The sequence below is a fragment of the Gilliamella sp. BG1 genome (genome assembly GCF_046635625.1).
GTDB lineage: Bacteria > Pseudomonadota > Gammaproteobacteria > Enterobacterales > Orbaceae > Gilliamella > Gilliamella bombi.
In genome coordinates, this window is the sequence record NZ_JBIDFG010000016.1 from 1 (window position 1) to 57,671 (window position 57,671).

58 protein-coding genes (1 of these 58 running past the window's edge) are annotated in these 57,671 nt (G+C 33.8%); 34 read left to right on the plus strand and 24 right to left on the minus strand.

From position 1 onward, the window contains the following. The first annotated feature begins 299 nt into the window (after positions 1-299). From rppH to gltP, 10 genes are all read left to right on the plus strand, one after another. Positions 300-872, plus strand: a complete 573-nt coding sequence (gene rppH, locus ACGH80_RS09310) for an RNA pyrophosphohydrolase (RefSeq protein ID WP_065590265.1) — start codon at positions 300-302, stop codon at positions 870-872. Next, the gene (lgt, locus tag ACGH80_RS09315; RefSeq protein WP_065575365.1) at positions 869-1,738 is read left to right on the plus strand and encodes a prolipoprotein diacylglyceryl transferase; all 870 of its coding nucleotides are present in this window, start codon (positions 869-871) and stop codon (positions 1,736-1,738) included. Before rppH ends, lgt begins: the two co-directional genes overlap by 4 nt. Then, positions 1,735-2,529: a thymidylate synthase gene (gene thyA, locus ACGH80_RS09320; protein ID WP_174798815.1), complete on the plus strand. Its 795-nt coding sequence runs from the start codon at positions 1,735-1,737 to the stop codon at positions 2,527-2,529. The genes lgt and thyA overlap by 4 nt, the downstream gene beginning before the upstream one ends. Before the next feature lie 218 nt (positions 2,530-2,747). Beyond that, positions 2,748-3,698: an LpxL/LpxP family Kdo(2)-lipid IV(A) lauroyl/palmitoleoyl acyltransferase gene (gene lpxL / locus ACGH80_RS09325; protein WP_065590268.1), complete on the plus strand. Its 951-nt coding sequence runs from the start codon at positions 2,748-2,750 to the stop codon at positions 3,696-3,698. 47 nt (positions 3,699-3,745) lie between these two features. Then, complete coding sequence (gene rlmM, locus ACGH80_RS09330) at positions 3,746-4,828, plus strand: 23S rRNA (cytidine(2498)-2'-O)-methyltransferase RlmM (protein ID WP_411631036.1); 1,083 nt, start codon at positions 3,746-3,748, stop codon at positions 4,826-4,828. Positions 4,829-4,849: 21 nt separating this feature from the next. Further along, positions 4,850-6,697 (plus strand): penicillin-binding protein activator, encoded by a 1,848-nt coding sequence (locus ACGH80_RS09335; RefSeq protein ID WP_085165197.1) that lies wholly within the window; start codon positions 4,850-4,852, stop codon positions 6,695-6,697. Further along, complete coding sequence (locus ACGH80_RS09340) at positions 6,663-7,034, plus strand: YraN family protein (RefSeq protein ID WP_065590271.1); 372 nt, start codon at positions 6,663-6,665, stop codon at positions 7,032-7,034. Before ACGH80_RS09335 ends, ACGH80_RS09340 begins: the two co-directional genes overlap by 35 nt. A gap of 15 nt (positions 7,035-7,049) precedes the next feature. Next, positions 7,050-7,628 (plus strand): SIS domain-containing protein, encoded by a 579-nt coding sequence (locus ACGH80_RS09345; protein WP_065590272.1) that lies wholly within the window; start codon positions 7,050-7,052, stop codon positions 7,626-7,628. A 97-nt stretch (positions 7,629-7,725) separates the two neighbouring features. Continuing rightward, the gene (gene gyrA, locus ACGH80_RS09350) at positions 7,726-10,425 is read left to right on the plus strand and encodes a DNA topoisomerase (ATP-hydrolyzing) subunit A (protein ID WP_411631038.1); all 2,700 of its coding nucleotides are present in this window, start codon (positions 7,726-7,728) and stop codon (positions 10,423-10,425) included. Between the two features lie 88 nt (positions 10,426-10,513). Further along, on the plus strand, positions 10,514-11,824 hold the full coding sequence (gene gltP, locus ACGH80_RS09355) for a glutamate/aspartate:proton symporter GltP (protein WP_085165204.1): 1,311 nt from the start codon (positions 10,514-10,516) through the stop codon (positions 11,822-11,824). A gap of 431 nt (positions 11,825-12,255) precedes the next feature. Here gltP and rpmG read toward each other — a convergent pair whose 3' ends face one another. Both rpmG and rpmB read right to left on the minus strand, forming a co-directional pair. Then, complete coding sequence (rpmG, locus tag ACGH80_RS09360) at positions 12,256-12,423, minus strand: 50S ribosomal protein L33 (RefSeq protein WP_025314526.1); 168 nt, start codon at positions 12,421-12,423, stop codon at positions 12,256-12,258. Positions 12,424-12,438: 15 nt separating this feature from the next. After that, positions 12,439-12,675 (minus strand): 50S ribosomal protein L28, encoded by a 237-nt coding sequence (gene rpmB / locus ACGH80_RS09365; protein WP_034884345.1) that lies wholly within the window; start codon positions 12,673-12,675, stop codon positions 12,439-12,441. Positions 12,676-13,162: 487 nt separating this feature from the next. Between rpmB and aroE the strand changes: the two genes are divergently transcribed. The 5 genes from aroE (at position 13,163) to argA (ending at position 18,292) form a co-directional block, all read left to right on the plus strand. Then, positions 13,163-13,993 carry a shikimate dehydrogenase gene (aroE, locus tag ACGH80_RS09370; protein ID WP_065590274.1) on the plus strand — a complete coding sequence of 277 codons (831 nt, stop codon included), beginning with the start codon at positions 13,163-13,165 and terminating at the stop codon, positions 13,991-13,993. 155 nt (positions 13,994-14,148) lie between these two features. After that, positions 14,149-14,502: a DUF1870 family protein gene (locus tag ACGH80_RS09375; protein ID WP_411631039.1), complete on the plus strand. Its 354-nt coding sequence runs from the start codon at positions 14,149-14,151 to the stop codon at positions 14,500-14,502. Between the two features lie 216 nt (positions 14,503-14,718). After that, positions 14,719-15,231 carry a shikimate kinase AroL gene (aroL, locus tag ACGH80_RS09380; RefSeq protein WP_411578682.1) on the plus strand — a complete coding sequence of 171 codons (513 nt, stop codon included), beginning with the start codon at positions 14,719-14,721 and terminating at the stop codon, positions 15,229-15,231. A 243-nt stretch (positions 15,232-15,474) separates the two neighbouring features. After that, positions 15,475-16,674: an MFS transporter gene (locus ACGH80_RS09385; protein ID WP_065561259.1), complete on the plus strand. Its 1,200-nt coding sequence runs from the start codon at positions 15,475-15,477 to the stop codon at positions 16,672-16,674. Positions 16,675-16,963: 289 nt separating this feature from the next. After that, a complete protein-coding gene (gene argA, locus ACGH80_RS09390) occupies positions 16,964-18,292 on the plus strand; it encodes an amino-acid N-acetyltransferase (protein WP_296302319.1) in 1,329 nt (442 codons plus the stop codon). Between the two features lie 82 nt (positions 18,293-18,374). Here argA and ACGH80_RS09395 read toward each other — a convergent pair whose 3' ends face one another. From ACGH80_RS09395 to ACGH80_RS09435, 9 genes are all read right to left on the minus strand, one after another. Beyond that, positions 18,375-19,346, minus strand: coding sequence for a sugar-binding transcriptional regulator (locus ACGH80_RS09395; RefSeq protein WP_065605625.1), 972 nt, complete (start codon positions 19,344-19,346; stop codon positions 18,375-18,377). Between the two features lie 119 nt (positions 19,347-19,465). After that, complete coding sequence (locus ACGH80_RS09400; protein ID WP_174798810.1) at positions 19,466-20,710, minus strand: zinc-binding dehydrogenase; 1,245 nt, start codon at positions 20,708-20,710, stop codon at positions 19,466-19,468. A 123-nt stretch (positions 20,711-20,833) separates the two neighbouring features. Further along, the gene (locus ACGH80_RS09405; RefSeq protein WP_411631042.1) at positions 20,834-21,664 is read right to left on the minus strand and encodes a mannose/fructose/sorbose PTS transporter subunit IID; all 831 of its coding nucleotides are present in this window, start codon (positions 21,662-21,664) and stop codon (positions 20,834-20,836) included. Between the two features lie 16 nt (positions 21,665-21,680). Next, positions 21,681-22,499: a PTS mannose/fructose/sorbose transporter subunit IIC gene (locus tag ACGH80_RS09410; protein ID WP_174798808.1), complete on the minus strand. Its 819-nt coding sequence runs from the start codon at positions 22,497-22,499 to the stop codon at positions 21,681-21,683. A gap of 42 nt (positions 22,500-22,541) precedes the next feature. Then, complete coding sequence (locus ACGH80_RS09415) at positions 22,542-23,015, minus strand: mannose/fructose/sorbose PTS transporter subunit IIB (RefSeq protein WP_174798807.1); 474 nt, start codon at positions 23,013-23,015, stop codon at positions 22,542-22,544. After that, positions 23,016-23,435, minus strand: a complete 420-nt coding sequence (locus tag ACGH80_RS09420) for a PTS sugar transporter subunit IIA (protein ID WP_174798806.1) — start codon at positions 23,433-23,435, stop codon at positions 23,016-23,018. It lies immediately after the preceding gene. 261 nt (positions 23,436-23,696) lie between these two features. Then, a complete protein-coding gene (mutH, locus tag ACGH80_RS09425) occupies positions 23,697-24,356 on the minus strand; it encodes a DNA mismatch repair endonuclease MutH (protein WP_174798805.1) in 660 nt (219 codons plus the stop codon). Positions 24,357-24,431: 75 nt separating this feature from the next. Continuing rightward, the gene (locus tag ACGH80_RS09430; protein ID WP_085165180.1) at positions 24,432-24,980 is read right to left on the minus strand and encodes an NADPH-dependent FMN reductase; all 549 of its coding nucleotides are present in this window, start codon (positions 24,978-24,980) and stop codon (positions 24,432-24,434) included. Positions 24,981-25,040: 60 nt separating this feature from the next. Further along, on the minus strand, positions 25,041-25,577 hold the full coding sequence (locus tag ACGH80_RS09435) for a Dps family protein (protein WP_034913453.1): 537 nt from the start codon (positions 25,575-25,577) through the stop codon (positions 25,041-25,043). 274 nt (positions 25,578-25,851) lie between these two features. Here ACGH80_RS09435 and srlA point away from each other — a divergent pair, with 274 nt between their 5' ends. The 6 genes from srlA to srlR all read left to right on the plus strand — a co-directional run bounded on the left by srlA (position 25,852) and on the right by srlR (position 29,982). Further along, the gene (gene srlA / locus ACGH80_RS09440; protein ID WP_034913455.1) at positions 25,852-26,400 is read left to right on the plus strand and encodes a glucitol/sorbitol-specific PTS transporter subunit IIC; all 549 of its coding nucleotides are present in this window, start codon (positions 25,852-25,854) and stop codon (positions 26,398-26,400) included. A gap of 21 nt (positions 26,401-26,421) precedes the next feature. Then, positions 26,422-27,408, plus strand: a complete 987-nt coding sequence (locus ACGH80_RS09445) for a PTS glucitol/sorbitol transporter subunit IIB (protein ID WP_174798804.1) — start codon at positions 26,422-26,424, stop codon at positions 27,406-27,408. 96 nt (positions 27,409-27,504) lie between these two features. Then, positions 27,505-27,873, plus strand: coding sequence for a PTS glucitol/sorbitol transporter subunit IIA (locus tag ACGH80_RS09450; protein ID WP_065590281.1), 369 nt, complete (start codon positions 27,505-27,507; stop codon positions 27,871-27,873). Positions 27,874-27,885: 12 nt separating this feature from the next. Then, the gene (gene srlD, locus ACGH80_RS09455; RefSeq protein ID WP_174798803.1) at positions 27,886-28,665 is read left to right on the plus strand and encodes a sorbitol-6-phosphate dehydrogenase; all 780 of its coding nucleotides are present in this window, start codon (positions 27,886-27,888) and stop codon (positions 28,663-28,665) included. Positions 28,666-28,741: 76 nt separating this feature from the next. Further along, positions 28,742-29,101: a transcriptional regulator GutM gene (gene gutM, locus ACGH80_RS09460; RefSeq protein ID WP_174798802.1), complete on the plus strand. Its 360-nt coding sequence runs from the start codon at positions 28,742-28,744 to the stop codon at positions 29,099-29,101. Positions 29,102-29,199: 98 nt separating this feature from the next. After that, positions 29,200-29,982: a glucitol operon DNA-binding transcriptional repressor SrlR gene (gene srlR, locus ACGH80_RS09465; protein WP_065590284.1), complete on the plus strand. Its 783-nt coding sequence runs from the start codon at positions 29,200-29,202 to the stop codon at positions 29,980-29,982. A gap of 136 nt (positions 29,983-30,118) precedes the next feature. Here srlR and serA read toward each other — a convergent pair whose 3' ends face one another. Continuing rightward, positions 30,119-31,360: a phosphoglycerate dehydrogenase gene (gene serA / locus ACGH80_RS09470; protein WP_174798801.1), complete on the minus strand. Its 1,242-nt coding sequence runs from the start codon at positions 31,358-31,360 to the stop codon at positions 30,119-30,121. Between the two features lie 79 nt (positions 31,361-31,439). After that, positions 31,440-32,096 carry a ribose-5-phosphate isomerase RpiA gene (gene rpiA / locus ACGH80_RS09475; protein WP_174798800.1) on the minus strand — a complete coding sequence of 219 codons (657 nt, stop codon included), beginning with the start codon at positions 32,094-32,096 and terminating at the stop codon, positions 31,440-31,442. Between the two features lie 210 nt (positions 32,097-32,306). On the opposite strand from rpiA, the gene ACGH80_RS09480 reads away from it, so the two are divergent. The 4 genes from ACGH80_RS09480 (at position 32,307) to ACGH80_RS09495 (ending at position 35,421) form a co-directional block, all read left to right on the plus strand. Next, positions 32,307-33,194 carry a LysR family transcriptional regulator ArgP gene (locus ACGH80_RS09480; RefSeq protein ID WP_065590287.1) on the plus strand — a complete coding sequence of 296 codons (888 nt, stop codon included), beginning with the start codon at positions 32,307-32,309 and terminating at the stop codon, positions 33,192-33,194. A 112-nt stretch (positions 33,195-33,306) separates the two neighbouring features. Beyond that, a complete protein-coding gene (gene hemE, locus ACGH80_RS09485; protein ID WP_174798799.1) occupies positions 33,307-34,380 on the plus strand; it encodes a uroporphyrinogen decarboxylase in 1,074 nt (357 codons plus the stop codon). Then, on the plus strand, positions 34,373-34,975 hold the full coding sequence (locus ACGH80_RS09490; RefSeq protein ID WP_411631045.1) for a YjaG family protein: 603 nt from the start codon (positions 34,373-34,375) through the stop codon (positions 34,973-34,975). Before hemE ends, ACGH80_RS09490 begins: the two co-directional genes overlap by 8 nt. Positions 34,976-35,148: 173 nt before the next feature. Further along, positions 35,149-35,421 (plus strand): HU family DNA-binding protein, encoded by a 273-nt coding sequence (locus tag ACGH80_RS09495; protein ID WP_034912351.1) that lies wholly within the window; start codon positions 35,149-35,151, stop codon positions 35,419-35,421. Between the two features lie 169 nt (positions 35,422-35,590). Here the strand turns inward: ACGH80_RS09495 and ybaK are convergent, their stop codons facing one another. The 10 genes from ybaK to ACGH80_RS09545 form a co-directional block, all read right to left on the minus strand. Next, a complete protein-coding gene (gene ybaK, locus ACGH80_RS09500) occupies positions 35,591-36,076 on the minus strand; it encodes a Cys-tRNA(Pro) deacylase (RefSeq protein WP_065590290.1) in 486 nt (161 codons plus the stop codon). Positions 36,077-36,179: 103 nt separating this feature from the next. Further along, positions 36,180-36,989 carry a hypothetical protein gene (locus ACGH80_RS09505; RefSeq protein ID WP_065590291.1) on the minus strand — a complete coding sequence of 270 codons (810 nt, stop codon included), beginning with the start codon at positions 36,987-36,989 and terminating at the stop codon, positions 36,180-36,182. Between the two features lie 73 nt (positions 36,990-37,062). Then, positions 37,063-39,135, minus strand: a complete 2,073-nt coding sequence (gene glyS / locus ACGH80_RS09510) for a glycine--tRNA ligase subunit beta (RefSeq protein ID WP_363319005.1) — start codon at positions 39,133-39,135, stop codon at positions 37,063-37,065. Positions 39,136-39,145: 10 nt separating this feature from the next. Then, positions 39,146-40,078, minus strand: a complete 933-nt coding sequence (gene glyQ, locus ACGH80_RS09515) for a glycine--tRNA ligase subunit alpha (RefSeq protein WP_034912362.1) — start codon at positions 40,076-40,078, stop codon at positions 39,146-39,148. A gap of 310 nt (positions 40,079-40,388) precedes the next feature. Continuing rightward, the gene (gene dusC, locus ACGH80_RS09520) at positions 40,389-41,345 is read right to left on the minus strand and encodes a tRNA dihydrouridine(16) synthase DusC (RefSeq protein WP_174798796.1); all 957 of its coding nucleotides are present in this window, start codon (positions 41,343-41,345) and stop codon (positions 40,389-40,391) included. Beyond that, positions 41,342-42,115, minus strand: a complete 774-nt coding sequence (locus ACGH80_RS09525) for a molybdopterin-synthase adenylyltransferase MoeB (protein ID WP_174798795.1) — start codon at positions 42,113-42,115, stop codon at positions 41,342-41,344. Before ACGH80_RS09525 ends, dusC begins: the two co-directional genes overlap by 4 nt. Before the next feature lie 75 nt (positions 42,116-42,190). After that, entirely contained in the window at positions 42,191-43,510 is a 1,320-nt protein-coding gene (locus tag ACGH80_RS09530; protein WP_296317073.1) for an amidohydrolase, read from the minus strand. 20 nt (positions 43,511-43,530) lie between these two features. Beyond that, complete coding sequence (locus ACGH80_RS09535; protein ID WP_065560819.1) at positions 43,531-43,980, minus strand: hypothetical protein; 450 nt, start codon at positions 43,978-43,980, stop codon at positions 43,531-43,533. Beyond that, on the minus strand, positions 43,980-44,768 hold the full coding sequence (locus ACGH80_RS09540) for a DUF3100 domain-containing protein (RefSeq protein ID WP_174798793.1): 789 nt from the start codon (positions 44,766-44,768) through the stop codon (positions 43,980-43,982). The genes ACGH80_RS09535 and ACGH80_RS09540 overlap by 1 nt, the downstream gene beginning before the upstream one ends. A gap of 29 nt (positions 44,769-44,797) precedes the next feature. Next, the gene (locus ACGH80_RS09545) at positions 44,798-45,343 is read right to left on the minus strand and encodes a cysteine hydrolase family protein (RefSeq protein ID WP_411631047.1); all 546 of its coding nucleotides are present in this window, start codon (positions 45,341-45,343) and stop codon (positions 44,798-44,800) included. A gap of 285 nt (positions 45,344-45,628) precedes the next feature. Here ACGH80_RS09545 and aspS point away from each other — a divergent pair, with 285 nt between their 5' ends. The 5 genes from aspS to ACGH80_RS09570 all read left to right on the plus strand — a co-directional run bounded on the left by aspS (position 45,629) and on the right by ACGH80_RS09570 (position 51,018). Further along, on the plus strand, positions 45,629-47,386 hold the full coding sequence (gene aspS / locus ACGH80_RS09550; protein ID WP_174798791.1) for an aspartate--tRNA ligase: 1,758 nt from the start codon (positions 45,629-45,631) through the stop codon (positions 47,384-47,386). Between the two features lie 9 nt (positions 47,387-47,395). Next, positions 47,396-47,848 carry a dihydroneopterin triphosphate diphosphatase gene (nudB, locus tag ACGH80_RS09555; RefSeq protein ID WP_174798790.1) on the plus strand — a complete coding sequence of 151 codons (453 nt, stop codon included), beginning with the start codon at positions 47,396-47,398 and terminating at the stop codon, positions 47,846-47,848. A gap of 11 nt (positions 47,849-47,859) precedes the next feature. Beyond that, positions 47,860-48,276: a hypothetical protein gene (locus ACGH80_RS09560; RefSeq protein ID WP_174798789.1), complete on the plus strand. Its 417-nt coding sequence runs from the start codon at positions 47,860-47,862 to the stop codon at positions 48,274-48,276. Positions 48,277-48,368: 92 nt separating this feature from the next. Continuing rightward, the gene (gene ubiD / locus ACGH80_RS09565) at positions 48,369-49,832 is read left to right on the plus strand and encodes a 4-hydroxy-3-polyprenylbenzoate decarboxylase (protein WP_085165137.1); all 1,464 of its coding nucleotides are present in this window, start codon (positions 48,369-48,371) and stop codon (positions 49,830-49,832) included. Between the two features lie 121 nt (positions 49,833-49,953). After that, complete coding sequence (locus ACGH80_RS09570; protein ID WP_174798788.1) at positions 49,954-51,018, plus strand: SEL1-like repeat protein; 1,065 nt, start codon at positions 49,954-49,956, stop codon at positions 51,016-51,018. 23 nt (positions 51,019-51,041) lie between these two features. Here ACGH80_RS09570 and ppc read toward each other — a convergent pair whose 3' ends face one another. Beyond that, a complete protein-coding gene (ppc, locus tag ACGH80_RS09575) occupies positions 51,042-53,699 on the minus strand; it encodes a phosphoenolpyruvate carboxylase (RefSeq protein ID WP_411578679.1) in 2,658 nt (885 codons plus the stop codon). 345 nt (positions 53,700-54,044) lie between these two features. Between ppc and ACGH80_RS09580 the strand changes: the two genes are divergently transcribed. From ACGH80_RS09580 to ACGH80_RS09595, 4 genes are all read left to right on the plus strand, one after another. After that, positions 54,045-54,536, plus strand: coding sequence for an NADH-quinone oxidoreductase subunit J (locus ACGH80_RS09580; RefSeq protein ID WP_296210737.1), 492 nt, complete (start codon positions 54,045-54,047; stop codon positions 54,534-54,536). 1 nt (position 54,537) lies between these two features. Beyond that, complete coding sequence (gene nuoK, locus ACGH80_RS09585) at positions 54,538-54,840, plus strand: NADH-quinone oxidoreductase subunit NuoK (protein ID WP_034912410.1); 303 nt, start codon at positions 54,538-54,540, stop codon at positions 54,838-54,840. Between the two features lie 107 nt (positions 54,841-54,947). Continuing rightward, the gene (locus ACGH80_RS09590; RefSeq protein ID WP_296302331.1) at positions 54,948-56,684 is read left to right on the plus strand and encodes an NADH-quinone oxidoreductase subunit L; all 1,737 of its coding nucleotides are present in this window, start codon (positions 54,948-54,950) and stop codon (positions 56,682-56,684) included. Positions 56,685-56,701: 17 nt separating this feature from the next. Next, a protein-coding gene (locus tag ACGH80_RS09595) for a NuoM family protein (protein WP_174798785.1) crosses the window boundary here: on the plus strand, positions 56,702-57,671 show its 5' portion. 575 nt of this gene lie beyond the right edge of the window; 970 of the gene's 1,545 nt are visible here — the first part of the coding sequence; the start codon lies at positions 56,702-56,704; its stop codon lies off the right edge, out of view.

Below are 57,671 nucleotides of genomic sequence, written 5' to 3' on the forward strand. Positions count from 1 at the left end.
AGAAGTGAAACGCCGTAGTGCCGATGGTAGTGTGGGTATTACCCATGTGAGAGTAGGGTGCCGCCAGACTTTTAAATATAGAGAGCCCAGCAGTCATGCTGGGCTTTTTGCTTTTTGGAATATTTATTAAATATCTTTTTGATTATTGAAAATTAATTAATGCAGTAACAAATATTAATTAGTATAAAAAACAGTCAGAAAAAGAAGATATTTGTCACTTTGTAATTATTTTCTATTTATTTCTTGCTGTATGTATGAAACAATTCAGCTATACAAGGAAAATTTTTTTGAGGTAGTCAGTGATCGATAATGATGGCTACCGTCCGAATGTAGGAATAGTTATTTGTAACAGGTATGGTCAAGTACTTTGGGCTCGTCGGTATGGGCAAAATTCTTGGCAATTTCCTCAGGGCGGAATAAAACAAAGCGAAACGCCTGAGCAGGCAATGTTTCGCGAATTAAACGAAGAAGTTGGTTTATCATCAAAAGATGTGAAGATTTTATCCGTTACTAATGGTTGGTTACGATATAAGTTACCCAAAAGGATGATCCGTTGGGAAAATCAGCCAGTTTGTATTGGGCAAAAACAAAAATGGTTTTTATTAGAATTAATATCTGATGTATCAGTCATTAATCTCAATACATCCTCAGCACCTGAATTTGATGATTGGAAATGGGTTAGTTATTGGTATCCCATTCGACAGGTGATTGCATTTAAACGAGATGTCTATAGAAAGGCAATGAAGGAATTTTCTTTATCTGTGTTTGCTATACAGTCTGAAATAGAGACATCAGTAACTAATATTTCTAAAAAGAAACGATTTAATTTCTTTGCTAATAAACGGAAAAACAAAAAGCGTAATAAAAAATGAATCAATATTTACAATTCCCTAATTTCGATCCAATAGCCTTTTCCATTGGTCCGGTATCACTTCATTGGTATGGTGCAATGTATTTATTTGGAGTGCTGGGTGCACTTTATTTGGCTAAGCGCCGTGCAAATAAGCCAAATAGTCAATGGACGTCACAGCAGGTTGAAAATTTATTATTTTGGGGGTTTTTAGGTCTTTTTATTGGAGGCCGTTTAGGCTATGTCTTCTTCTATAATTTAGAAGCTTTTATCAAAGATCCTATAATTTTATTTAAAGTCTGGGAAGGCGGTATGTCTTTTCATGGTGGTTTAATTGGTGCGATTTGCGTTATTGCCCTTTTTGCAAAGGGAACAAAGAAAACTTTTATGCAAGTCGGTGATTTTGTTGCCCCTCTTGTCCCGATTGGTTTGATGTTTGGGCGATTTGGTAATTTTATTAATGGAGAACTTTGGGGGAGAGTAACTGATTCATCGATTGGTATGTTATTTCCAACATCATCACATGCCGATTTTATGTTTGTTCAGTCTCATCCAGAGTGGTTTTCACTTTATTCCCAATTAAATGGTATTTTACCAAGGCATCCTTCACAGCTTTATGAAATGGTGTTTGAGGGAATAGTACTGTTTATTATTTTAAATATTTTTATTCGAAAACCAAGACCTACAGGCTCTGTATCTGGCTTATTTTTATTTTGCTATGGTTTATTTAGATTTGTTATAGAATTTTTTAGACAACCAGATGAGCAGTTAGGCTTATTTTTAAATATTATCAGTATGGGACAAATATTATGTTTACCAATGATTATTGGTGGTATTTTTATTCTTTTATTTGCATATAGATTTAATAATAAGGCAAAAACACAATGAAACAATATTTAACGTTAATGCAAAAAATTTTAGATGAAGGTACACCTAAATCAGATCGAACAGGTATTGGAACACTATCTATTTTTGGGCATCAAATGCGGTTTAATTTACAAGAAGGTTTTCCTCTTGTTACGACTAAAAAGTGTCATTTACGTTCAATTATTCATGAATTGCTTTGGTTTTTGAAGGGGGATACAAATGTTAAGTATCTTCAGGACAATAAGGTAACTATTTGGAATGAATGGGCTGATGAAAATGGTGACTTAGGTCCTGTTTATGGTAAACAATGGCGAGCATGGGAAGCGGCTGATGGTCGCAAGGTAGATCAGATTTCACAACTAATTGATCAAATTAAAAATGATCCTGACTCTAGACGTATGATTGTTTCTGCTTGGAATGTTGGAGAATTAGATCAAATGGCATTAGCACCATGTCATGCTTTTTTCCAATTTTATGTCGCAAATGGCAAACTATCTTGTCAACTTTATCAACGTTCTTGTGATGTATTTTTAGGATTACCATTTAATATAGCCAGCTATTCTTTGTTGGTACACATGATTGCACAGCAATGCGAATTACAAGTAGGTGATTTTGTGTGGACTGGTGGTGATACACATCTTTATTCTAATCATATAGAACAAGCTCATTTGCAACTATGTCGTGAACCAAGAATATTGCCAAAATTAGTTATTAAACGTAAACCTCCAACAATTTTTGATTATGAATTTGAGGATTTTGAAATTGTTGGTTATGAACCGTATCCAGCAATCAAAGCGCCTGTTGCTGTTTAATTTTTGTTAAAAAGTTTCAGGTAACTATGTGTTTCAGTATAAAAATAGATAATTTTAAGAATAGCTAATAGTTTTAACTGTGAGCTACTTAAATATAAACTGATAACAAATTTAGTCACAGAATAATGATATAACGTCCTTAGACTTTGTTTATTTTATGCTCCCGAAAAATAAGATATAATAAGCAACTGTATTATTAATAATAATTTGATCTTAATATGAGTCAAAATCAAGAAATTCGCCCTATTTTTACTAAAAGTTTATTACATCCTCGTTATTGGTTAACGTGGCTTGGTATTGGTATTTTATATTTAATCGTTTTATTGCCATATCCAATCATTTATCAATTGGGAAAAGGGTTAGGATTGCTTTCGATGAAATTAATCGGCAAACGTAAAGAAACGGCTAGGCAAAATCTTAAACTCTGTTTTCCTGAAAAAACACAATCTGAACGTGATCAGATGTTGCGTGAGAATTTTATTTCAACAGGTTTAGCCATTTTTGAAACTGGTATGGCATGGTTTTGGTCTGATAAACGGCTTGCTAAAAAAGTTTCTATTGTAGACGATTTTCATATCACAAAAGTTCAACAATCAGGTCAAGGTGTTTTACTCATTGGTATTCATTTTTTAACATTAGAGTTAGGCGCACGTATCTTAGGAATGAACCATCCTGGAGTCGGAGTGTACCGTCCAAATGATAATCCTGTGATGGATTATGTTCAGCTTAAAGGAAGACTCAAATCAAATAAATATATGCTGGATCGGCATAATACTAAGGGAATGATCCGCGCACTAAAAAATGGTGAATTACTTTGGTATGCACCAGATCATGATTATGGTCCTAAAAATAGTGTATTTGCGCCTCTATTTTCAGTAAAAAAAGCTGCAACAACTGTAGGCACGCGTATATTAGTGAAATTAGCTCAGCCAGCTATTATACCATTTACTCCTAAGCGTGAGAAAGATGGTCGTTACACTGTTTATGTAACATCAGAGCTTGAAGATTATCCAATTGATGATGATGTACTTGCTGCTACTTTTATGAACAAAGCGATTGAACAAGAAATTCTAAAAGCACCTGAGCAATATATGTGGTTACATCGAAGATTTAAAACTCGTCCAAAAGGTGATGCACCTTTATATACTGATAATGTTCAATCTGATTAATATGAATATTTTTTATAGCTTCTGTTGAAAGAGCAAAAAATTACAATATGCAAAAACTAAACAAAATTATTCTCTATTGCCGTTGTGGATTTGAAAAAGAGTGTGCTAACGAAATTACAGATAAAGCTGCTCAGAAAGAAGTATATGGCTTTGCTAAAGTTAAAGAAAACAGTGGTTATGTTGTTTTTGAATGCTATCAATATGATGATGCACAATTATTAATAAAAAATTTAGATTTTCGAACACTAATTTTTGCAAGGCAAATGTTTGTAGCAGGTGATCTATTAGTTGATTTACCTACAGATAACCGTATTTCTCCAATCATTGATGCATTATCTGGATGTATTGACAAAGCTGGAGATCTACGTGTTGAAGTTGCTGATACAAATGAAGGTAAAGCGCTTTCTGGCTTTTGTCGTAAATTTACCGTGCCCTTTCGTCAAGCATTAAGAAGTAAACGTATTTTATTAAAAATTGAGAATCCATCAAGACCCGTTGTCCACTTATTTTTTATCAGTAATACCAGTTGTTATGTTGGTTATTCACTAAGTCAAAATAATTCGCCTTTTTATATGGGAATTCCAAGATTAAAATTTCCCTCTGATGCGCCAAGCCGTTCTACATTAAAATTAGAAGAAGCCTTCCATATTTTTATTCCTTATGATGAGTGGGAGGAGCGATTAAAAGGTGGTTTAAACGCTGTTGATTTGGGTGCTTGTCCTGGAGGTTGGACTTATCAACTGGTTAAAAGAAGTATGATGGTTTATGCCATTGATAATGGACCTATGGATGAAAAATTGATGGAAACTGGACAAGTTAAACATTATCGGGAAGATGGCTTTAAATTTATACCTAAAAAGCATAATATTTATTGGTTGGTTTGTGATATGGTTGAGAAACCAGCTAAAGTAACAGAATTAATAGCCAAATGGTTAATTAATGGTTGGTGTAGAGAGGCTATTTTTAACCTCAAATTACCAATGAAAAAACGTTATGAAGAAGTAAAACAAAATCTATATTTGTTAAATAAAGAGTTAAATAATAAAAAAATCAACGTACAAATTCAAGCAAAACAGCTTTATCATGATCGAGAAGAAATTACGGTTCATGTACAACGAATTTGGGGATAACAAAATTATAAGAGAGTAGGTATGAACTTGAAACGTTACTTTTATGCTATATTGATAATACCATTATTTACATTTTTGGTATGTTGTACTTTAGGAAATTCAGAGAAATCTCTTAACTTTGATGATAACAAAAATTCTAGTTATTATCTTTCACAAGCAGATAATAGTTCTGGAATAGATAAAGTTAATTGGCAATTATTAGCTATTCGTGCACTAATAAAAGAAAATAAATTTTCACAAGCAACTACATTATTATCAAATTTACCACCCAAACTTAATGATGAGCAACAAAAAGAAAAGTTATTATCAGAGGGTCAAATCGCTGTAAAAAAAAGGAAATCATTTGATCTGAATCAATTCACTATTGAAAATTTGTCTAATTCACAACTGTATCGTTATTACATTATTAAATTGGGTTTAGATATAAATGGTAAAGATATTAATGCTCAAGCTCACGATTATCTTCAATTAGAAAAATATGTATCAGAAACAGAAAAAAGGCAATTATTAAATAATACATGGAATTTTTTCCGTAAATTAAAATCTGGTAAAATCCGCAAAATTTTAGTTGATGAAAATGAAACTATATTACAAGGTTGGGTTGATTTAGCTTATGCTTACCAAAATGCGAGTAAAGCATCCACTCCGCAAGATGATGATACACCAGAAATTATTGCCACAAAATCCGAAAATCAAAAACAGCTATTAAAACAAGCTATCAACAATTGGGCTATACAATATCCAGATCATCCAGCAAAAGAGATTATCTCGATATTAACTGGAGAACAAACACTTGCTGTTGATGCTAATGCAAAAAAAGTTGCATTATTGTTACCATTAAATAGCTCTTCACGTATATTTGGTGAAACAATTCGTCAAGGTTACATGGATGGAATTAAGTTTTTTCCACAAGAACCACAACAAAATGTGATTATACTTGATACAACTAGTGCGCCAATGAATACTTTAATCCAACAAGCACAGGAACAAAATGTTGAGTTAATTGTAGGTCCTTTATTAAAGAAAGAAGTTATTGAATTAAAATCACTAGAGCCAGCTATTCCTGTCTTAGCCTTGAATAAGGTTGATAACACTACTGCGTCTGCAAATAAAATTTGTTATTTTGCTTTATCTCCTGAAGATGAAGCAAAAGATGCGGCAGACCATATTTATTCTCAAAATAAAATAAAACCATTACTGTTAGTCCCTCAAAATGATTTGGGTAAACGTGTTGCACAAAGTTTTGCTGTACAGTGGTCACAATTGTCAGCAAATAGTTCACAAGCTTACGTACAATATTTTGGTAACACTCAAACACTAAGCGCCAATATGAATCGTAACATAGGGATTAGTCTTGCTGGCAATCCTATTTTGATAGATGAAACGCTATCAGGGGGAATGGTATCTGCTGGATTTGATGCTATTTATGTTTATTCTTCATATGATGAATTGACGTTGATAAAGCCAATGCTTGATATGGGTGCAAATAAAACTATTGGAAATTCATCTGCGGTTACACTTTATTCAAGTTCTAAAAGTCATGTAGCTAATGCTTCTAATGACTTTAATTATGATATGAATAAAACTGAATATGCAGATATCCCTATGGTTATAAATCAAATGGATAAGGTAAATACAAATATACCTAGCAACATTCAGAAAGATTATTCATTAATTCGCCTGTATGCAATGGGCATTGATGCGTGGAGACTAACAAATCGTTTTAATCAACTTAATTCATATCAACCTAATTTTTTAGATGGTATGACAGGTAAATTATCAACAAGTGATCAATGCGAAGTGACACGTGCACTCTCCTGGCAGCAATATATTTATGGTGAAGATAAATCTGATTCAAAAAGCGAATAAAAAACAAATTGGCGAGCATTATGAAAATATAGCTTGCAAATATTTACTTAAGCAAGGGCTTATACTTCTTGCACATAATAGCCAATTTCGCTTTGGAGAGCTGGATTTAATTATGCTTGATAATAAATGTCTTGTTTTTATTGAAGTACGTTATCGAAAAAATGCTAACTTTGGTGATGCGGAGATGACAGTTACACTAAATAAACAAAATAAAATCAGGCAGGCTGCCCAACAATGGATGATGGCGCAAAATTTAAATATTGAAGATACAGAATTTAGATTTGATATTTTTGCTATTACAGGTAACAGCAAAAAATGGATTATTAATGCATTTTAATTTTAGGTGAAAAGTGTGCAAGATTTAATTAAAAATTACTTCACTGAAAGTATTCAAACTCAAATCGTGATGGCAGAATCACTTGGCTATTCTATTGAAAAGGCAGCAAATATTATTGTCGATAGTTTACTTAATGGCAACAAAATTATGAGTTGTGGTAATGGTTCATCAGCAGCTAATGTACAAAGCTTTACTTCACGTTTAATCACCAGTATTAATATTGAAAGACCAAGTATTCCTGCAATGGCTTTAGTATCAGACAATGTTTTATTAAGTGCTATAGCTAATCATGAGGAGATTTATGCTCGTCAAATTCAAGCATTAGGGCAACAAAGTGATGTTTTAATAATAGCAACTTGCCAAGGGAATAGCAGATCTATCATTCGTGCAGTTCAAGAAGCGGTAATTAAAGATATGAAAATTGTCGCATTAACTGCTTTTGATGGTGGTGAAGTTATTGGCTTATTAGGCCAGAACGATATTGAAATTAGAATTCCGTCTTACAAAAAAGTGATGGCATACGAAATGCACGCTATGATTCTAAATTGCTTGTGCCAATTAATCGAGAATAGACTATTTATTCACAGTAAATAAGCTGAAATAAAGACGGTTTAATTCTGCATTAATAGTGATTTTATGCTATAATTGTGAACTATTTTGATGACTTAAATTAATAAGAGTACATGGTGTTATGACCGAACTAGCCAAAGAAATAACCCCCGTTAATATAGAAGATGAATTAAAATCTTCTTATCTTGACTATGCAATGTCTGTCATTGTTGGGCGTGCCTTACCTGATGTCCGTGACGGTTTAAAACCTGTTCACCGGCGCGTTTTATTTGCTATGCATGAAGCTGGATATGATTGGAATAAACCTTATAGGAAGTCTGCTCGTGTTGTTGGGGATGTAATCGGTAAATACCATCCACATGGTGATTCAGCAGTTTATGACACAATTGTACGTATGGCTCAACCATTCTCATTACGTTATATGTTGGTTGATGGTCAAGGTAACTTTGGTTCTGTTGATGGCGATTCAGCTGCTGCGATGCGTTATACTGAAATTCGTATGCAAAAGTTTGCTGGAGCATTATTAACTGATCTAGATAAAGAGACAGTTGATTTTTCACCTAATTACGATGGTTCAGAAATGATCCCAGATGTGTTACCAACACGAATTCCTAACTTATTAATTAATGGCGCATCAGGGATTGCTGTTGGTATGGCGACTAACATTCCTCCTCACAATCTCTCTGAAGTTATCAATGGTTGCTTGGCTTTTATTGAAGACGAAAATATTTCAGTCGATGGTTTAATGGAGTATATCCATGGGCCAGATTTTCCAACAGCAGCATTAATTAATGGTCGAAAAGGTATTGAAAATGCGTATCGCACAGGTCGTGGTATTATCTATATTCGCTCTAAAGCTACCATAGAAGTTGATGATCATAGTGGACGTGAAACCATTATTGTTAATGAGATTCCGTATCAGGTTAATAAGAAAAAACTGATCGAAAAAATTGCAGAATTAGTTAAAGATAAAAAAATAGAAGGTATTTCGGCATTACGTGATGAATCAGATAAAGACGGTATGCGCATAGTTATTGAAATCAAACGTGATGCTGTTGGTGAAGTTGTATTAAATAACCTTTTCTCTTTGACTCAATTACAAGTTTCATTTGGTATCAATATGGTGGCTTTACATAAAGGTCAACCAAAACTCCTAAATTTACGCGAAATGATTGAAGCTTTTGTGCTTCATAGACGAGAAGTTGTAACTCGTCGAACCATTTATGAATTACGCAAAGCACGCGAACGTGCTCATGTATTAGAAGGTTTAGCAATCGCACTTGCCAATATTGATCCTATCATTGAGCTTATTCGTGCTGCTGCAACACCTAGTGAAGCAAAAACTAAATTATTGAGCCAAGCTTGGCAACTTGGAAATGTTGCTGCCATGCTAGAAAAAGCAGGTAATGATGCAGCTAGACCAGAAGATTTAGCACCAGAGTTTGGTATTCATGATGGATATTATTATTTATCAGAAGCACAGGCTCAAGCGATTTTAGATCTCCGCTTACACCGCTTAACCGGCCTTGAACATGAAAAAATTCTTGATGAATACAAAGAATTATTGGTTCAAATTGGTGAGTTATTACATATTTTAGCTAGCTCAGAACGTTTAATGGAAGTGATTCGTGAAGAATTAGAAAGCGTTCGAGACCAATTCCAAGATGCTAGAAGAACAGAAATTACAGCGAGCAGTGCAGATATTAATATTGAAGATCTTATTGCTCAAGAAGATGTGGTCGTTACTCTTTCCCATCAAGGTTATGTAAAATATCAACCACTTTCAGATTATGAAGCTCAACGTCGAGGTGGTAAAGGTAAATCTGCCACTAAAATTAAAGAAGAAGACTTTGTCGAAAAACTATTAATTGCCAATACCCATGATACGATTCTTTGCTTCTCAAGCCGTGGTCGATTATATTGGATGAAAGTTTACCAACTGCCTGAAGCCAGCCGTGGTTCTCGAGGTCGTCCAATTATTAATTTGTTACCTCTTGAAGAAAACGAACGAATCACTGCAATCTTACCTGTTCGAGAATTTGATGATGAACATTGTGTATTTATGGCTACAGCACAAGGTACAGTTAAGAAAACATCTTTAATTGAATTTAGTCGTCCACGAAGTGGCGGTATTATTGCGATTAATTTACGTGATGATGATGAATTAATTGGCGTCGATTTAACTAGCAATGATCCATCAGCTATTGTAGATGATGAAGAACTTAATGATGATGCCATTGTTGAAGATATTGACTCAGAAGATGATAACCTGATTGGTGAAATCTCAACGACTGAAGATATTATGTTATTTTCTGCTAATGGTAAAGTTGTTCGTTTTCCAGCCAATAAAGTTCGTTGTATGGGCAGAACGGCCGCAGGTGTACGTGGCATAAAACTTGATAGCGATGATAAAGTGGTTTCATTAATTGTACCTAGAGGTAGTGGCGCAATTTTAACTGCAACTCAAAATGGATATGGTAAACGCACACAGCAAGAACTATATCCAACCAAATCAAGGGCAACTAAAGGTGTTATTTCTATCAAAGTTAGTGAGCGAAATGGTACTGTTGTTGGCGCAGTTCAAGTTGATGAAACCGATCAAATCATGCTAATCACAGATGCAGGAACACTTGTTCGTACTCGTGTTTCAGAGGTAAGTATTGTTGGTCGTAACACTCAAGGTGTCATGCTTATTCGAACAGCTGACAACGAAAAAGTTGTGGGATTACAACGAATAGCCGAAACAGAAGATGACGCAAGTGGATCGGAGGTATCGGAAAATAATGAACGGCACGATTCACTTCAAGTGTCCGAGGATTAATTATTTAATAATCTAAAAGGATTAGTTTTGCTAATCCTTTTTTATTTTAAAGAATCGTAAAAAGGAATAGTATTAGATGTCATTTTTAATAAAAAAAATATTAACAAATCTTGCATGGCAAATTTTGATTGCTTTGATTCTAGGAATTGCCGTAGGTGCTTATTTATTTGAGCTCTCTGCTACAAACCACCCTTTGCATTCATATTATCAATTTTCAATAGTAAATATATTTCAGCCTGCAGGCGATATCTTCATTCGGTTAATTAAAATGATTGTGTTGCCAATTATACTGAGTACTTTAACTCTAGGTATTGCAGGTCTTGGTGGCTCAAAACGGTTAGGGACCTTAGGTTTTAAAACAATTCTCTATTTTGAAATTATTACAACTATTGCTATTTTATTAGGTCTTTCTTGGGGAAATATTTTTTCACCTGGCTCGGGAATTGACTCCTCAACACTTGCAACGACAGACATTAGTAAGTATACCCAAGCAGCTGAAGAATTAAGCGGTAAACCTCATGGTTTAATTGTTATGATATTAGATATGATTCCTGCTAATATCTTTAAAGCTATGACGGACGGTGCTGTTTTACCTGTGATTTTCTTTTGTGTCTTTTTTGGTCTAGGCTTAATGTCTTTGCCAGATAAACAACGTGAACCTTTTCTTTTATTTTTAAAAGTAATTTCAGATACTATGTTTAAAGTAACTAATATGATAATGCGTTATGCACCTATTGGTGTATTTGCACTTATCACGGTAACGGTTGCTAAATATGGATTTGAATCTTTACTTCCACTACTTAAATTAATTTTAACCGTCTATTCGGCAATGATTATTTTTACGTTAGTGGTATTAGGGCTGGTTTGTAAAATTTGTAAATTTAATATTTTTACATTATTAAAAATCTTGAAAGAAGAATTAGTGATTGCATTTTCAACCGCAAGTTCTGAAACTGCATTGCCTAAAATAATTGAAAAGATGGAAGCTTATGGAGCACCAAAATCGATAACTAGCTTTGTTATACCTACAGGCTATTCATTTAATCTTGATGGTTCAACACTCTATCAAAGTATTACTGTTATCTTTTTAGCACAGTTATTCCACATAGATTTAACTATTTTGGATCAGGTTATTATTGTCATCACTTTAATGATTGCATCTAAAGGGATTGCAGGTGTACCTGGTGCGTCAATTCTTGTTTTATCGGCAACCCTAGGTAGTGTCGGTATTCCTCTTGAAGGGATTGGTTATATTATGGGGGTAGAACGTATTTTAGATATGGGCAGAACAGTAGTTAATGTGGTTGGTAATGCACTAGCAGCAATTGTTATTGCGCGTTGGGAACATACTTTTGACGACAAAAAAGCAAGAGCTTATGAACAACAATATTTAAAATGATTAAATAATTATGTAGATTAATTTATCCCCAAAAAACTACCTGTTTATCAGGTAGTTTTATGCAAAGTATATCCATTTAATTATTGATAAGAATAAGAAATATTTTGTCATGTCAAATTCAACTCTTTCACCATCGGTGACCACTAATCAGAAAGAAATCAACTTCGCAATGCTCTCTTTTTTCATAATTAGGTATTTCATTAATTACATACCCTGATATAGTATTTATCGATTCAAAAAATAGAAAACCAAAGCTTAAGTAAATTCTAGAAGACACCTTAATTTTTTAGAGATTATTTAACTATGAAGTATAAACAACTCGTTATTTTCCATAGATTAATGTTGTTTTATTGAAAATAGCGATAATTTTGTCTACAAATAGATATAAAAAAACCCAGCATTTGCTGGGTTTTTCAGTATTTATTAGGTAACTATTTAATTTTAGCTTCTTTATAAATAACATGCTGACGAACTACAGGATCGTATTTTTTGATCTCCATTTTTTCAGGCATAGTTCTTTTATTTTTGCTAGTGGTATAAAAATGACCTGTACCAGCAGAAGAAACTAATCTGATTTTTTCGCGTACACCTTTAGCCATGATATGGTTTCCTTATTAGTACTTTTCACCACGGGCACGAAGTTCAGCTAAAACTGCATCAATACCCTTTTTATCGATAGTACGCATACCTTTAGCAGATACACGCAATTTTACAAAACGTTTTTCGCTCTCAATCCAGAAACGGTGAGTTTGAAGGTTTGGTAGAAAACGACGTTTAGTAGCATTCATCGCATGAGAACGATTATTTCCTACTAAAGGACCTTTTCCTGTTACTTGGCATACTCGTGACATGTCAATAATTCTCCGAAATTTCTATGCTTAAGCCCTGGGCGTAATATGTTAATGGAATTGACCTCGTCAGGCTTTTAGTTTACTGCAGTTCTATCTGAGAAGCAGCTTAACCTCTCACACTACACCCATAATAATGAGGTAGCGAAGTATACGCTGTTATGCGCAAATTCTCAAGTATTATCTTACCTATGCATAAAATTAGTTTACAATGGCATAACTCATATAATATTTATTTTCTTAGTTAAAACAACATTTCTAAAAATTATTAAAACCATTTTGAATCAATATGATAGATAAAATTTCTATAAAAATTTTTTGTAATAGCACTTACTTTTTTCTTATAACGAACAATTCATTATAAAACAATGTACTGTCTTTAACATCATTTTAGAAAAAATGATTTAATTTAATAATAAATATGTTTTAATAAGCTTGATTAAGATTTTTATTTATATCGTGTTAATTTTCCAATTTATAAGGAGATTATATGAACCAGTTCACGCCATATAGTATATATGGCATTATCGGTTATCCTTTAGGGCACAGTATGAGTCCACTTATTCATACTACGTCATTTCAAGATTATGGGATCCCAGCAGTTTTAGTTCCTTTTCCTACTCCACCAGAAGAGATACCGACACTTTTTAAATCAGTCAGATTACTAAATATCCGTGGATTATGTGTCACTATTCCACATAAACAGACTATCATTCCTTATTTAGATGAAGTGACAGATCATGTAAAAAAAGCAGGTGCTGCGAATTTGGTGTATTGGGATGGGGATAAACTTTGTGGGGATAATACAGATATTATTGGATTCATGGAGCCACTTCAAAATAAAAAACTGCCAGCAGAATTCAAAAAAGTGTTATTACTTGGAGCAGGAGGTGCTGCACGTGCAGCTGTAGTGGGATTACAGGAACTTGGTTATACCGATATTACAGTAACGGATATTGCTGATGATTTACCTCAGGCATTAGCTAGTGAATTCAACCTTAAAACTATTTCATGGGAAGACCGTAGCAAAGTTGAAGCTCAAATTGTTATTAATTCAACACCATTAGGTATGACGGGTAAATTTGAGAATCAAACACCTTATAAACAAGCTTGGTTTAAAGGTAAAGGAGTGGCTTACGATATTGTTTATACTCCATATAATACTTGTTTTAGACAAGAAGCAGAAAGAGCTGGCTGGGAATCTATTTCAGGACGTGAAATGTTTATTGGTCAAGCAAATGCTCAATTTAAAATTTGGACAGGAAAAGATCTTTCTGAACGAGCAAAACAAGCTGTAATTGATGCTTTAGCTAAACATTAATTACCAAACAGGCAAACATATCTAGTTAAATTGGAATTAATCGTATTTTCTACTGTTTATACAATTAGCTGCTATTGCCAACATATATTATGTTGGCATAGGCAAAGTTAATATATTAATTGGATAGTTCAAGCGCATTATAATAAGGAGCATTTATGACTAACTTAGAATTGCAAGCGTATCGTCGTTTTCTTATGCTAAAAGTATCAGAAGCTAGTGAATATATTGGCAAAACAGATATTAATACATGGCATGATTGGGAAAATGGTACAAAGCCGATCCCAGAGTTTGTCGGAAAAGCAATGCAAGAACTAAAAAAAATCAGAAACGAAAAAATAAATATTATTATAAATAGTATTAATGATCGTATTGGTAGTAATACAATCCGTTATTTTATGACATACGAAGAGTTCAAAAAGGTAAATTTAGAGCTTGATGTGATTCAATGGCGGTTACATCAATCGATTGCAACAGAGCTCTATTTCCGTGGTTTAGAAAAGTTATGTTAATTAACTTTATTAAGATGACTTTTAGGTTTTAAAAGCTTCCTTATAATATTGTAAACATTTCATTACGGATATATTCTATATAGGTTATTTTTAATTATATAAAAAATATATAGTTATATATTTTTTATATAATATGTAAAAAAATTGTTGCAAAAATAAGAGCGAATCACTAGCATGGTTAATATATTCTATAAATCTGAAAAGATAAAACCCAATATGAATAAAACAATTTTTTTAGTTGGTGCACGGGCTGCAGGTAAAACAACGATGGGAAAGATGTTAGCAAATAAGCTATCGTTTTCTTTCATTGATACCGATAGCTATTTACTCGAAACTACCCAAAAAACGGTAGCCGAAATTGTTGAAAAAGAAGGTTGGGAAGGATTTAGAGCAAGAGAAAGTCAGGTGTTGATTGATACAACTAAACCTAATTGTGTCATTGCAACTGGTGGCGGCATGGTATTAGCCGAGCATAATCGGAATTTTATGAAACAAAATGGCACAGTTATCTTTTTATCTGCACCTGCGGCAACACTAGCTGCGCGTTTAATGAAAGATCCTAACATTGCTCAACGACCATCACTAACTGGCCTATCTATTTATGATGAAATGGAAAAGGTATTGGCTGAAAGATTACCTTTATATCATGATGCTGCACATCATGTGATCAATGTTGATCAAGATGAAAGTTTGATTCTTGCAAAAATTTTTGAAATGCTTCGAAACTAATTTAACTTCTTTTAATAAAAAGGCCGCTTAAAAAGAGGTATTTTTATTAATAATAGAAAAAAATAAATTTTTAAAATTTAACCAAGATTCTATATAAGTTTAATTTTGAATAAAACTTTATTGTTTTTTAGAACCAAATAAAAGCTAAGTAACAAATTTATACTTACTATCTTTCTGATTAATATTGATACTTGTATATTGAATAGAATTATAATTTTATGTTTTACATATGGAGTATGACAAGTGGATAATCGAAAGGTCAATTCTTATGGAATTGCAGGATCTATATATGCAAATTATATAATACAAAGTATTGCATTAATTGTGATCATGCAATTTTCATATGATATATCGAAACAACTTAATATTGATCTAATCGGCATTGGTAAAATTGCTTCGGGTATAGGAATTGGAAAAATATTATTAATGTTTGTTGGTGGTGTATTGTCAGATAAATTTGGTCGCAAACTATTTATTTGTCTAGGTATGGCTTGCTATGCTATTTTTTTTCTAGGAATGCCTTTTTGTACTAATATAAATATTGCTTTTTGTTTAGCTATTGCTATTGGGGCTGGAAATTCTTTTTTAGATACTGGTTCAATGCCAGCATTAACAGAATGTTTTCCAAACTCATGTGGTACAGCTAGCGTATTGATCAAGGCTTTCATTTCAATGGGATCTCTTGTTCTTCCATTTATTGTTGTTTTTTGCCATCAATACCAAATATGGTATGGTTGGATTTTTTTTGGTTTTGTTGCTTATCTAATAGTTAATACACTATTTTTACTTCCTAAGCAGTTTCCACATATAGATACCTCCATTAAAAGTAATGAATGCTCACAAAGTTATTTTATTGGAAAACCTAATTTTGGATTTGAAGGTATTTTATTAATTATTATGGGATTTACAACAACAGCAACATTCGTTATTGTCTTGCAGTGGTTGCCAACTATCGCTATCAGAGCTGTTAATATGAGCGAACCTGATGCTAATCAACTGATTAGTTATTATAGTACTGCCTCAATTATTTCTGTATTTGTTACGGCTTTTGTAGTCAAACATCTATTAAAACCTATCTTTTGCATCATTATTTTGCCTGCCTTATCTGCGTTGGTATTAATCATTTTTTATTTTAATGTTTCACCTGCAATGTGTGTTATCGTCGCAATAGGAATGGGATTAACTGCGGCAGGGGGGGTACTTCAATTAACTTTGGTTGTTATGCAACAAATGTTCCCAACACGAAAAGGTCTTGCTGTAGGTTGTATGTATACTTTTAGCGGTCTATCGTTTGTTATCATTCCGCTTATAGTACCAAAATTAGCTATGTTCAATGTAAGTTATGCCATATTAATTGACTTTTTTATTGCGATGTCAAGTGTAATACTTGGCTCAATTATCTTTTATCGTTTTAAAAAGGTAGTTGATATAACAAAAATATAATTTTATATATTTTAAGAATAATAATGTTAGAGGGCATGCCAATATGGCATGCTTTTTTTCGATATTAACATCTCATAAAAATTTTAATTTATTTTCGTATTTAACAATTCAATATTTTGTTAATCCATTATTACTTAATCAAAAATCATTAAGCTTAAGCCATTAACTTTTATTAATAGCAAATTTTAAGATTTTTATTAGATTCTTGAAATATTGCTTGCCATAAAACCAAAAATAAATAAAAATACAAAAAAAGTGAATAAGTATTCAGTTTGAGGTGGTTGTAAAAATGAAAGAACGTACAACTGAGTTAGTTGATGGCTTAAGACATTCTGTACCTTATATTAATGCACATCATGGTAAAACATTTGTAATTTTGCTCACAGGCGCAGTGTTAAAAAGTAATAATTATTCAAGTATTATTAGTGATATTGGTTTACTTTATAGTCTTGGTATTAAACTTGTTATTGTTAATGGTGCTCGCAATCAGATTGATGAATCTTTAAAAAATCATAATATCACACCTAAATATTATAAAAATACGCGTATTACCGATGCAACAACACTAGACATCATTAAACAAGTTACTGGTTCATTACAACTCAATATTACCGCAAGTTTATCAATGAGTTTAAATAATACTCCATTACAAGGAGCTCATATCAGTGTTGTAAGTGGTAATTTTGTGATTGCACAACCTTTAGGGGTAGATGATGGGATTGATTATTGTCATACAGGTAAAATCCGTCGTATAAACAACGAGGCTATAGCTGAACAACTAGATCGTGGATCAATTGTGTTACTAGGCCCTGTTGGCGTTTCGGTTACTGGTGAAAGTTTCAATTTAGCGTCTGAGGATGTTGCAACCGAAGTTGCTATTCGCTTAAAAGCGGATAAATTAATCAGTTTTTGCGCAGAACAAGGAGTACTAGATGAAAAGGGGCGTGTTATTACCGACCTTTATCCTGTTGATGCGGATAATTATGTCAACAAAAAAGAGCAGCAAGGTAAACCTTTATCTAGTGAAGCACGTTTTTTACGTGCAGCATCTAAAGCATGCCGTAGTGGGGTCAGACGAAGCCATTTGGTAAGTTATTTGGTTGATGGCTCAATTTTACAAGAATTATTTTCGCGTGATGGGATTGGAACACAAGTAGCGATGGAACATTCTGAACAAGTGCGTTTAGCAACTATTAACGATATTGGAGGAATTCTAGAACTCATACGTCCACTTGAAGAACAAGGTATTTTGGTTAAACGTTCACGTGAGCAGTTAGAAATGGAGATAGATAAATTTACCATTATTGAACGTGATAATATGACAATTGGTTGTGCAGCACTTTATCCATATCCTGAAGAAAAAATGGGAGAAATGGCCTGTGTAGCTATTCATCCTGATTATCGCAATTCATCTCGAGGAGATGACTTAATTGAAAAGTTAACAGAAAAAGCAATCCAGTTAGGGCTCGAAAAAATATTTGTTTTAACTACACGTAGTATTCATTGGTTTAGAGAAAAAGGTTTTAACCCTGCAGAAGTTGATGATTTACCGATTAAAAAGAAAAAACTTTATAATTATCAAAGGAATTCTAAAATTTTAATGCTTGATATTCTTTAGATTTTTATAAGATTAAGTCTTATAGATGGTAATATTGTTTTCTAGTAACGAATATTATTTGCTAATCTTTTAGTTGAAAAAATTAGTTAATTAATTGAGTGGCCATTTCATCACTAATTACTAATATATCAATATAATTTGCATTTAATGCTGCTTTTAAACTATTGATTTTTTCGGAGTCACCACTTGCACATATTTTTAGTGGAATTTTTTTTAGATTATCTAAAGTTACTCCAATAATTTGATTACAAAATGGTGTTTTTAATTCTGTTCCTTTATTATCGAAAAAGCGAGATAGAATATCACCTACAATTTTTTTATTAGCAATTGCTTGAAATAATTCTCCATAAAAACCGTACCATATAGAACTTTTGGAGATAGCAGGGCAACCGATGCTAAAAAGCGCTACGGTAATCTTACTCCACCAATCCTTTAATTCTTTCATATGTTGAGTTTTTTCAATTTCTAATTTCAATTGTTCAGTATCAACAATAGCAGGGTAATCAATAAGTATAGCTTGACTGTTTAATTTATTGGAAAGTTTATATGCAATATTATTAACATGATATTTTGTTTCAATTTTTCCTGATGGCCCACCAATCATCGGTACGATAATTGTATTATTAAACTGAGTATTATCATTTTTTAAACTACTAACAATATAATTAATTGTGCGCCCCCATGAAATACCAATGATATCGTCATCATGAATATTCTTAATTAATACATTTGCAGCGACATTGCAGACAATTTGATTCTTGCTGTCATTATCGATATTTTGATTAACAGGTACAACAATAACTTGTTTTAAATTAAATTTATTAAGAATTTTTTCTTCTAATGCAATATTGGGCAGTAAATCATAATTAATTGAGATAGAAACAATGCCTAGTTCACGTATAACTTTTAGCATTCGACTAATGCTTGATCTGTGTATATTGACGATTTTAGCTATTTCAGATTGAGTTTTATTTTCTTCATAATAGAGTTGAGCTATTTTTATTAATAATTTGTGTTGCTCAAAATCGTAGTTACCAACGTTATTATTGATCATGGCTATTTTATTTTATCAGTCATTGTTATTAAAAATTACTATTTGTTTTTAAGAATATCAAGATGCCATTGATAATAACTCTTATTATGGCATCTTGATGTCGTTAAAGTATATCAAAATTAAGACTCAATATCAGGAAAATCATTTAATACTAAATCTTCGGCTTCTTTTGACCAAATACCATGACTTTTATTTAATATTTTCTTTAATGCTACATCATCAGCACTATCTGTTAGAGATTCTAAACTTTTAAGTCCAAACCGTTTGTGAGTGTAGACTAGTTTTTTTCCACCTTTAATTTTATCTTGTAATTGAGTTATTTCGCAGGCTTGATCAATTCCCATTATATGTGAAACAATCTTAGCAACATCAACCTTGCCTGACTCAATTAGTTTAACAGCTAAGCGCATGTCATCAGTATTTCCTCCTGATGTTCCTACAATATGTGTAAAATTATAATGTACATTATAAAAATTAATTTCTGCTTCAAAATTTTTATCTTGGGGGCCTGCAAAGAAATTTAGACAACCGTCAAATGCCAATAATTGTGATGCTAAATGAATTAACTCTTTTGATGGTAAAAAAATAAAGATATCATCAAAACTATTTTTTGAAGCTTTGCTTTTCAATAGAGACAATTGATCTTTATTATCAGATATATCAACAAATTCAAGTTCAACTCCATTGCGTGATTGGTATAATGTTTTCAGATGTGCTATTTTTTCTTTATTTCGCCCTGTGACAACCACTTTATTCGGTTTGATTGGCCCATTTAAAGCATAGTCTATTGCAAGCATCCCCATAGGACCTGTTCCCCCTAATATGAGCAATTCTCCATTAGGTTTTATCCCCATAATATGATCATAACTATTTGGTTTTAAATGATAGTTAGCATTAAAAGCACCAATGATACAGGATAAAGGTTCGATTAAAGCTCCTTCAAAATAAGTTTTTCCATCATAAGGAATTAAACAATCTTGCTTTAATACGTCGTGATTAACTATCATGTAGGTTGCACATCCACCTGTATTCGAATAAGAGTAACCAACACAATAAGGGCTATTAGCTAGCTGTAAATTAGCTTGTATGACATATTTTTGACCTTCTTTAAATTTATATTGCCAATTTTTACCTACTTGCAAAATATCACCGCAACACTCATGCCCAATAATGATTGGATTGTTTTTTAAATCTGGTGGTGTTTTTTTATGGTTTTCTCCTTGATTTACTAGCTTTAGTGAAGACATGCACATACTGTCAACAATAACAGATACCAACACTTCATCGTCAGTGATTGGTGGAAGTTCAAAAGATTCTAATTGAAGATCATTTTTCCCATATAATCTAACGGCTTGAGTTTTCATATATTCCTCTTTAATAAATTAAATTTGATACAAATTTATACTCAATATTGCTTACCCAGTTATACTGATAGTTGTAAGAAGAAATATTTATAACAAATTGTTTTAATGTTTTTTGTTTGCGTTTTAAGCGAGAATACCTAACCCATAACCAATAATACCTACAGCAAATAAAGCAAAAATTAAGATAATTGGGCTGACCTTTTTTCTGAGTAATTTCATCATTAACAATGTTAAAGCTAGCGGGAGTAAACCAGGTACGAGATCGTTGAGTATACCTTGTACTGTCATAATGATTTCATTACCATTTGTATCGGTAGTTTTAGATACCACTAAAGGTACATTTATTGAGGTCCATTTTGTCACCAATACTCCCATAATAAATAAACCAAGAATGGAAGCACCTTCTGTCAGTTTAGGCAAGATACTACCCGAAAGATCTTTAACAATACCTATTCCTTTTGATAATCCATAGGTTAAACCATACCATTTCATGGCAAGTCTGACTAAATTAAACAAAATAAAAAATAATAATGGACCTGCAATATTACCTGTGAGAGCTAAAGATGCACCAAGTGCCGCAGTGATAGGGCGCAATGTTCCCCATACAAGAGGATCGCCTACTCCAGCTAAAGGACCCATTAATCCAATTTTGAGGCTATTAATTGTTCCATCATTAATTGGTGCGCCATTTGCTTTTGCTTCTTCCATCGCTATGGTGACACCAAGCACAGGGCCACACATTGCAGGGGTTGTGTTGAAAAAGGATAAATGTCTTTTTAATGCTTGGCGTTGTTCATCTTTTGTATGATATACTCGTCTAATTGTTGGAATCATATCTACACAAAAAGCAAGTGCATGGATACGTTCATAATTAAAAGAAGCTTGTTGAAAATTAGAACGAATAAATGTGCTAATCACATCTTTTTTCTGAACGGTTTTTAACATCTCTTTCATAATAAAATTCCTATAATTAATCATCTAACTCATCATCAGTGATTATTTGATTGGTATTTGCTGTCGAATTTATAAATTTGTCATTGTTTTTTATTACATTAAACTTTGGATTTAATTGAACATAAATAATGGCAAAAATAACTCCTAAAATACCAAATGAAAGTAAACTAAAATTTAAATATCCACCTAAGACAAAACCCAAATAGAAAAATGGTGCTAAATATTTAACAATCATCATGTTTAATACCATTGCATAACCAACTACAACGATAAATCCACCAGCTACTGAAAGACCACCAGTGACAATATCTGGTAACATATTTAATAAAGATTGTACGGTGTTTGCGTCAACGTAAATTGCAACAAGCGTAGCTGGGATAGATACTCTTAATGCTTGCACAAAAAGCGCACTAAAATGAAGTAACTCGATTTTCCGAAATTGAACCTTTTCTGCTGCTTTATCGGCTTCATGCTGAAATATAACTGTAATAGTTCTTGCAAAAACAGTTAATATTTGTCCTGCTGCTGCAACAGGAAGAGCTATAGCTATTCCTGTTTGGATATCTTGCCTTCCGATAACAACTAATATAGTTGAAATTACACTAGCCAATGCTGAATCTGGAGATTGGGCTGCCCCTATATTCATCCAACCCAATGCTATGAGTTCAAGTGTACCGCCTAAAATGATACCTGTTTTTACATCACCTAATATTAAGCCTACTACGGTACATGCAATTAATGGACGATGTGTTTGAAATTCATCAAGTACACTTCCCATCCCTGCTATGCACGAGAAAATAAAAATGAACATGATTTGAAGTATTGAAATATCCATGTTTCCCTCCTGCTAATTATTATGTTAGTACGGATAACCCTGCTAAAGCATTTTAATAAAATCAATATCAGGATCGGTAATAACAACTTTTAAACATAAGTTGATGCCCATCTCATGCAATTTTTTAAATGAAGATATATCATTTTCATCAACAGAAACGGCTTTGGTAATTTGTTTTTTTCCCTCTTTAAACGACATTCCTCCAATATTAACCTCTTTAATGGGGACACCTGCATTGACTAATCGTAAAACATCGGTTGGGTTTGTAAAAAGATAAAAAACAGTGTCATTTTCGTATTTAGGATTTTTGTAGACTGCTGCGGCCTTATTAATACTTATCACTGAAACTTTAATTCCTGGTGGAGCCGCTTGTTTAACTAGTGTTGAACGTATTTCATCATTAGCAACTTCATCACTGACGATGATAATTCTTTCAGCCTTGGCTTCTTTTGTCCAAACGGTAGTAACTTGACCATGAATCAATCTATCATCAATACGAACTAAATTTATGATCATTTATAATTCCTCCCTTGTAGGTTCATTTTTATATAACAATTTGAAAGATTTAATAAAATTTAACTTAGTTTCGTTTAATTGTTCAAATACGTTTTCAATATTGATAACAGAGAAATCAAGATTTAATAGCTCTAAGCAAAGAGGTAGAGATAATCCAGTAATTACTTCGATATTACCTAATTGCATTGCTAGAATGGTGGCTGCGTTATAAGGGCTACCTGAAAATATATCAGTGATGATGATGAACTGTTTCGATTCTGATTGGTTAATAATTTTTAGATATTTGCCTTTTAGACTATCAATACTATCCCCTGGTTCAAAAGTTATAGTATGTAAATTAGGGTATTGTCCTGCAATCATCTCAATGCTATTTTTCATTTCATATGCAATTTTTCCGTGTCCAGCCAAAATAATATTCATTTAACACCTCTCACAAATTCTCTTTATTAGTCACAAATGTTTATTTGAGTTTAAATTTACATTCACATATTCTCAAAGTAAATCACTAATGTGAATAATTGTGATGTAGATTGGATTTTTTGTGAAAATAAGCGGAAAGATGTTCTTTATTTTTAAAAGGAATTGTGAACTATTGTCAAGAATTTTAATATTTAAAGAAGATTTGGTATAAAAAAATATATAATTAATATGTTTTGGTTATGATCAAAGCGATTAACAAATTTAAGCTTGTAAAATTTGCATTGTAAATGTTTTTTTTAAGTAAAACCCACGTGGTCGAGTTAAAATAATATCACCATTTTCACCAATTGCTTCCGTAAGAGCTTGCCCATTGGCTGCTTTAGGCCTAATTTGTAAATAAGTACCATATCGAGCAGTAATTTTTTCAACATGCCCTAGTGCTATCATATCCATTAACTCTTCCCAGTCTTGTTTGAGCTGTTGCTCTTGTTCTTTAGTTGGTGTCCACATAATAGGTTTTCCAACTTTTCTATCTGCGAGAGGAATAGTTCTTTCACCTTCTATCGGAATCCAAAGCACTTTTGCAAGTTTATATCTAACATGGCTTGTCTCCCAAATAACACCATGATTAGCCATTAATGGTGTGACACTAACGAAGGTTGTTTCAAGTGGTTTACCGTGTTTATCAACAGGAATAGTTTTAAGCTCTATACCAAGATTAGCAAAATCTTGCTCAGCTTTACTACCAGCATTTGCTCCTAAAAAAGTTTCAATAAGATTGCCTACCCAACCCTTTTGTTTATTTAGATTATTCGGTATAGGTATGTTTAAGTATTGTGCTATCTCGCCAAAAGTAAAACCTGCTGCTAACTGAGCTCGTTGCAATAATTCTTGTTCACTATTAGGAAAAAATATAGGCATGGCAAAAATAGTTAACTTACTTGTTAAGAAAACACAGTCAATTATATTGACTGTGAATCTTAAAATAAAGAGTTATTAGCTTAACTTTTCAACCCAACTTGCATAGCTATTAATAATAAGGATTAAGAATTCTTTACTTTTTTCAGTAATATTACCACTTTCATCAAAAGCAGAAGCTACATTACCAATATAAGCTTCAGGCTGTTGTAATGTCGGCATATCAAGAAATACTAATGATTGACGAAGTTGATGGTTAGCGCCAAACCCACCAATTGCACCTTGTGAAACGGAAACAATTGCAGCGGCTTTTTTAGACCAAATGCTCTTACCATAAGGACGAGAACCAATATCTATTGCATTTTTGATAACAGCAGGAACTCCACGATTATATTCTGGTGTCACAAAAATAACACCCTGACAATCGGCTACTTCTTTGCGGAAACGAGTATAAGAGGCAGGAGGGGTATCATTATCAATATCTTCATTATATAAAGGTAAATCGCCAATTTGAATAATTTGTAATGAAAGTGATGGTGGTGCAATTTTTTGAAAAACTTTTGCTACTTTTAAGTTATAAGAGTCTTTGCGCAAACTTCCTACCAGTACAGCAATTTTTTTACTCATCTTAAATCTCCACTTTTTTATAAGAGGTATTTTTAACACCTCTTAAATTAATAGTATTTGTTAATGTCCTGATGAGTCGACTTTTCGGCCTGCTTCAAATAAGAACCATGCACGTTGTTCTGTTTGATCGATCCACTCTTCAATTAAACTGGCAGTAGCGGTATCATTGTATTTATCACAAATATCATGTGCAACACGCATACGTTCTGTTAGTTTTACATTATCTTGGCATAGCTCGGCAAGCATATCTGATGGTTCAACGAAATCTGCATCATTATCAGAAATACTCTGTAATTTAGCAATGTGACCAATTGAGCGTAGAGTTGTGCCACCTAACTTACGGACACGTTCCGCAATCGGATCTGTCATTGCAAATAGCTCTTCACCTTGATCATCTAGCATTAAGTGGTAATCACGGAAATGAGGGCCACTAACATGCCAATGAAAGTTTTTAGTTTTTAAATATAAAGCAAATACATCTGCTAAAACAGAATTCATTGCTCCAGAAATATCTTTTGATGCCTTTTGTCCTAAATCAGTAGGAAACAAAATAGCTGATTGTTGTAGTTTTTTAGCAGAAGCCGTACTTTTAGCCATGATATATTCTCCTTTAAATTGAATAATAAATACCCGTATTGACAAAATTACGCCAACTTAATGTTAATGTCCAATAAAAAACGTTAATTTTTTACTATCATTGCTATTTCAGTAACCTATGGTTTTTTTATTTCTTTCTTCTTTCTTATTTTTATTTATCTGAAACAATATATTTCAAAATAAAAGAAAATATTTCAAAATGTGATTTAGTTAAAAGTTTTTATATTTCAAAGTTGATAGCATTAATGCGAAATTTAACTCAATAGGAGACAATATGATTGATGCTATTTCATTTGGTGCCGAATGGTTTATTGGTTTATTCCAAGAAGGCGGCAAGGTATTTGTGGGTATGGTAACAAGTATATTACCATTATTAATTTCATTACTCGTTGTGATGAACGCAGTGATTAAATTTATTGGGCAAGAACGTATTGAACGTTTAGCGCAAGCTTGTGCGGGCAATCCTGTTTCTCGATATCTATTATTACCACTTATCGGAACTTTCGTATTTTGTAATCCAATGACATTAAGCCTAGGTCGTTTTATGCCAGAGTTTTACAAACCGAGTTATTATGCAGCTTCATCTTATAGTTGCCATTCAATGAATGGACTCTTTCCACACGTTAACCCTGGTGAACTTTTTGTTTATTTGGGAATAGCTGCTGGTTTAACTACCCTAAATTTACCTTTAGGTCCTCTTGCTGTGAGTTATTTCCTTGTTGGTTTAGGTACTAACTTCTTTAGGGGGTGGATTACTGACTTTTGTACTGCCATTTTTGAAAGAAAAATGGGCATCAAGTTAGAAAGAAAAGTTCATCTATAATAAAAATAAGGAATATAAAAAATGGCAAAATTTATCCACATTGAAAAAGGCGAAGCAGGTTGGGGTGGACCTTTGGAACTTCCAGTTATTGCTGGTAAAAAAATTGTTTATATTGCAGCAGGTACTCGTCCAGCCATAGTTGACACTTTAGTTGATCTAACAGGTTGGGAAGCTATTGATGGTTTTAAAGATGGTGAGCCGCCTAAAGATGAAATTGGCGTTGCTGTGATTGATTGTGGAGGAACATTACGTTGTGGAATTTATCCAAAAAATCGTATACCAACTATCAATATTCATGCCACAGGTAAATCAGGCCCTCTGGCTCAATATATTGTTGAAGATATTTATGTTTCTGCGGTAAAACCTCACAATATCAAACTAATAGAAAAAGAAGGCGATGTTGTAAGCGAACCAGCAACAAACGATAAATCGTCTGAATTTAAAGATTATGACAGCAGCAAAAAAATTACTGAACAAAGCGATGGTTTGTTAGCAAGAATTGGTATCGGTATGGGTTCTGGCGTTGCTGTCTTCTTCCAAGCTGGCCGAGATACAATTGACACTGTACTGAAAACAATACTTCCTTTTATGGCGTTTGTATCGGCACTAATTGGTATCATCATTGCATCTGGATTGGGTAACTTTATTGCGCATGGGCTAGTACCACTGGCAAACAATCCGCTTGGATTGGTTATTTTAGCCTTAATTTGTTCATTTCCATTACTTTCCCCATTCTTAGGTCCTGGTGCGGTTATTGCTCAAGTTATTGGGACATTAGTTGGTGTTCAAATTGGACTTGGTAATATTCCACCGCATTTAGCATTGCCAGCATTGTTTGCCATTAATGCACAAGCAGCATGCGACTTTATTCCGGTTGGTTTATCACTTGCTGAAGCTAAACAAGATACAGTTCGAGTAGGGGTACCATCGGTGTTAGTTAGCCGCTTTTTAACCGGTGCGCCAACAGTATTAGTTGCATGGGCGGTATCGTTATTTATCTATCAATAGATTGTCTAAAAAATGGGATGGTTCCATCCCATTTTAAACTAACGTTAAAAATAAAAAGCTTGGATTAAGTGAAAGCAAGAAATAAGAAGGTTAATGATGTCAAATATTATCTATCAATCAAAAATTAGTCAAATTGGTGAGTTTGCTCAAGATGCATTAACTGATGGTATGTTAATCCTGTTTAAAACTGGAGCACCAGCAGATTTAGCGGATTATTGTTTTGTGCATAGTCATGATGATTTAAAACAAGATTTACAAGTTGGGCAGACCATTTATCTAGGTAAACAGAGTTACAAAATTACCGCGGTGGGTGATGTTGCTAGTGTTAATTTCCGTGAATTAGGTCATATCACATTAAAATTTGATAGTAATAATCAAGCCGAATTACCAGGAACCATTCATATAGAAGGCGAAACTCCAAGTCAGCTTTTTGTGGGTGATGAAATTAGAATTGTAAATGATTAAGGAACATAAAAAATGAAACAAGTAGCAGTTGTTATAGGTGGCGGACAAACTCTTGGTGAATTCTTATGTAAAGGTATCGCTGATGCTGGATACAAAGTTGCCGTTGCAGATTTGAATGCCGCTAATGCAAACAAAGTTGCAGATGAAATAAATCAAAAACATGGCGCTAGCACGGCAAAAGGCTTTGTTGTTGATGCAACCAAAGAAGATAGTGTCATCAAGTTAGCACAAGACGTTGAAGCTACATTTAAACATGCTGACTTATTAGTCTACAGTGCAGGAATTGCACGTGCAGCTCCAATTACCAGTTTTGCATTAAGTGATTTTCAATTATCGGTTGATGTCAACTTAACTGGTTATTTCTTATGTGCGCGTGAATTTGCAAAATTAATGGTAAAACATAATACCGCTGGTCGTATTATCCAAATCAATTCGAAATCTGGAAAAGTGGGTAGCAAACATAATTCAGGATACAGCGCAGCCAAATTTGGTGGGGTAGGGTTAACACAATCACTTGCCCTAGATCTTGCTGATTGTGGTATTACTGTAAACTCATTAATGTTAGGTAACTTATTAAAATCCCCTATGTTCCAATCGTTAATACCACAGTATGCTAAAAAATTAGGTATTCCTGAAAACCAAGTGGAACAAGTTTATATTGATAAAGTTCCCTTAAAACGAGGTTGTGATTATCAAGATGTACTTGACGTATTGCTATTTTATGCAAGTGATAAAGCATCATATTGCACAGGGCAATCAATCAACATTACTGGTGGACAAGTGATGTTCTAGTTAAAATAAAGTGCGAAAGTTAATTTAAACTTATCGCACTTTTTATTCTAGCTTAAAAAATGGAAAAATATTAAATATGACGACTACTCTAATTGCTATAGCGCTTATTGCTTGGTGTATTCAAATTATTTTTAGTTGGTTTCAAATTCGTCGTTTCAATAAAGCGTTTCTAGCTTTAAAAAAAGGTTGCTACTTAGGTGTTGGTCGTAGTAAAAGTAAACGATTTAGACCAAGAGTATTAATCGCAATTTCATTAGATGAAAATAAAGTTGTGATTGATTCTATCATAATGAAAGGGATCACGGTATTTGCATTGCCTAAATCTATTTCCCAGCTCCATGGCTTATCTGTATCAGAAATAATCCCTGAAAAAATATTTCCAAACGACGTAATATCACAAAGTGCGTTGATTGTTGCCTTAACAGCAAAAAATTAATAATTATCTTTTATTTTGAAAAGTAATTTCTTTCATTATAAAGTATAATGGTTTGCAAAATAAAATTTCCTATATACTAATAATGATGGAATCATAATATGAAAGTAAGGCAACGACAAACAGCTATTTTAGAATACTTGCAAAATAATGGGCAAGTTAGTATTGATGAATTAGTTGAGTATTTCAAAACGACTGGAACTACAATTCGTAAAGATCTCACTCAACTCAGCCAAAGTGGTCTAGTTTTACGTACTTACGGCGGCGCCATGTTAAACCGTGAAATTGGTGATAGAGCTATTGATCATAAAACTTATATTAACATTGCATCTAAAAAATCAATTGCATGCGAAGCAGTTAAATTGATCCACGAAGGTGACTCAATTATTTTTGACTCTGGAAGTACTGTTGCTCAGATGATTCCTATACTGACAAGTTTCAATAATTTGACTATTATGACTAACAGCTTACACATTGTAAATGAACTTGTTGCACATAATAATGATCATACTATTATCTTATCAGGTGGCACTTTTCGCCGTAAATCGGCCTCTTTTCACAGTAACAGTGCATCAACTGCGGCCATATTTGAATCTTACACTTTTGATAAACTATTTATGGGGGCCGATGGGATTGATTTAGTAGGGGGCGTGACAACATTTAATGAAAGCTATCACGGCAGTGTTGCCATGAGTAAAGCTGCGGCAAAATTAATATTATTAGCTGACTCAACCAAGTTTGGCAGGCGTAGTCCTAATGTTGTGTGTGACTTAAATGCTGTTGATACCATCATCACCGACAATAAATTAGATGACAAATATTATGAAGCACTCATACAACGAGGCATCAAAGTCATTAAAGTAGACGTAATTGATAAAGAATAAAAAATAGCATTGTTTAAATGTTGCATTAGCGGGAATCTATTTGAGTGATGCAAATTATTAACAAAACAAATTTAATTTACTCAAAATTAAAAACCCGCTAAAGCTGAGTGGCTAACAAGCGTACCGACTTATCACCTTAAAATAACAATCTAGCACGAATTGTTCCTGGCACGTTTTTCAGTTTAGATAACAACTCTTCAGCCTTACTTTGTTTAACTCTATCGATATCAATAACAACATAACCAATCTGAGGATCAGTTTGTAAATATTGTGCTGAAATATTAAGCCCTTGTTCAGCGAATAACGTATTGATAGCAGTTAGAACACCAGGTTGGTTACGATGAATATTAATAAAACGACTAGAGCCTTTAGCTGGAATAGGTAAAGAGGCTTCAGGAAAATTAACTGCTGAAAGTGTTGCACCAGTATCAGAATATTTAGCTAGTTTACTTGCGACCTCAATCCCAATATTTTCTTGTGCTTCGCTAGTTGAACCACCGATATGCGGAGTAATAATTACATTATCAAATTGACATAATGGAGATTCAAAAGGGTCGTTGTTACTAGCAGGTTCTGTTGGAAAAACATCAATAGCTGCCCCACTGAGTTTTTTGGCTTTCAAAGCTTTAGTTAAAGCCTCAAGATCGATAACTTTACCGCGTGAAGCATTGATTAAAATTGCGTCTTGTTTCATTGCATCAATTTCGTTATCACTAATCATTTTGATGGTTGTTGGATTTTCTGGCACATGCATTGAAACAATATCGCTTATTGCTAGTAATTCTTTCATTGTTGAAACTTGTTTAGCATTACCTAAAGGTAGTTTTGTTTCAATATCATAAAAATAAACATTCATCCCTAACGATTCAGCCAAAATACTTAGTTGGCTACCAATATGCCCATAACCAATAATACCCAAATTTTTACCACGAGCTTCGTGTGAACCTGTCGCAATCTTATTCCATTTTCCTCGGTGTGCTTTAGCATTTGCATCTGGTACTCGACGAAGTAATAATATTGCTTCGGCTAATACTAGTTCTGCTACAGATCGCGTATTTGAAAATGGTGCATTAAAAACAGGAATCCCTTTTACTGTCGCTGCATCAAGATCAACTTGGTTGGTACCTATACAAAAACAGCCAATGCCAGCAAGTTTAGGTGCAGAATCGATAATGTCCTTAGTTAATTGTGTTCTTGACCGGATCCCAATAAACCGGACATCTTTCAGAGCTTGCTTAAGTTCTTCAGGCGATAATGCGCTTTTATGATATTCAATATTGGTAAAGCCGGCGGATTTTAATATTTCAATTGCGCTAGGATGAACTCCCTCAAGTAATAAAAACTTATTTTCATCTTTGGTTAAAGTTTGAATAACCATTATTTCCTCTCTTTCCTTCAGCATACAAATTGGTACTTATAATTAAATACCATTATTAACTTTATTGTAGTAAATGATTTTATCTCAGCTCTTTTACACCCGTACTGCATCCAACAAGCGCAATATCAGCGCCTTTATTGGCAAATAATCCAACAGTAACCACACCTGCAATGCTATTAATTCGGTTTTCAAGCTCCATTGGTTTGGTAATGACAAGATCATGAATATCTAAAATCACATTACCATTGTCAGTTATAACGCCTTGACGATATATTGGTTTACCGCCCAGCTTATATAACTCACGAGCAACATATGAACGAGCCATTGGGATTACTTCAACCGGTAATGGGAATTTACCTAATACATCAACAACTTTTGATTCATCAACAATACAAATAAATTGTTTAGCTATGGCTGAAACAATTTTTTCGCGTGTTAAAGCTGCGCCACCTCCTTTAATCATTTGCAACTGGTGATTAATTTCATCTGCACCATCGACATAGACATCCAAATAATCGACTTCATTACAATCGAGAACAGGAATACCATAGCTTTTTAATTTTTGGGTGGATGCTTCCGAACTAGATACAGTACCTTTGATTTGATCTTTTATTGTAGCTAATGCATCAATAAAATGGGATGCAGTAGAGCCTGTTCCTACACCAATAAAAGAATCAGGTTTGATAAATTTTAAGGCTGACCAGCCTACGGCCTTTTTTAATTCGTCTTGTGTCATAATATCACCCCTATTTTGAGGATAATTTTTCTTAAAAAAAATAAAATTTTGAAAGCAAAATTGTTGAAGATATGGCATAGTACCCAATTAGAAAGCAAAAATCATTAGGATTTTAAGAATTAAATCAACTTTGTGATAGGTTTAAAACTTATTACGATATTAAAGTAGATTAAATATTTGAGCAATGATCAAATCATTAATAAAGAGATTATGAAGCGTCCAGATTATAGAGCGTTACAAGCATTAGATGCGGTGATAAAGGAACGAGGATTTGAAAGAGCTGCTGATAAATTGTGTATTACACAACCTGCGGTTTCGCAACGTATCAAACAATTAGAAAGCTTTTTTGGTCAACAACTGCTAGTTAGGACCATTCCTCCGAAAGCAACCAAACAAGGTGAGCACCTGCTTGGCTTATTACATCAAGTTGAATTATTAGAACAGCAATGGTTAGGTGATAACGAGCAAAATGCCACACCGTTGTCGTTATCTATTGCGATTAATGCTGATTCTTTAGCAACTTGGTTTTTACCTGCGTTAAAACCAGTTTTAGATAAAAATATCTTACGTTTTGATATTCAAGTCAAAGATGAAGAACATACGTTAGAATTATTGCGTTTAGGGACAGTAGTTGGTGCGATTAGCATTCAAGCTAATCCTTTACCAGGTTGCTTGTCTGATTTATTAGGTGCTTTAGACTATATTTTTGTGGCTTCACCTGATTTTGCTAAAAAGTACTTTCCAACTGGGGTAACTCGATCATCTTTATTAAAAGCGCCTGCTGTTGCATTCGATCATTTAGATGATATGCATCAGGCCTTCTTACAAGAAAACTTTAACCTTACGCCAGGTAGTGTAATTTGCCATATCACTAGTTCATCTGAAGCTTTTGTGCAATTAGCTAAACAAGGTTCGGCCTGCTGTATGTTACCAAAGTTGCAAGTTGAGCAAGAATTAAAAAATGGTGAATTAATTAATTTAACTGATGGGTTATATCAAAGACGTATGCTATATTGGCATCGTTTTGCTCCTGAAAGTAGTGTAATGCAAAATATCTCTGAAACCTTGATTCGTTATGCACAACAAACATTATCATAGCCTCAGGATTTAGATCACAAATAATAGATAAATTAAGTGATTTTTATACTGAAACAAATACTTACCTGAAACTTTTTAACAAAATAAAGTCTATATTTAAAGAGCTGAAGATATGAGCCAATTAAAAAATGATCGTTATTTACGAGCTTTACAATGTTTGCCTGTAGACTATACACCAGTTTGGATGATGCGACAGGCTGGTCGTTATTTACCTGAGTATCGTCAATTAAGATCAAAAGCGGGTGATTTTATGACGATGTGTCAAACGCCAGAATTAGCTTGTGAGGTCACCTTACAACCATTACAACGATTTGAGCTTGATGCTGCTATTATTTTCTCTGATATTTTAACAATCCCTGATGCTATGGGGCTTGGCTTATATTTTGAATCGGGTGAAGGACCTAAATTTAAAAAATCGATATCTTGCATATCAGATATTGAACAATTACCCATCCCAGATCCAGAGCAATCACTTAAATATGTGATGGATGCGATTCGATTAACAAAAAAAGAACTCAATGGTAAAGTTCCACTAATTGGTTTTTCGGGAAGCCCATGGACACTAGCCACCTACATGATTGAAGGGGGCAGTAGCAAAGCATTCACCAAAATTAAAAAGATGCTTTATAGTGAGCCCAAAGCGTTGCATCAACTACTTGAAAAACTAGCAAACAGTATCGCATTATATTTAAATGCACAAATTCAAGCGGGAGCACAATCGATTATGATTTTTGATACTTGGGGCGGCGTATTAAGTCATCAAAGCTATCAAACATTTTCACTTGACTATATGCAACAGATCTTATCGCAATTAAAACAAGGTAAAAAAAGTCAAGATATAACCTCGTACATTCCTGTTACTTTATTTACTAAAGGAGGAGGAATATGGCTTGATCGTATTATTAATACAGGTTGTGATGCGGTGGGAGTGGATTGGACTGTAAATTTAAGCCAGATTACTCAAAAAGGGAAAATAGCAGTACAAGGGAATTTAGATCCTTCCGTTTTATATGCAGGAAAGCAAACAATTGAATCCAACGTAGAGGCCGTTCTTAATGAATATGGCTATCACAATGGGCATGTTTTTAATTTAGGGCATGGTATTCACCAAGATATCCCTGTAGAGAATGTACAGTATTTGATTGAAGCGGTACATCGACTATCAAAAAGGTTTCATCATGATTAAAAATCCTGTTCAATTAAGGCTAGAAAAGTTACCACAATGGAAACAACGTCTATTTATGGTCTGCTTATGTGAACGAATGTATCCCAACTTTGTTTTTTATTGTCATCAACAACATCATGAAGATGATGCTAAAAATTATAAAAAAATACTGGATTTAGTTTGGGAATCACTATTAGTTGAAGATGTAAAAATCAATTTTGATTTACAGCTTGAGAAATTAGAACTCATTATTCCAACTGTAACTGATGATAGTCCTTATATGGTTTATCCAGCCATCGATGCTTGTCATGCACTTGGTGAGGTCTTACACTCTTACTTGAGTGGTGAAATCGCTGAACATACAGCTAAAGTCAGTAGTATATCAGCAACTACAGTTGCTGAATTTGAAATGACCAAAACAAATGTTAATCTTTCAGAAGATGAACAACAAACTTTGCCTAGTGTTATAGATGAATTCGATTTGCAGTGGGAAATATTTCGATTGCTACGCGAAGAAAATAATGAAATGAATGAGTTGATAAAAGGCTTGAAAGATGAAATTCGAGCAGCGGGAGCTAGTAATATTGGTGTTTTTTTGAGCTATCAAGGCGTTTAAAGTGTAATTTTTAAAATTTTTATTAAATTTTTCTTTAATATTGGACAAATATAGACTACATTTAACAGCAATGTAATCTAAGCAACGTTTACAGTAACGACGCTAAAATATTAAGTTTTAGCTTCGTTTATAATGTTAACTTTAACAATAAAATAATATGTAAGGATATACCCATGAATAAAACAGAACTTGTCGACGCTATTGCTAGCAAAGCTGATATTACCAAAGTAGCTGCAAAAACGGCGTTGGAAGCTACATTAGCCGCTATTACTGAATCATTGAAAGCTGGTGAGCCAGTTCAATTAGTTGGTTTTGGTACATTTAAAGTTAATTCTCGTAAAGCTCGTACTGGTCGTAATCCAAAAACTGGTAAAGAAATTAAAATTGCAGCAAGTAAAGTACCAGCATTCGTATCAGGTAAAACTTTAAAAGAAGCAATCAAATAAGTTGCTTTTTCTTACTGTCAACTTGATTGATAGAAGTATTAGGTCATAGGGTATAGTCTTATGACCTTATCAACTCAATAAAAATACATTATTTTAAGGCAAATTGCTTTCGCTTTTTCTTGTTTATAAGTAGTATTAGAACCAAATTAAAATTATATTACTAATAATTTTAAGTGGTTATTTCAACCCATTTCGCTTGTAATATATCAATCAAATCTTGAGGCGCAATTTCAATTTCTAATCCTCTTCGCCCGCCTGATATAAACATTGTTGTGTGCTCACTTGCACTTAAATCAATGAGTGTGGGTAGTTGTTGTTTTTGACCGAGTGGACTAATTCCTCCCACCAAATAACCTGTTACCTTTTGAGCTAAATTAGGATCAGCTAAATCTATTTTTTTACATTTTAGTGCTTTTGCGACTTTTTTAAGATCCAAATGTCTATCGACGGGCAATACACAAACCGCTAACGTCTTATTATTACCGTTTAAACTTACAATCAAAGTTTTAAATACCTGTGTAGCTGTAACATTCAAACTGGGATCAAGTTTATTAACCGCTTCTTGCCCGTAGTTAGTTTGGTTGGGATCGTGTTTATATTGGTGGATATTAAATTTGATTTTTAGCTTTTTAAGTAAATCAATTGCTGGAGTCATAGCTTTTATCCAATAGATTTAGTTAAATCAAAATAGTATATGGTAAGCGATATCCTTACCAAAATAGAGTTGGTAAGGAAATGAATAACAATTAAAGAATTAATTAGTGGTCTTCTTTATTTTTATCATCATTGCTAGTAGACGGTGCTGCTGAGTTAGAGGCACTATTTGCTAGCGTATAAAGACGATAGAAAAAGCTAGTAACAAAAATATCAAAAAAGATACTACAGAAAGAGAAGATGGTATCAAGGACAAAATTGTCACTATCGAACGCAATAGCTAATTGAGTAAAAACCATCACAAATGCAAGGAAGATTAATACCATCAAAATAGCTGAGCGCCACTGGGTTTTTGATGACTGAATGCTTAATGAAAGTGAGTCAAGAATATTGTTTTGACCAGGTTCAACCAGCGAAGCAAAAAAGAAGTTACAAAAGATAATTAAAATTAGAATTGGAATCAGTAATACTAAAAAAATTAATATAAAAATAAGTTCTTTAGGTAAAAGCAAATTTAAACTAATAAGTACTATAGATAACATAAATGAGACTAAAAATATAAAGACTCCAATGATAAGATAAAAAAGAATAATTTTTAATGTATTTGATAACGCTTTAGACAGTAATAGATTTAAATTAAGTTTATCGCTAATATAAAGGTTAGAAATAGTTGCTATACTAATTGCTTTTAAAATAATGCTAATTAGTAATGTCAACATCACGAATAAAACATAGTTAGTTAAATTTTGTGAAAAATAGATTTGTTCAGCTAGATTTTGTTTGTCAAAGAAAGAATTGAAAAACGCATGAATTAAAGCTAGCGTTAAACTAACAAGAACAAATTGCGTAATGCGATTACGAATAAAATTGCATGTTTGTATAAAAACTAAAGAAAAAGAGATTTTTTTTTGCATTTCTATGTAAGTTCCTTATATGTGGTAACTGATTTAGTTACCACTATTATTTTTGAATGATTAAATTCGTAAATTAAGCTTGCAATAATGAAATATCCGCAACTTTTAAGAATAAATTTTGTAGCTTTTTCAAAAGTGCTAATCGATTAAGCCTAATCCCTTCATTGTCAACCATAACCATGACAGAATCAAAAAACGCATTCACTGCCTCTTTTAATGACGATAATTCAATTAACGCATCTTGATAACGGCTTTCACTAAAATACGGTGAAAGTTTATCGGTTAAAATCGCCAATTTTTTAGCTAATTCACCTTCTGCGCCTGTCTCTAGCAAGGCTGCATTGATCTGCTCAGGAATAGTAACCTCAATTTTAGATAAAATATTTGACACACGCTTATTAGCTTCGGCTAATGACGAGGCTTCGGGCAAGGTTCTAAAGTGAGTGACTGCTTTAACGCGTGCATCAAAATCAGCGGGTTTAGTTGGATTAAGTGCTAAAACTGCTTGAATCGTATCAATTGCAAAGCCTTGTTCTTGATACCAAGCTCGGAAACGACCCTGCATAAAATTAACAATATCGTCAACTACGTTTTTATTATTAAGCTTATCGCCATATAATGATGCGGCATAATTGGCTAATTCAACTAGATCTAAAGGCAGTGCCTTTTCAACAATAATACGTAAAACACCAATAGCAGCGCGACGCAATGCAAAAGGATCTTTATCACCCTTAGGATGCTGACCAATACCAAAAATGCCAGCTAAAGTATCCAATTTTTCAGCGATAGAAACTGAACAAGAAACAGCAGTACTTGGTAATTCATCACCAGCAAAACGCGGTTTATATTGTTCTTCAATGGCGGTTGCAACTTCAATACTTTCGCCATCTTTAAGGGCCAAATAACGTCCCATAATACCTTGTGTTTCAGGGAATTCAAAAACAGTATTAGTCACTAAATCGCATTTTGTTAATTTGCCCGCTCGTTTGGCTTGCTCAACATCAGCCCCAATTTTATCGGCAATAAAGCCAGATAACGATTCAATGCGAATTGCTTTATCCTTAACTGTTCCAAGCTGTTGTTGAAATAAAACTGTTTCAAGACGAGGCAAACGGTCTTCTAAACGTTGTTTTAAATCAGTTTGATAAAAGAATTCAGCATCGGCAAGGCGAGGGCGAACCACTTTCTCATTACCCGAAATTACAACTTGTGGATCTTTTGACTCAATATTAGCCACAAAAATAAAGTTTGGTAATAATTTGCCTTGTTTATCATAAACAGGAAAGTATTTTTGATCGCCTTTCATGGTATAAACCAATGATTCAGCAGGAACCTCTAAAAATCGCTCCTCAAATTTAGCAGTTAACACAACAGGCCATTCAACTAGAGAGGAAACTTCTTCAAGCAAATTATCTGTTAAATCTGCTTTACCATTTAATTTTGCAGCTTCTTCTTCAGCTTGTTGTTTAATAATAGATTTACGTTTATCGTAGTCAGCAATTACCTTACCACGTTGTTCCAAAATTTCAGGATACTGGTCTGCATTATCAATAGTGAACTCTTGTTCACCCATAAAACGATGGCCACGAATAATACGATCTGATTTAATCTCTAAAATCGTACCAGGCACAAGCTCATCACCATACAACATGGTAACAGTATGACATGGACGAATAAATTCAACTTGGCGAGCCGCCCAACGCATTGGTTTAGGGATAGGTAATTTGCTTAATGCGGTTTTAACCATATCACATAACAAATTAACAACTGGCTGACCTTTTTGATTTTGAGTATAAGAAAGCCATTCACCTTTATCAGTTTGTATACGTTCAGCCTGATCAACTGTAATACCACAACCACGAGCCCAACCTTCAGCAGCTTTAGTTGCATTTCCATTGGCATCAAAGGCTGCGCTGACCGCAGGACCACGTTTAACTATTTGGCTATCGGGTTGCGTATCATTCAAATTTAAAACTTTTAATGCTAAACGACGAGGCGATGCATACCAAAGCACCTCACCATGTTCTAAATTGGCATTATCAAGCTGCTGTATAAAATTAGCCGCAAAGCTTTCTGCTAACGTGCGGAGTGATTTTGGTGGTAACTCTTCGGTACCAATTTCCACTAAAAATGTTTTTTGCATAATCTTCTAATTCCTACTTTGATGCACTTTCGTTAGATTGTGAATTTTGGCACATAGGGAAGCCAAGTGCTTCGCGAGATGCGTAATAGGCTTCCGCCACCATTTTGGTTAATGTTCTGATGCGCAAAATATAACGTTGTCGCTCAGTTACTGAAATCGCTTTACGAGCATCAAGTAAATTAAAACAGTGGGCCGCTTTTAAGATGCGTTCATAAGCAGGTAGTGGTAGTGGTTTTTCTAACTCAAGCAAAAACTTGGCTTCTTTTTCGTGTTGTTCAAAACAATAAAATAAAAATTCAACATTGGCGTATTCAAAATTATAAGTGGACTGCTCAACTTCGTTTTGATGGAACACATCACCATAGGTTGTTTTACCAAATGCTCCATCACTCCAAACCAAATCATAAACACTATCTACGCCTTGAATATACATTGCTAAGCGTTCAAGTCCATAAGTGATTTCACCAGTAACTGGTTTACATTCAAGCCCACCAACTTGTTGAAAGTAAGTAAATTGGGTTACTTCCATACCATTTAACCAAACTTCCCATCCAAGCCCCCAAGCACCAAGGGTTGGGTTTTCCCAATTATCTTCAACAAAACGGATATCATTAACAGTTGGATCAAGACCTAATTGTTTTAACGAACCTAAATAAAGCTCTTGAATATTATCAGGAGAAGGTTTTAAGATAACTTGAAATTGATAATAATGCTGAAGCCTGTTTGGATTCTCACCATAGCGGCCATCGGTTGGGCGGCGAGATGGTTGAACATAAGCTGCATTAATAGGTTCTGGCCCAAGCGCTCGTAGGCAAGTCATCGGGTGAGACGTTCCCGCACCGACTTCCATATCCAAAGGCTGAATCACAGTGCATCCCTGATTAGCCCAGTAGTCTTGTAACGTAAGAATTAACCCCTGAAAGGTTTTGACATTAAACTTTTGCATGATGTTATCTTTATGGTTGAATTGATATTTCGATAATTTAAATAGTGCTATATATTATACTTTTTATCAATACTTGTGAAATGCCTAATCAGGCTCTGTCTAATATTGAATAAATGATTGATTTTTCTTTAAAATAAAAAAATTAAATAAAATCAATGCTCTACCTGAACGTTTTTTATGGAAAAGTAGAACCACATATAACCTTTTCTGATTAACATTAATTAATCTTTTAATATCAGCTAAATAGATTATATTTTATTGGTAATATGTAATGTACCTTATTTAGTTGTTGGATAAATAGCCACGACATTTATGTATTATTTTTATTGTCATTTGTTAAAAATTGACAAATTTCTTGTTGTGATTTGAGTGTTCTAATGTTTTGTAAGACTTCTGACGCTTGAACATAGTGCCGTTTTAAGTAAGCAAGCCATTGTTTGATGCGAGCAGAGTGATAAAGCGGTTTAGCACTATCAATAGATGATGTTGCATAGTGAATTAAAATTTCCATCACTTGTTGCCAATTTAATGCTGATTGCTCAGTTCGTATCATATTAGCTAGGTTTGGAATAGTTAAAATACCGCGCCCTAGCATAATGTCATTAGTTTGGCTTTGGCTTATGCAATTTTTTGCATCTGCAATAGAGAAAATTTCACCATTAGCAATAACAGGAATTTTTAAGTGCTGTTTGATTTGGCCTATTGTTTGCCAATCTATTTTTTCGGATTTATAGCCGTCTTCTTTGGTCCTTCCGTGAATTGCTATTTCGTTGGCTCCGGCAAGTTCAATTGCGTTGGCAATTTCGTGACAATGCGATTTATTATCCCAACCTAAGCGAATTTTGACTGATAATTTATTTGTTGTACCTATAGCTTGTCGTACCTGGCTGACAATATTAAATATCTGCTCTGGATATTGTAATAAATAAGCGCCACCGTGGCTGCCAACTACAGTTTTGGCTGGGCAACCAAAATTGATATCTATACCATAAGAACCTAATTCGATAGCTTTAATAGCATTTTCAGCCATCCACTCTGGTGACTGTCCTAAAATTTGGACACGAACTGGCGTGTCAGATTCGGTTTTTCCATTATTGTAAAGTTCAGGACATAGGCGATAGAAAGTCCTATTTGATAATTTGTGATGGGTCACTCTGATAAATTCTGTAACACAATAATCAAATTGGTTAATTTCAGTTAAAAGTTGCCTGACTTGATAATCCAGTACTCCCTCCATAGGAGCTAAAATAATTCGATTAATTTTCATTGAGAAACCTGATTGGTATTACCATTACCACAAACGGGACAATTAGGTTGTTTGGTAAATTTAACTTGGCTAAACTCCATTGTCATTGTATCAGTCATTAATACACGACCAATTAATGGTTTTCCATATTGAGTTAACACTTTTATCGCTTCTAAGGCTTGCATGGAACCAAACATTCCAACAAGCGGAGCCATGACGCCGGTCTCAACACAAGTGAGTTGATCTTTACCAAATAAGCGACTTAAACAGTGATAACAGGGTTCATTAGGTTGGTATGTAAATACACTTAATAACCCCTCCATACGGATTGCCGCTCCAGAAACTAACGTTTTTTTTACTTGAAAGCAACAGCGGTTAATTTGCTCTCGTGTCACTAGGTTATCCGTACAGTCTATGACAATATCATGTTGTTTAATAAGTGAAATAAGCTTATTATCATCAAGTCGCTGATTTACTGTTTCAATTAACGTATTGGCATTTATATTGGTTAAGGCCTCTTTTGCCACCTCGACTTTGTATTGATTAATAAAGCTTTCGGTATATAAGATTTGTCGATTTAAGTTGGATTTTGATATGGTGTCAAAATCAACTAACGTTAATTTTCCTAAACCTGATGCCGCTAAATAGAGTGATGCAGCGCAACCAAGTCCGCCTAAACCAATGATCAGTGCTGAACTGTTTTTCAATATTTGCTGTTTATCAATATCGAAATCACGCAATGTGATTTGTCTATCATAACGAAACAATTCTTGATCTGTAAGTTCTAGCATATTGTGCGATTATTATTGTGGTTAATGAAGCATTATAACAGAAACTTGGCACAACAATGTGCCAAGCTATTAAGATTATTTGTCAAAGCCAGATAGAAAGGTTAAATATTCCTCTTTGGTCATTAGTGGTTTATATTCTGACATCAGCTTCTGTGCAGGTTTGGCATCATCATAAAGTAAATCAATAATTGTACATGCCATCATTTGTGCAGGGCGGATGTAAGCCATTTCTTCATCAAATACCGTATAATCTTTACCATGTAAAACACCTCGAACTGAACCAATCCATGGGTGGCTAACAGGCATAATGTGAGATAAATCTCCAGTATCCGTACTACCTGTCATATGAGGCGCAATCCAAACATTATCAGCACCAATTAGATCTTGTGCATTACTTTGTAAAAAGTCATTAAGTGTTGGATTGTTTTGCAAAGGTAAATAACCTGGTAGATCTTTAATTTCACACGTTGCCCCAACAGCCATTGCTCCAGCTTTTAATGCTTGATTTATTCGTTCATTGGCATCAATCATGGCAGGCACATTGCCTGCGCGCACATAGCTTTCCATTCTGACATCGCTTGGAACTACATTTACTAAATCACCACCTTGGGTAATAATTGGATGGAATCTAATGTAGTCTTTTTCTTGAAATGTTTCACGAATAGCATGCACCCCCATCATTCCCATCATCGCAGCATTTAAGGCATTGACGCCAGCATGAGGCGCTGCAGCAGCATGTGCTGCCTCACCTTTATATTTAATTAATTTTCCGATAAAACCATTGCTAGTTGTTGATATTTCGATAAAACCATTTTGACGTTCATTAGGTACACTAGTTAAATGTATTTGTAATGCCATATCAATATCGTCAAACTCGCCACGTGAAATTAACTCTGGTTTGCCACCAATATATTTGATTTTACCTTCTTTTATTAAGCGATTTCGATAAGTGATTTCAACATATTCTTCAGCTGGAACAGCAAATGGTACGACATCGCCAGCTAAAAATTGCATAGCCCCTGAATCAATTAATCCCATCGTTACTGCCATCATATTTGCAATTTGAGCATTATGTCCACAGCAGTGCGCAGCACCAGATGTTTCGTCAGCAGCAGGGTGATCTGCACAAATAATAGCATCAAGCTCGCCGATAACGGCAATACTATATTTACTACCTTTTCCTCCTTTTAGGCGACCTTTTACTCCTGTTATTGCTAATTTATTTTTAAATGGAATACCTAGTTTTTCAAAAGTTTGCTCAACTTTTTGAGCTGTTTTGTGTTCTTTATAACCAAGTTCAGGTTCTACCCAAATTGATTCAGCAATCGCCTTAATATCGGCTTTACGGTTTGCAATTGCACTACAAACCTTTTTTTTAAGTTCTTCTTTTGTCATAAATTAAATCCTAGTGCAAATTAGATAACACCTTCCCAATGCAAGGTGATTTGAGCAATGATTGCTGCCAAAATAAAAGTGCCTGAAAATACCGCTAATGAAACAGGAATAATTCGCCATGAGATACTTTTAAATAATGCTAAATCTTTACCAATAGCCAATCCAGCATAAGCAAGCACTGGGGTACAAACCGCCAATAAAGAAACCTTGTCAGTAAGTGAAACAACTTGTTCATGAAAAGGGAAAATAGGTGATGAAGCCACTGCGGCTACAACTGATACCCATAAAATAACTGGAAATTTGTTTAATACTGGAATTTTGCCAACAAAATAACCAACAATTGATATAACAACTAAAATTGATAACGCTTCTAATGACAGCATAAAATCAATTTTGTAACCTACTGTATTACCAGCAGCCATAATAATGGCAACTAAGATCAGTAAAAATATTGTTTCTAAACTTTTCATTATAGCGCTCCTTCTTTATTACGTCGTAAACGGGAAAAGATGTTATATAAGAAAGAGGCAAACGGTAGTGAAAATAATGTATAAATATAAATACCAACAACACTCGACATTAAGTTTGCTGTTGTTGCATAGGCTTTGATTTCACTAGCCATTTCTGGATAAAGGTCACTTATTGGAGCAAGTGATGCCGCCATCATACTACCACTTCCAACCCCAGCTCCCATGGCTAAAGCATAAGGATGGAGAATATCTAGTTTTGCCATCACGCTTGCTAGTATACTCATCCAAATAGCACCATAAAGTGTGCCACAAACATACATCGCCATAACGCCTCGACCTTCAGCGGAGTCCAATCCATATTTATCTGCAACAATTGCTATATTCGGTTCGCGAGCAACAGAATAAGTTGCACCTACAGCTTCACGTTTCATGCCTAATATCATTGCTAGTGGCAAACCCAATAAAATCGTACCAGCAAAATGACCTAATTCCTGAAAAATTAATGCTAACTTAGCATCTTTTAGAATCATATCAATCTTAGGACCGACAGAAACGCCAAGCTTGGCAATAAGTAACATCAAAGTTACAATCATGATGGCGCTGGCATTATTCATATTTTTTAGTTTTAATATTTTTAATTTGGGAACACTTATTACTCCACCGATGATCATGGCGTATAACATCGGATACACAGCGATAATCCAAATAGACTGCTTACCGATAAACTCACATGCCAAAACAACGACTAGTGCAAGTAAATGCACTTTATAATCTCGTAAAACTTTCATTATTACTCCTTAATTTATTTAAAATATTTTTAAAGTATCGTTGCCCCTAATGTATTTTTAAAATGATTTAAAGCCCATTGATGACCGATTGGATTAAAGCTGGCTACTGCCTTTTTATGAATAAATATTTTATACCCTAAATTATAGGCATCTACTGCTGTGTGCAATATGCAAATATCAGTACAAACTCCTGTCAAATGGATTTCACTGATGCATCTTTCGCGTAATCGTAAATCAAGATCTGTCCCACAAAAAGCTGAATAGTGGCGCTTATTTATCCAATAGATATGATTAGTATTTTTATATTTTTGATAAAGGTTATCTAAACTACCAAATAATTGTTGTCCTAAAGTACCAATTATATTATGAGGCGGAAAAAGAGAATATTCAGGGTGAAATCTATCAGAAGGGTCATGAGAATCGATAGCAAAAACGACAAAATTATTATTTTTTATAAATGATTCTGCTACGTTTAGCATTTCCGCTTCAATTTTTTGACCAGCTAGGCCTGTAGTTAAAGCTCCATTATCAGCAACAAAATCATTTGTATAATCAATTGAAATTAACGCTTTCATATCAAGTAAATAGGCTATTAAATAATATTAAAGCTTATTAATAAATATTTGATATGACAAGTTATTTTCAATAAGTAATTTGAATATGTTTTTTATAAAATTAAGATCTAATTGGTATCTTTTTGAATTTAATTTATTTTATAAAAACTTTTATAAAGTAAATTTATTATTAAAAACTAACTATAAATAAATTAAATGAAAATTATTTTAAATCATGGTCTTTATACCCTGATAAATTGCTCTATAATAATTATCATTATTGCTAATAGTACACAGGATATTTTAATGAGAACAATTTATTGCGGACAACTCAATGCAAGTTATATTAATCAAGAAGTAACATTATGTGGTTGGGTCAATAAACGCCGAGACTTAGGCGGTATGATTTTTATCGATATGCGTGATCGTGAAGGTATTGTACAAGTTTTTTTTGATCCTGATTATCAACAAGCATATCAACTTGCTGGTGAACTTCGTAATGAATTTTGTATCCAAATTAAAGGCAAAGTAAGAGCTCGTCCGGAAGGTCAAATCAATAAAGATATGGCAACCGGAGAGGTTGAAATTTTGGCAACTGAATTGAAAATATTTAACCGTAGCGATGTATTGCCTCTTGATTTCAATCAAAACAACAGTGAAGAGCAACGTCTAAAATATCGTTATATTGACTTGCGTCGCCCTGAAATGGCAACGATCTTTAAAACGCGAGCTAAAATTACCGCATTTGTTCGTTCGTTTATGAACGAACATGGTTTTTTAGATATCGAAACGCCAATGTTAACCAAAGCAACTCCAGAGGGCGCAAGAGATTACTTGGTTCCAAGTCGAATCCATAAAGGTGAGTTTTATGCGCTGCCACAATCGCCACAATTATTTAAACAATTGCTAATGATGTCAGGATTCGACCGTTATTATCAAATTGTAAAATGTTTTCGTGATGAAGATTTAAGAGCCGATCGTCAACCTGAGTTTACGCAAATCGATGTTGAAACTTCATTTATGACAGCAGAGCAAGTGCGTGATGTTATGGAGAAGATGATTCGTGAGCTTTGGTTACATGTTAAAAATGTGGATTTAGGTAAGTTTCCTATTATGACTTTTGCTGAAGCGATGCGTCGCTTTGGAAGTGATAAGCCTGATCTGCGTAATCCGCTTGAAATTATTGATGTGGCTGATTTGGTTAAAGATGTTGATTTTAAAGTGTTTTCAACACCAGCTAACGATCCGAAAGGACGCGTTGCATTGCTTTGTATTCCAAACGGTGCACAATTAACACGTAAACAACTTGATGAATATACGCAATTCATTTCAGTTTACGGCGCAAAAGGTATGGCTTGGATTAAAGTTAATGAACGTTGCAAAGGGTTAGAAGGTGTACAAAGCCCAGTTGCTAAATTCTTTAATGAATTGCAAATGGAAGCACTGCTTAATCGTGCCAATGCTAAAGATGGTGATATTTTATTATTTGGTGCCGATAGCTATAAAGTAGTGAGTGATGCGTTAGGGGCATTACGTTTAAAAGTTGGTAAAGATTTAGGTTTAACCGATGAAAGTAAATGGGCGGTACTTTGGGTTATTGATTTCCCGATGTTTGAAGAAACAGATGAAGGTTTAAGTGCTATGCATCATCCATTTACGTCACCAAAAGATTATACACCAGAAGAACTTCTGAATAATCCTGAAAATGCTGTTGCAAATGCTTATGATATGGTAATCAATGGTTATGAGGTTGGTGGTGGATCAGTTCGTATTCACCGTAGCGAAATGCAACAAGCCGTCTTTTCAATTTTAGGTATTAATGAACATGATCAACGTGAGAAATTTGGCTTTTTACTTGATGCATTAAAATATGGTACACCTCCTCATGCAGGATTGGCATTTGGATTAGATCGATTAAGTATGTTATTAACTGGAACGGATAATATTCGCGATGTGATAGCGTTTCCTAAAACTACAGCAGCAACTTGTTTACTTACTGATGCTCCAAGCCCAGCCAATATTGCAGCATTGACTGAACTTGGTATTGAAGTAAGTAAAAGATAGTGATATTTGATGCGAAAATTCAAAAAACCTGAATCTGTTCTGGTGGTGATTTTCTGCCAGACAACAAACCGTTGCCTTATGTTACAGCGCCAAGACGACCCTTGTTTTTGGCAATCAGTAACAGGTAGTATGGAAAATAATGAGCTACCACGAGAAACAGCAATTCGTGAGGTTTTTGAAGAAACAGGCATTGATATTATAGGGCAAAATCTTGAGTTAATTGATGCAAAGTATTCCGTTGAATTTGAGATTTTCCCGCAATTTAGACATAAATATGCACCAGAAGTTAAGCTAAATAAAGAACATTGGTTTTATCTGCCTATTATTAATGAGATAATACCAGTACTTACTGAGCATTTAGATTATCAATGGTTAACAATTGATGAAGCAATCAATCTTACTTTATCTCCAAATAACAGTGAAGCTATTGGTAATATTCACAATTTGATTAAATCTAATTAAGAGGTTTGAAAATGAAATTAAGCCTATATGCCGTTGCGTTGTCCTGCTTATGTTTTTTTGTACCAACTTGTAATGCCGATATAAATATAAAAAAGTGCCAACCTAATCAAAATGATTATACTATTTTCGATGAGTATGACGTTAAAATATCAGAGAAGATAATTGATTATAAATTACATGATCAACCTGAAAAACGTGAAAATAGTGTTATTCAGATATTTGCTAATGAAAATAGTGATGATCGAAATGACTGGATAGCCTCGTTTCTATTTGATGATCAATCTGAACAATTTTTATTTTATCAAGTTGATCAAGATAAATTTATTGAAATCGATAAAAAACAATTTGATGCCTTATTACCTAAAATTGTTGAGTGTAATCAAAATAAACAAGTACCTATATATAGTGAAAACTTTGATGCAGATTAGTTAAATATCAAAGCTACATTAGTATTAAGTATTAAAAATGATTTTAGGATTTGGTTAACTCAAGACTATTAAGTAACAGGGAGTAGTAATAAATGAATTTTTCAAATTTTAGAGATTTTTTAGATTATCTTGAACAACAAGGTGAATTAAAAAAAATTACTTTTCCTGTTAATCCTTATCTCGAAATGACCGAAATTGCTGATCGTGTTTTACGTAATGGAGGCCCTGCTTTATTATTCGAAAATCCGATTGGTTATGATATGCCTGTTTTATGTAATTTGTTTGGCACCGCTAAACGTGTTGCAATGGGAATGGGGCGTGAAGATACTTCAGCTTTGCGTGAAATTGGTGAGTTATTGGCATTTTTACGTGAACCCGAACCGCCTAAGGGCATACGGCAATTTTTTAATGTGTTACCTAAGTATAAACAAGTACTAAATATGCCAGTCAAACATCGTTCTTCAGCACCATGCCAAGAGGTGATTTTTAAGGATGATGAGGTGGATTTGACTCGTTTACCTATTATGCATTGCTGGCCCGAAGATGTAGCACCTCTGTTATCTTGGGGACTGACTATTACTAAAGGTCCTTATAAAGATCGACAAAATGTGGGCATTTATCGCTTGCAACTTTTAGGAAAAAATAAATTGATCATGCGTTGGCTGTCACATCGTGGTGGTGCACTTGATTTTGCCGAATGGCAACAAGCACACCCAAACGAAAGATTTCCAGTTAGTATTGCTATTGGAGCTGATCCAGCCACCATTTTAGGTGCAGTGACACCAGTGCCAGATACTCTACCTGAATATGCTTTTTCTGGATTATTACGTGGTAGCCGAACAGAGGTAGTCAAATCGTTATCGAATGATTTAGAAGTTCCAGCTAGTGCAGAGATAATTCTTGAAGGTTATATTGATCCTAATGAGTTAGCATCAGAAGGTCCGTATGGTGATCACACAGGTTATTATAATGAAGTTGAGCAATTTTCCGTATTTACCGTAACGCACTTAACTCGCCGGAAAGATGCGATTTATCACTCAACTTATACAGGTAGACCACCAGATGAACCCGCAATCATGGGACTTGCTTTGAATGAAGTTTTTATTCCAATTTTACAAAAGCAGTTTCCTGAAATTGTTGATTTTTATTTACCGCCAGAAGGATGTTCATACCGTATTGCGATTGTTACTATTAAAAAGCAATATCCAGGTCATGCTAAACGAGTTATGATGGGAGTTTGGTCGTATTTAAGGCAATTTATGTATACCAAATTTGTAATTGTCTGTGATGATGATATTAATGCACGTGACTGGAAAGATGTAATGTGGGCTATTTCGACACGTATGGATCCTCATCGGGATACGACTTTTATTGATAATACACCGATCGATTATTTGGACTTTGCTTCACCTGTATCAGGATTAGGCTCTAAAATGGGTTTAGATGCTACCAATAAATGGACAGGTGAAACAAATCGTGAATGGGGAAAGATAATTAAGAAAGATCCAAAAGTCATTGCCCATATTGACGAAATTTGGGATGAGTTAGGTTTATAGAATTATCTTTAATCAATATTAATTGTATAAATAAAATAGCCCAAATAAGAATTAAACAAAAACTATTCCCTTATATTGCATTTATGTATAATTATTAAAATTGCTATAATAATTAAAAAATATGAAAAAAATTCAAATATTGTTAGTACTATTGTTATCTATTTCTTATAGTGCAATGGCTACAAATTATAAGACGCAATCAGATGATACTCAACTAAAGCTTAAAGCGTCAGATTCATTGCTCCCTTCTTTACGTTTGTCTGCAGAAAAAGGGAACTCAGAAGCTCAGTACTCATTAGGAAATATTTATAAACAAGGATTAGGTGTCGAGGTTAGTGATGTTCGAGCTTTTTTCTGGTATAAAAAAGCGGCTGAACAAGGGCTTGCCAAAGCACAAAATAATTTAGCATTTATGTACCAAAGTGGTTTAGGTACTAAACCTGATTTAAATGAAGCATTTAAATATTTTAAATTAGCGGCAGATCAAAATTATGCATTAGCTAAATATAATTTAGCTTTAATGTACAAAGAAGGCAATGGAGTAGAAAAAAACATACTGACTGCGATTGATTATTTTACACAGGCTGGTAATGAAGGTATTTATGACGCTTATCTAAATCTTGGTATTATGTATTTTTTTGGTGATGGTGTAAAAGAAGATCGCATGACGGCTGCTGATTGGTTTAGTAAAGCAGCTAAAGATAATATTCCAGAAGCGCAATATTATTTGGGATTAATGTCTGAAAATGGCGATGGTTTAACCCAAGATTATGTGGCAGCTAGCTATTTTTATACACAAGCGGCAGAGCATGGCCATGTATTAGCGATGTACAATTTAGCAATTATGTATGTAACAGGTACAGGAACTAAACCGGACAATACGCAAGCGGCATATTGGTTCACTAAAGCCGCTGAAGCTGGTAACGCTGATGCTCAATATAATATTGGTGTGATGTATGATGTAGGTGGAGGAGTGCCTAAAGACGAGGAAAAAGCCGTTGAATGGTATCTAAAAGCTGCAGAGCAGGGCAGTGTTGATGCTCAATATAATTTAGGTGTTAAATATCTAGAAGGTGAAGGTACGGATAAAGATCAAGAGCGTGCTATTTATTGGTTTACTAAAGCTAGTGAGCAAGGAGATCAAGACGCTAAAGCTTATTTAGAACAATTATTACCAGAAAATTAAAAAAGGCATTAGCCTTTTTTAATTTATCCAGAGTTTCTCATACCCGCTGCGATTCCTGAGATGGTGATCATTAGCCCTTGTTCAACTATGATGTTTTCATTATTATTATCATTATCGTTGTTTTTTCGTGAACGACTCAGTAACTCTACTTGTAACAAGTTTAATGGCTCAATATAAGTATTACGTAAGGCCACCGACTGCGCTATCCAAGGTAAATCAGCCATTAGGCTAATATCATCAGTAATAGTTAATACTGTATTGATATCTTGGGTTAGCAAATTTCTTAATTCTTCACCTAATGGCCATAATGCAGGATCGACTAAACGTTGTTCGTAATATTGGTGAATATTTGGCGCAGATTTTGCGTAAACCATTTCAAGCATACCTAATCGGGCATTAAAGAAAGGCCAATTGTGGTACATCTCTTTAAGAATGTTTTGTCTGCCTTCTCCAATAATAGCTCTTAGTGCACTACCTGCACCGAGCCAAGATGGCACCATTAAACGGTTTTGTGTCCAAGCAAAAATCCAAGGAATAGCTCGTAAACTTTCAATCCCTCCACCTATTCGGCGCTTTTGTGGCCTTGAGCCTAGTGGTAATCTGGCTAATTCAACCTCTGGTGTTACTGCTCTAAAATAATCAACAAATTCAGAACGTTCTCGTACATAACTACGATAACAATTACATGAAATTTCTGACATTTCGTCCATGATACTGCGCCATTCCTGTTTAGGTTCTGGAGGTGGTAATAAGTTGGCTTGTAAAATAGCTGAGGTATAAAGCATAAGACTACTGAGAGCAACCTCTGGCAGGCCGAGTTTAAAGCGGATCATTTCTCCTTGTTCAGTAACTCTAAGTCCTCCTTTTAATGATCCTGGTGGTTGCGAAAGTAGTGCGGCATGAGCTGGTGCGCCCCCTCGACCAATTGATCCTCCTCGTCCATGGAATAACACCAAATTAATATTATATTTTTCAAATAAGTTAACTAATTCCTCTTGTGACCGATATTGTGCCCAAGACGCGGCAAGAGTGCCAGCATCTTTAGCCGAATCAGAATAACCTATCATTACCATCTGTTTACCTTGAATTTTATTGTAATACCAAGGGATATCCAATAGTTTTTGCATGACTGATTTAGCATTATTTAAGTCTTCTAGAGTTTCAAATAACGGTACTATGGGAATGAATTTTTGGCAGTCAACGATTTTTAATAATAGATAAACCGCTAAAATATCAGAAGGTGCTTTAGCCATTGAAATTACATAAGAAGCAATTGATTCTTCGCCCGCTTTTTTTATTACACGACAAGTGTCTAATACTTCTTGAACCATTTGATCTGGTTGCCAACTGTAAGGTAATAACGGTCGATTTGATTTTAACTCTGTTAATAAAAATGCTTGTTTTTCTTCTTCAGACCATTGAGCATAGCTACCTAAGTTAAGTTCTTTGGTTAATGCGTCGAGCGCTTCTGTATGTACTGAACTGTCTTGACGGATATCTAATCTGACTAATTGTAACCCAAAGCTTTTTATACGACGCAGTGTATCTAACAATGGTCCATGAGCAATTGTTGACATTCCATTGTCAATTAACGATTCATAACATACATAAAGCGGATTCCACAACTGCTCATTTTTAATCAAAATATCGCAAGGCGCTAATATAGGTTCATTATTCAATAAAGCTTCAATATAGTTGTGAGTTTTGATTAAACGTGTTCGTAACTGCTTCATTACAGCTCGATATGGCTCTGAAACGTTTTTGTTTTTTTCATCTAACAGTTCAATGACCGAATTACTGCATTCCGTCATTGAAAGTTCACGAACAAGTATTTGAATATCTGCTAAAAATAACTCAATTGCCTTTAATCTGGCTTGTAACATGACTTTTTCAGTTACTTTTGCTGTGACATTTGGGTTACCATCACGATCACCCCCCATCCATGAGGTAAATTTAATAGGGACATTATCAACGGATAATTGTTCATCAAACGCATCAACTAACTGATCATTAAGTTCACGTAAGAATAGAGGTACCCCATTCCATAGACTATCTTCAATGACTGAGAATCCCCATTTTGCTTCATCAATTGGAGTAGGTCGTTTTTTACGTATTTCGTCAGTATACCAAGCCTGACAAACTAACTGCTTCAAACGTCGCATAATACGCTCAATTTCGTAGTCAGCTAAATCATCATGGTCCAGTTGTGATAGACAGTTATTTATAGCAGTATAAGTATTAATCATCGTTCGGCGATTAATTTCGGTCGGATGTGCGGTTAACACTAATTCAATTGACAAATCATTAATTGCTTTTGTAATAGTTTGATTTGAGAAATTAAGGTTTTTTAGTGTGCTAAATAATTCGGTCATTTTTTTAGGACTACTAGAAGCTTCCCCATGGGGTGAAATACCATAATACTCAGCGGCTGTATTGACCAAATTCAAAAACTGATTGAATGCCCGTGCAACGTGTAATAAATCGTCATCATTAAGGTTTTCTATTAATTTAAGTAACTCATTATGAGCTTGAGTATCTCCTTGTTGAGCTGATTTTGATAATTGTCTTACCATTTCAACTAAATCAAATGTTTCATTACCGGTAGCACGTTTGATTGCGTTCCCTAGTAAAGTACCTAACATATTGACATTACTTCTCATTGATGAGTATTGGTTATTCATGATTTTCTCGTCTTCGATTTTATTATGCCTAAGCACCTTTAAGCTGTATGAATCAAAATGACAATTTAATGGGATAGGTATAATGTTGATTAATGTGCATAAGTTATACTTTATTACAATTTGATTTTGAATTTAAATAATAAAATTTTATGGTTTTTATTTGTTTTAGTTGTTTTAATTATATCTATCATGAAAAATTAGACTTCGAATGTTTATTCGATATTAGAAATATTCATTAGAAAACTTATTTAACAGGATTATTTTTTATGAATACAGTGGTAAACTGTATCTTGATATCATTTGGGTATATACTAGCTATATTATGAATACACATTGGATTATTTAATGATTGCTGTTTTTTATATCGCGTCGATTATTGCTGTCGTTGCTAGTATAAAAGTAATTAGTAGTTTACGTGTTGATAAAGCAATTTTATATCTTGTTATTTCACTTTTTGCTTCAGCATTAATATTTATTCTACTTAATACATATTATTCAGCTATTTTATATATTTTACTGTTTATTGGTGGATCGGTAACTATTTTTTTACTTGTCGCTTCAATTTTGAAAATTAAAGATGATAATGTTGAAAACCACAAGCAAGGAATTAGTCCTAAAATCTGGTTAGGTCCACTTGTCTTAGCATTTGTATTATTAGTCGCCCTAATTTATAGTGTAGTAAGTACTGACTATTCAGAACTGAAAGAGTCTCATGAATTAATGCATGAAATGTCTAAATATGCATACATTTTGATAGCTGAATTGGCACTGTTTTTACTATTGGGCGCAGTTGTGATTGCTTATCATTTTATGCATCGGCTTATGTTGGAGAAATAATATGATTCCACTCATACATAGTCTTATTCTTGCTTCTATTTTATTTGTGATTGGTTTGTTAGGAATAATGATTCGACGCCATTTCTATTTTTTATTACTTAGCCTTATCATTATGAATAATGGGGTTATAGTTGCGTTGTTTGCAGCAAGTAGCTATTGGCAACAATCTGATGGGCAAGTACTTGCTATATTAGCAGTAATAACTGCCTTAGCCGAAGTTTGTGTCGGTCTTGCATTGATGATAAAACTATTTTACCGTCGAAAAACATTTAATATTGACTCATTGAGTGAAATGAAAGGATGAATTTACTTTATTTAACTATTATTGTTCCCTTATTTTCTTTTTTAGTATTGGTGAGCTTGGGAAGACATATCAGATCAATTAATGTAATAATTATTGGTATTACTACTATGCTGATAATAGCATTAATTACTGTATTTTCTTGTATCGATTTTAGTTCAAATACAGTACCTGATATGACCTTAGTTTATACTCGACCACTGTGGAATTGGTTTTCGGTAGGTGACTTTTCAGTACCTATTTCCTTAACCTTGGATGGATTATCATTAACCTTTTTAGCGTTGATTTCATTTTTTGGTTTTTGGGTCTATCTTTTTGCAGCTTGTGATTTAACTTCAAAAAAAGATATTTACACCTTTTATGCTTACAGTAATTTGTTAATTGCTAGCATATTAACTATAATATTGGTCAATAATTTGTTTGTTATGCTAATGGGTTGGGAAGGTTTGAGTATAAGTGCATACTTGCTCATTGGTATTTACTATAAACAGCCTCGTAATGGTTATGCTGCAGTTAGAGCATTTGTGATTATGCATTTAACTGATATTTTTCTAATTATTGGTATATTTTTACTGTATCAAACTCTAGAAACATTAAATATCCGTGACGTTTTGACGCAAGCACATGATAATTTGGCTGTTGATTCTGATATCATATTTTGGATTACTCTAATGCTATTCCTTGGGGCAATGGGCAAGTCGGCACTATTTCCTATGCATTCATGGTTTGCTGAAACAACATTAGCTCCAATGCCTGCGATGGCTTTATTGCAATCTTCAACAGTAATTTTAGCTGGTGTCTATTTAGTTTTAAGACTTAGTGATTTGTTTATGATGTCGAGCGATGTTCTTGCTATTATAGCAATGATTTCATCATTGACTATATTATTTGCTAGCACCATTGCATTAGTGCAGTATGATATTAAACGAATTGTTACATATATTAATTTAACGCAAATTAGCTATTTATTTTATGCTTTTTCAACAAAAAGTTGGAGTTTATCTCTTAATTGCTTAATTAATTATGTCGTAACAAGCACATTGCTAATTTTAGCTTCATCTATTTTAATTAAGAAATGTCAAGGTGAACGAGATATCAGTAAATTAGGTGGTTTAATTAAAACGTTTCCGATGTTATATGCGATATTTTTGTTAATCATGCTATCACTTAGTGCTATGCCTTGGGTTTCATCATCATTTTATATTAAAGGCGATATCATATTGGGTTTAATGACTCAAGATAAATTGATATTAGGAACCATTGGTTTGTTTGGTATTTTACTTTCTAGTTTAGGTATTTGGCGCTTAATTTCAATGGTTTTTTATCGTAAACAAAAACAGTATGATTTTACTAAAACCAAGTGGTTAAGTTATTTACCAATTTTCATCTTATTAATATTTACTACAGCTTTATTTATCTACTTCCCATTACCAACTCAAGGTATTATTCCGATAGCTGAGTTAGATACTAATGGGCAGTTACCTTTTCAACTACTTCTAGTAGCTGTGACTGGATTGAGTTTTTTGATTGCTTATATTTTATATGCTCATCCAAATAGCGAAGTACAAGAAATTCTAAATACGCCAATGGTTAAATTCCTTTTACGTTTATGTAATAGTGATTGGCATTATGATTATTTATTGCATACTTTATTTGTTAAACCTTATGTCTATTTAGCCCGTTTTTTGAAAAAAGATCCACTAGCTTTTTGGGATAATTGGATAATGAGGGGAATCAAAAAAGTAAATGCGTTCACCGTTGATCTAGAAAATGGGCAAATTCGGTGGTATATGGTTTCGATGGTTATAGGTAGTATTTTCATATTAATGCTACTGATTTTTATTTAATAAAGGTGTAATCATTCATGTTATTATGGCTCGTTTTTTTACCTATAATAGGCGGATTTATTGGTTGGTTATGCCATGTATGTTTACAAAGAGGCGTTGTTTCAGCCAATGTACAAATGCGTTGGTCAAAATTACCAATAATTGTAGCTTTTATTACTATTTTTCTTACATTATTGATGTCGATATTATTATGGATAGATGCTATAAATATATTAAATCAAGGGGGAAATTGGGTAAAAGAAGTTAATCTAGAATGGATCCCTCTATTAGGAATTCGTTTTCATCTTGTCTTAGATGGTTTATCTATGGTTGTTATTACCTCAACCTTATTTATTGTATTATTGACTATTATCTATTCTAGTAAAGAAAGCTTAAACAATCTTGGTCTATTTTACTTATGTCTATTATTTATGACATCGGCAATCATGATGTTATTTGTAATCACTGACTTATTTTTAATGTTTTTCTTTTGGGAAGCTGTAGCAATCCCCATCTATTTTTTAATCTCCTTATGGGGACGACGAGATTCAAGTTCGCAATTGCGTTTTAATGGTGCAAGTAAATTCCTGATTTATACTCAAGTGAGCAGTTTACTTATGCTAATTTCGATAGTTTCATTAGCTTTGATTAACTGGAATTTAACAGGACATTGGACGTTTGATTATCAAGAATTAACCAAAACGCCAATTTCAAGTTATACTGAATTTTTAATTATGCTAGGATTTTTAGCTGCTTTTATCGTTCGTATACCATTTGTTCCATTTCATGGTTGGTTTATTGACGCCCATATTGAATCTTCAACAACTGGCTCAATGATGATTAGTGGATTATTACTTAACACAGCTGCATTTGGCTTATTGCGTTTTGTTATACCATTATTTCCTAATGCATCAATCATTATTATGCCGTTAATGTTAGCATTTGCACTACTTACGGTTGTTTATGCTGCTTTACTTGCTTTTAACCAAACTGATATTAAAAAGCTAA

What these genes read in the sequence shown, in the direction of transcription:
- nudB (WP_174798790.1), top strand. Translation starts at nt 47,396, where the DNA reads ATGCGAAAATTCAAAAAACCTGAATCTGTTCTGGTGGTGATTTTCTGC.
- gyrA (WP_411631038.1), top strand. Translation starts at nt 7,726, where the DNA reads ATGACCGAACTAGCCAAAGAAATAACCCCCGTTAATATAGAAGATGAA.
- serA (WP_174798801.1), bottom strand. Translation starts at nt 31,360, where the DNA reads ATGGTTATTCAAACTTTAACCAAAGATGAAAATAAGTTTTTATTACTT.
- ACGH80_RS09450 (WP_065590281.1), top strand. Translation starts at nt 27,505, where the DNA reads ATGTCAAATATTATCTATCAATCAAAAATTAGTCAAATTGGTGAGTTT.
- gutM (WP_174798802.1), top strand. Translation starts at nt 28,742, where the DNA reads ATGACGACTACTCTAATTGCTATAGCGCTTATTGCTTGGTGTATTCAA.
- aspS (WP_174798791.1), top strand. Translation starts at nt 45,629, where the DNA reads ATGAGAACAATTTATTGCGGACAACTCAATGCAAGTTATATTAATCAA.
- ACGH80_RS09480 (WP_065590287.1), top strand. Translation starts at nt 32,307, where the DNA reads ATGAAGCGTCCAGATTATAGAGCGTTACAAGCATTAGATGCGGTGATA.
- thyA (WP_174798815.1), top strand. Translation starts at nt 1,735, where the DNA reads ATGAAACAATATTTAACGTTAATGCAAAAAATTTTAGATGAAGGTACA.
- hemE (WP_174798799.1), top strand. Translation starts at nt 33,307, where the DNA reads ATGAGCCAATTAAAAAATGATCGTTATTTACGAGCTTTACAATGTTTG.
- srlD (WP_174798803.1), top strand. Translation starts at nt 27,886, where the DNA reads ATGAAACAAGTAGCAGTTGTTATAGGTGGCGGACAAACTCTTGGTGAA.
- ACGH80_RS09340 (WP_065590271.1), top strand. Translation starts at nt 6,663, where the DNA reads ATGGTGAAGATAAATCTGATTCAAAAAGCGAATAAAAAACAAATTGGC.
- ACGH80_RS09335 (WP_085165197.1), top strand. Translation starts at nt 4,850, where the DNA reads ATGAACTTGAAACGTTACTTTTATGCTATATTGATAATACCATTATTT.
- ACGH80_RS09495 (WP_034912351.1), top strand. Translation starts at nt 35,149, where the DNA reads ATGAATAAAACAGAACTTGTCGACGCTATTGCTAGCAAAGCTGATATT.
- ACGH80_RS09400 (WP_174798810.1), bottom strand. Translation starts at nt 20,710, where the DNA reads ATGAAAACTCAAGCCGTTAGATTATATGGGAAAAATGATCTTCAATTA.
- ACGH80_RS09590 (WP_296302331.1), top strand. Translation starts at nt 54,948, where the DNA reads ATGCTGATAATAGCATTAATTACTGTATTTTCTTGTATCGATTTTAGT.
- ACGH80_RS09545 (WP_411631047.1), bottom strand. Translation starts at nt 45,343, where the DNA reads ATGAAAGCGTTAATTTCAATTGATTATACAAATGATTTTGTTGCTGAT.
- ACGH80_RS09560 (WP_174798789.1), top strand. Translation starts at nt 47,860, where the DNA reads ATGAAATTAAGCCTATATGCCGTTGCGTTGTCCTGCTTATGTTTTTTT.
- srlA (WP_034913455.1), top strand. Translation starts at nt 25,852, where the DNA reads ATGATTGATGCTATTTCATTTGGTGCCGAATGGTTTATTGGTTTATTC.
- ACGH80_RS09580 (WP_296210737.1), top strand. Translation starts at nt 54,045, where the DNA reads ATGATTGCTGTTTTTTATATCGCGTCGATTATTGCTGTCGTTGCTAGT.
- ACGH80_RS09530 (WP_296317073.1), bottom strand. Translation starts at nt 43,510, where the DNA reads ATGACAAAAGAAGAACTTAAAAAAAAGGTTTGTAGTGCAATTGCAAAC.
- ACGH80_RS09445 (WP_174798804.1), top strand. Translation starts at nt 26,422, where the DNA reads ATGGCAAAATTTATCCACATTGAAAAAGGCGAAGCAGGTTGGGGTGGA.
- ACGH80_RS09535 (WP_065560819.1), bottom strand. Translation starts at nt 43,980, where the DNA reads ATGAAAAGTTTAGAAACAATATTTTTACTGATCTTAGTTGCCATTATT.
- nuoK (WP_034912410.1), top strand. Translation starts at nt 54,538, where the DNA reads ATGATTCCACTCATACATAGTCTTATTCTTGCTTCTATTTTATTTGTG.
- ACGH80_RS09505 (WP_065590291.1), bottom strand. Translation starts at nt 36,989, where the DNA reads ATGCAAAAAAAAATCTCTTTTTCTTTAGTTTTTATACAAACATGCAAT.
- rpmG (WP_025314526.1), bottom strand. Translation starts at nt 12,423, where the DNA reads ATGGCTAAAGGTGTACGCGAAAAAATCAGATTAGTTTCTTCTGCTGGT.
- lpxL (WP_065590268.1), top strand. Translation starts at nt 2,748, where the DNA reads ATGAGTCAAAATCAAGAAATTCGCCCTATTTTTACTAAAAGTTTATTA.
- ubiD (WP_085165137.1), top strand. Translation starts at nt 48,369, where the DNA reads ATGAATTTTTCAAATTTTAGAGATTTTTTAGATTATCTTGAACAACAA.
- srlR (WP_065590284.1), top strand. Translation starts at nt 29,200, where the DNA reads ATGAAAGTAAGGCAACGACAAACAGCTATTTTAGAATACTTGCAAAAT.
- aroL (WP_411578682.1), top strand. Translation starts at nt 14,719, where the DNA reads ATGAATAAAACAATTTTTTTAGTTGGTGCACGGGCTGCAGGTAAAACA.
- mutH (WP_174798805.1), bottom strand. Translation starts at nt 24,356, where the DNA reads ATGCCTATATTTTTTCCTAATAGTGAACAAGAATTATTGCAACGAGCT.
- ppc (WP_411578679.1), bottom strand. Translation starts at nt 53,699, where the DNA reads ATGAATAACCAATACTCATCAATGAGAAGTAATGTCAATATGTTAGGT.
- ACGH80_RS09570 (WP_174798788.1), top strand. Translation starts at nt 49,954, where the DNA reads ATGAAAAAAATTCAAATATTGTTAGTACTATTGTTATCTATTTCTTAT.
- dusC (WP_174798796.1), bottom strand. Translation starts at nt 41,345, where the DNA reads ATGAAAATTAATCGAATTATTTTAGCTCCTATGGAGGGAGTACTGGAT.
- ybaK (WP_065590290.1), bottom strand. Translation starts at nt 36,076, where the DNA reads ATGACTCCAGCAATTGATTTACTTAAAAAGCTAAAAATCAAATTTAAT.
- glyQ (WP_034912362.1), bottom strand. Translation starts at nt 40,078, where the DNA reads ATGCAAAAGTTTAATGTCAAAACCTTTCAGGGGTTAATTCTTACGTTA.
- ACGH80_RS09490 (WP_411631045.1), top strand. Translation starts at nt 34,373, where the DNA reads ATGATTAAAAATCCTGTTCAATTAAGGCTAGAAAAGTTACCACAATGG.
- ACGH80_RS09540 (WP_174798793.1), bottom strand. Translation starts at nt 44,768, where the DNA reads ATGAAAGTTTTACGAGATTATAAAGTGCATTTACTTGCACTAGTCGTT.
- aroE (WP_065590274.1), top strand. Translation starts at nt 13,163, where the DNA reads ATGAACCAGTTCACGCCATATAGTATATATGGCATTATCGGTTATCCT.
- ACGH80_RS09410 (WP_174798808.1), bottom strand. Translation starts at nt 22,499, where the DNA reads ATGGATATTTCAATACTTCAAATCATGTTCATTTTTATTTTCTCGTGC.
- argA (WP_296302319.1), top strand. Translation starts at nt 16,964, where the DNA reads ATGAAAGAACGTACAACTGAGTTAGTTGATGGCTTAAGACATTCTGTA.
- ACGH80_RS09435 (WP_034913453.1), bottom strand. Translation starts at nt 25,577, where the DNA reads ATGGCTAAAAGTACGGCTTCTGCTAAAAAACTACAACAATCAGCTATT.
- ACGH80_RS09430 (WP_085165180.1), bottom strand. Translation starts at nt 24,980, where the DNA reads ATGAGTAAAAAAATTGCTGTACTGGTAGGAAGTTTGCGCAAAGACTCT.
- rpmB (WP_034884345.1), bottom strand. Translation starts at nt 12,675, where the DNA reads ATGTCACGAGTATGCCAAGTAACAGGAAAAGGTCCTTTAGTAGGAAAT.
- rpiA (WP_174798800.1), bottom strand. Translation starts at nt 32,096, where the DNA reads ATGACACAAGACGAATTAAAAAAGGCCGTAGGCTGGTCAGCCTTAAAA.
- rlmM (WP_411631036.1), top strand. Translation starts at nt 3,746, where the DNA reads ATGCAAAAACTAAACAAAATTATTCTCTATTGCCGTTGTGGATTTGAA.
- ACGH80_RS09420 (WP_174798806.1), bottom strand. Translation starts at nt 23,435, where the DNA reads ATGAATATTATTTTGGCTGGACACGGAAAAATTGCATATGAAATGAAA.
- ACGH80_RS09375 (WP_411631039.1), top strand. Translation starts at nt 14,149, where the DNA reads ATGACTAACTTAGAATTGCAAGCGTATCGTCGTTTTCTTATGCTAAAA.
- ACGH80_RS09525 (WP_174798795.1), bottom strand. Translation starts at nt 42,115, where the DNA reads ATGCTAGAACTTACAGATCAAGAATTGTTTCGTTATGATAGACAAATC.
- ACGH80_RS09405 (WP_411631042.1), bottom strand. Translation starts at nt 21,664, where the DNA reads ATGAAAGAGATGTTAAAAACCGTTCAGAAAAAAGATGTGATTAGCACA.
- lgt (WP_065575365.1), top strand. Translation starts at nt 869, where the DNA reads ATGAATCAATATTTACAATTCCCTAATTTCGATCCAATAGCCTTTTCC.
- ACGH80_RS09415 (WP_174798807.1), bottom strand. Translation starts at nt 23,015, where the DNA reads ATGATCATAAATTTAGTTCGTATTGATGATAGATTGATTCATGGTCAA.
- ACGH80_RS09395 (WP_065605625.1), bottom strand. Translation starts at nt 19,346, where the DNA reads ATGATCAATAATAACGTTGGTAACTACGATTTTGAGCAACACAAATTA.